Source organism: Streptomyces solicamelliae (genome assembly GCF_045348655.1).
In the GTDB taxonomy this organism is placed as follows: domain Bacteria; phylum Actinomycetota; class Actinomycetes; order Streptomycetales; family Streptomycetaceae; genus Streptomyces; species Streptomyces solicamelliae.
In genome coordinates this window covers 5,041,099-5,098,007 of the sequence record NZ_CP160404.1, presented here as the reverse complement: position 1 = coordinate 5,098,007, position 56,909 = coordinate 5,041,099, and the positions used below count along the sequence as shown (strand labels likewise).

Sequence of the window (56,909 nt, the reverse complement as noted above, 5' to 3'; positions counted from 1 at the left end):
GCTGCTCGACGGAGACCTTGTGGTCGCTCGCCTGGGCCGGGTCCTCGACAGCTCCACACTCAGGGAGAGCAGGCTGGCAGTCGTCGACCCGGACGGAAAGGTCGTCTCCGAAGCAAGGCTGCCACCGAGGGACGTACCCAGGTCATCCAGCGTGTCCTTGCAGGGTCAGGTACTGGCCGTCAACGGACGCGGCGATCTGACCGCCAACGTGGTGGGCCGAGACAAGGTCCTGATCCACGAGCTGCCCTCCCTGAGGAAGCTGGCGGAGGTCACCACGGTCCCGCCACCGGTCGACAGGAACGGGACGCCGGAACCGCTGCGACTTCGCTTCACCGGCGAGGGCGACGAGCTCGTGACGGTCTCCGGCAGTCGGATCGAGCACTGGGACGCCCGTAACGGGCACCGTCTTTCGAGGACGCTCGACGCGCGTGAACTGGGCCTCACCAGGAACACCCCACCGTTGTACTCCTCGGACGAGCAGCCCGGCGAATCCGGCTTCCGGGTGAGCGCGTATCCCAGGCCGGGACATGTGCAGATCATGGTGGTGGGCGAGCCGGTCTCGCACATCGTCGATCTGCGGAGCGGCAAGGAGGACAAGGGACTCCGTCTGCGGCTCGGCCCGGACGTCTCCGAGATCGTCAGAAGCGGGAGCTATGCCGCTGTGCGGACCCGGGGCTCCGTGCTGGAGCTGTGGTCGATCCGGCCCGGAGAGCCACCGGAGCGGACCGTGGGCCCGCTGGGACCGCTGAACTCCCGTGGCGAGTGGGGAGCCGGCTTCACCAGAAACGGCAGCGAGTTCTTCCTGGCCAACGGGAACACCGTACGATTCCAGAGCGTTTCGGACGCCGGCCGCTTCGAGTCGTACGACTTCGACACAGATCAGACCTTCTTCGCTGCGAGCAAGGACGGCAGAACGCTTCTGCGGGACGTGGACGGCGCTACGGATCTGATCCGCCTCGACCCCGCACTCTGGAAACGGCACCTCTGCACAGCGGTCGGCCGCGAACTCACCCCCGACGACCGAAGCGGCCTGCCCAGCGGAATCCCGGACCGGATCTGTCCGGATCGGCAGAGTACGTCCTGAGCGCTGGTCTCCGCATCGTGCGCGCGGGCGGCGGCCCGGCGGTGAACGGGCGTGCCGCGGCCGGTCATTAGGATTCGGACATGACTACGGGGAGTCGGTGGGCGCCCACGCCCGCCGAGCAGGCGCTCGGCGATGCCGCGGCGCGGGGGGATCAAGGCGGCGTCCTGGACGTGCTCGGACGGACGCGGGTGTATCTGCTGGTCGCGCGGCTGCACGCCGACGCGCCAGGGTTCGTGCCGCCGCTGCCGACGCAGCGGGACGAGGCGGCGCGGCGGACGGTGGTGCCGGTGCTCACCGAGGGGATGCTGCCGCCGTGGCATCCCGACTGGGTGTTCCAGGAGACCTCGCTGACCGAACTCGCCAAGGCGTGGCCGTCGGAGAAGTGGTGGCTGGCCGTCAACCACGGCACCCCGTACGCGGCGGCGCTGCCGGGCCGGTCCGCCGACCGGCGGGCCTGGCAGGAGGCGGAGGCCCGGGGCGGCGGCCCGGCGAGGCTGCGGCTGCTCACCCACGCGGGCGGCCACCTGCACGGGCCGCTCGCGCAGGCGCTGGCCCTCGGGGCTCACCTCGCCGTGGTCAACGGCATCGTGTGGAACCAGCTCGGCGCCCAGTACCAGGACTACACCTCCGACGTCGCCCGGCTCCGCAGGCCCTGGGGCGTCACCCACCGGGCCGGGTTCCGCGACACCCTCGACTCCCTGATCGCCACCCGGCTCGTGGGGCGGATTCCGGAGTCGGTGCTCGCGGTGCGGCGGCGGCTCGTGCAGCGGCACGGCGCCGAGCCGGGGCCGGAGCAGTGGGCCGCGGAGGTCGCCGCCGCCTTCGACGACCCGTACTCCGGCGACCGCGCGGAGGCCGACGGGTTCCTGCGGAAGATCGCGCACTACGAGGGGCGGTTCCGCGTCGACGGGCTGCTGCCGCCCGGCGGGCGGGTCGACACCCTCGCCGCCTTCGACCACGGCCGGGCCGTGAACGTCGTCCGGCTGGCGCTGGGCGCGCGGTACTGCGACCCGTACGAGGCCGAGCAGTCGGTGCTCAAGGTGCTCGGACCCGCGCTGCGGTCCTACGACTCCTGGTCCGCGTACTCGCTCGGCTATCTGCTCGCCCGGCTGATCCACTTCGACGAGGGCGACCCCGAGCCGCTGTACCGGGAGTCCGTCGCCGTCCACCGGGCGCTCACCCAGGACCCCTCCGCCCCCTACCGGAACATCCCATGGTCATGACCACCCCGCACCCCGCTCCCTGGATCCCGCCCACCGAGACCGAGCAGCGGCTGCACGAGGCGGCCATGCGCGGTGACGTCGAGGGGCAGCTGCGCGTCCTGGCCGAGGCGCAGCTCTTCGTCGGCGCGCCGCGGGCGGAGGTCGACGCCGCACCGGACTCCGTCTACTGGCGGCCGCTGCAGATCGCGGGCGGGCCGCTCGTCCGGCCGATCCTGACCCGCGGGATGCTGCCGCCCTGGCACCCCGACTGGGTGTTCCACGGCGTCACGCTGAAGTGGGCCGCCGAGTTCCCCTGGCACGACCCGCGGCTGCTGCTCGCCGTCAACGGCGGTACGCCGGGCCAGCTCCTGCTGCCCGCCCAGCCCGAGCACCGGGCGCTGTGGATGCGGGCGTACGCCGAGAAGGAGCGGGGCCCCGGCGACCGGCTGGTCGCCCTGCGGCACGGCGCGCTGCACGGTCCGCTCGCGTACGGGCTGGCCTGCGGCGCCCACCTGGCCTTCGTGAACGGTGTGCCGTGGAACGAGGTCGGCACCGCGTACCACGGCTACACCGACGAGCTGGACACGCTCCGCGAGTCCTGGGACGTCACCGACCGGACCGGCTGGCAGCAGGAGCTGAACGCGCTGCTCGACGCGCGCAACAGCCCGCCCGAGCCGGACTTCGCGCTGCGGATCCGGGAGCAGCTGCGGATCAGCGGCGGCGAGCCGCCGTCGCCCGACCTGTGGCGGGAGACGGCCGCCGGGCACGCCCAGGACCTGGGCGCGAGCCCGGCGTCGGTGCGGCACATCGAGGAGCTGGTGCGGCGCATCCTGCGGTACGAGGCCCGGTTCCGCGCCGACGGGCTGCTGCCACCGGACGGGCGGGTGCGGACGACGGTCGCGTACGACTACGGGCGGGCGGTCAACATGGCCCGCTGGGGGCTGTCGGCGCGGTTCTGCTCGCCGCCGGAGGCCGAGCAGGCGATCGTCCACGCGGGGGCGCTGAGCCGGTCCGCGTACCGGTCGTGGCAGGAGTACTCGGCGGGGTACGCGCTGGGGCGGGTGCTGCGGTTCGACGGCGAGGAGTACGGGCGGTGGCACGAGGGGAACGTGGCCGCCCACCGGGCCCTCACCGAGCACGAGGGCAGCCCCTGGCGGAACATCCCCTGGCGCTGAACCGCAGGAATCCGGCGCCCCGTCAGTCCCGCTCCCCCATCAGGACCTTGAGGCCCTCCGTCAGGTCGTCGGCGGACGGCGCGGTCTCCGGGTCGACCATCCACTGGATCATCACGCCGGTCGCGAGGGCCTGTACCAGCAGGCCGGCGACCCGCGCCTTCTCCGGGTCGGCCTCGGGGTCGAGGCCGAGGAAGCCCTCCGCCATGCCGAGCCGGCCCTCGCGCTGGGGTTCACGGATCGCCTCGCGCAGCTTCTCGTCGTCGTCGAGGCGGGTGACCACCTCGGTCTGCAGCTTCCACAGCGGGCGGCTGTCCCCGGCGGTGGCGATCAGCCGTTCCCAGACGTCGTGGAAACGCCGGTAGGGGTCGGCGGGCAGGTCCTTGCGGACCTCCTCGGCCGGGCCGGCCTGCTCGCCCCACTCCTCGGTCAGCGCGAGGAAGGCCTGCTGGAGCAGGGCGTCCTTGGAGCCGTAGTGGTAGCCGATGGAGGCGAGGTTGGTGCCGGAGGCGGCGACGATGTCGCGGGCGGTGGTGCGCCCGTACCCCTTCTCCAGGAGACAGCGCTTGGCGCCCTCCAGCAGGTCTTCCTTGTGTCCCATGACAGCACTGTACCCGGACCTTAGACGTCCGTGTAAGACGAACGTCTAAGACCCGGGTACGCGGGTGCACGGCCGGAGGATCCGCCGGGCGTCAGACCAGGTTCACCACACGGGCCGAGGTCGCGCCGATCGCCGCGGCCAGGTCGGCCAGCACGTTCGCCGGGACGGTGTCGTCCACGGTCAGCACGGCCAGCGCCTCGCCGCCCTCCTCGGCACGGGCGACCTGCATGCCCGCGATGTTCAGACCCGCCTCGCCGAGGATCCGGCCGACGGTGCCGACGACACCCGGGCGGTCCTCGTAGCGCAGCACGACCATGTGGTCGGCGAGTGCCAGGTCCACGTCGTAGTCGCCGATGCCGACGATCTTCTGGAAGTGCTTGGGGCCGGCCAGCGTGCCGGAGACCGCGACCTCCTCGCCGCCGGAGAGCGTGCCGCGCACGGTCACCAGGTTGCGGTGGTCCGGGGACTCGCTGCTGGTGGTCAGACGCACCTCGACACCGCGCTCCTGCGCGAACAGCGGGGCGTTCACGTACGAGACGGTCTCGTCGACGACGTCCTCGAACACGCCCTTCAGCGCGGAGAGTTCGAGCACCTTCACGTCGTGCTGGGTGATCTCGCCGTACACCTCGACGTCGAGCCGGACCGCGACCTCGCCGGCCAGCGCGGTGAAGATCCGGCCGAGCCGCTCGGCCAGCGGCAGACCCGGCTTCACGTCCTCGGCGATGACGCCGCCCTGGACGTTGACCGCGTCCGGGACCAGCTCGCCGGCGAGCGCCAGACGCACCGAGCGGGCGACCGCGATGCCGGCCTTCTCCTGGGCCTCGTCCGTGGACGCGCCGAGGTGCGGGGTGCAGACGACCTGGTCGAGCTCGAAGAGCGGGGAGTCCGTGCAGGGCTCCTTCGCGTACACGTCGAGACCGGCGCCTGCGACCCGGCCCTCCTTGAGGGCGGAGTACAGCGCGGCCTCGTCGACGATGCCACCACGGGCCGCGTTGACGACCCGGACGGTCGGCTTGACCTTGTGCAGCGCCTCGTCGCCGATGAGACCGAGGGTCTCCGGGGTCTTCGGCAGGTGGACGGTGATGAAGTCGGCGACCTCGAGCAGCTCGTCCAGGGACAGCAGCTTCACGCCCATCTGGGCGGCGCGGGCCGGCTGCACGTAGGGGTCGTACGCGACGATCTTCATGCCGAACGCGGACATCCGCTGGGCGACCAGGACACCGATGCGGCCGAGGCCGACGACGCCGAGGACCTTCTCGCTGAGCTCGACGCCGGTGTACTTCGAGCGCTTCCACTCGCCGTTCTTCAGCGCGGTGTTGGCCTGCGGGATGTTGCGCGCGGTGGCGACGAGCAGACCGCAGGCGAGTTCGGCGGCGGTGACGATGTTGGAGGTCGGGGCGTTCACGACCATCACGCCGGCCTTGGTGGCGGCGGAGACGTCCACGTTGTCCAGGCCGACGCCGGCGCGGGCGACGACACGCAGCTTCTTGGCGGCGGCGATGGCCTCGGCGTCGACCTTGGTGGCGGAGCGGATCAGGATCGCGTCCACGTCGGCGATGGCGGGCAGCAGCTCGGCGCGGTCCGCGCCGTTGCAGCTCCGGATCTCGAAGTCCGGGCCGAGCGCGTCGACGGTGGCGGGCGACAGCTCTTCAGCGATGAGTACGACAGGTTTCGAGCTCACGTGAATCCTCACAGAGGCAGTGCGGACGGCCGTCCCGACGGCCGCAGGCGGTGGAGGGGCTAGCCGCGTGGAAGACGCACGACGCTGTGGGCCTGACGCGATGTTGTTCAAGAGTGTAGTGCCGGACGGGTGCATCCATTCCGCCGTGGCGGAAGGATCACCCGTCCGTGGTTGGACTGACTGTCCAATGATGTGCCGCGGGGCCGGACATCGTGTCCGGCCCCGCGGCCGGAGGCTTACGCCTCCTCGTCGTTCACCCAGCTCATGAGCTTGCGCAGCTCCTTGCCGGTGGTCTCCAGGAGGTGCTTCTCGTCCTGGGTCTTGTACTCGTTGTACTTCTTCAGACCGCCGTGGTACTCGTCCATCCAGTTCTTGGCGAAGGTGCCGTCCTGGATCTCGGCGAGGACCTGCTTCATCTCGGCCTTGGTGGCGTCGGTGATGATCCGCGGGCCGGTGACGTAGTCGCCCCACTCTGCGGTCTCGGAGACGGACCAGCGCATCTTCTCCAGGCCGCCCTCGTACATGAGGTCCACGATCAGCTTCAGCTCGTGGAGGCACTCGAAGTACGCGATCTCCGGCTGGTAGCCGGCCTCGACCAGGGTCTCGAAGCCCGCCTTGACCAGCGCGGACGCGCCACCGCAGAGGACGGCCTGCTCACCGAACAGGTCGGTCTCGGTCTCCTCGGTGAAGGTGGTCTTGATCACGCCGGCGCGGGTGCCGCCGATGGCCTTGGCGTAGGAGAGCGCCAGGGCGAAGGCGTTGCCGGTCGCGTCCTGCTCGACGGCGGCGATCGCGGGGACGCCGCGGCCCTCCTCGTACTGGCGGCGGACCAGGTGGCCCGGGCCCTTCGGGGCGACCAGGGCGACGTCGACGCCGGCCGGGGGCTTGATGAAGCCGAAGCGGACGTTGAAGCCGTGGGCGAAGAACAGCGCCTTGCCGTCCTTCAGGTTCGGCGCGATGGCCTCCTCGTACACCTTCGCCTGGATCGGGTCCGGGATGAGGATCATGATGACGTCGGCCTCGGCGGCCGCCTCGGCAGGCGTGACCACGCGCAGACCCTGCTCCTCGGCCTTGGCCTTGGACTTGGAGCCCTCGTGCAGACCGACGCGGACGTCGACACCCGAGTCGCGGAGCGACAGCGCGTGGGCGTGGCCCTGGCTGCCGTAACCGATCACCGCGACCTTGCGGCCCTGGATGATGGACAGGTCGGCGTCGTCGTCGTAGAACAGCTCGGCCACTGGGATTCTCCTTGTGTGCTGGTGTTGCTTCCCACCGTACGGCGGGAGGGGGAAGGGAAGTCTTCTGGTCTCGTCAGGCGGAACGGTCGCGTCGGCCGGAACGGCCGGTCAGGCCGAACGGTCGAGGGCCCGCAGGGACCGGTCCGTGATGGACCGGGCGCCACGCCCTATGGCGATCGTGCCCGACTGGACGAGCTCCTTGATGCCGAACTGCTCCAGCATCTTGAGCATCGCGTCGAGCTTGTCGCTCGAACCGGTGGCCTCGATGGTGACCGCCTCGGGCGAGACGTCCACGGTCTTGGCGCGGAACAGCTGGACGATCTCGACGATCTGGGAGCGGGTCTCGTTGTCGGCGCGGACCTTCACCAGGACGAGCTCGCGCTGGATCGCGGCGCTGGGCTCGAGTTCGACGATCTTCAGGACGTTGACCAGCTTGTTGAGCTGCTTGGTCACCTGCTCCAGCGGCAGGTCCTCGACATTGACCACGATGGTGATGCGGGAGATGTCGGGGTGCTCGGTGACACCGACGGCGAGCGAGTCGATGTTGAAGCCGCGGCGGGAGAAGAGCGCGGCGATGCGGGCCAGGATGCCGGGGGTGTTCTCGACCAGGACCGAGAGGGTGTGCTTGGACATGGTGTTCTCGCTGTCTCTCTCTCGGGCTCTCAGTCGTCCTCGCCGTCGCCGAAGTCCGGGCGGACTCCGCGCGCGGCCATGACCTCGTCGTTGGAGGTGCCGGCGGCGACCATCGGCCAGACCTGGGCGTCCTCGTGGACGATGAAGTCGATGACGACGGGGCGGTCGTTGATGGCGTTGGCCTGCTCGATGACCTTGTCGAGGTCCGCCGGGTCCTCGCAGCGCAGGGCGACGCAGCCCATGGCCTCGGACAGCTTGACGAAGTCCGGGATGCGGGTGCCGCGGGCCTCCGGGTTGACGTCGTCCGGGCCGGAGTGCAGGACCGTGTTCGAGTAGCGCTGGTTGTAGAACAGCGTCTGCCACTGGCGGACCATGCCGAGGGCGCCGTTGTTGATGATGGCGACCTTGATCGGGATGTTGTTCAGGGCGCAGGTGACCAGTTCCTGATTGGTCATCTGGAAGCAGCCGTCGCCGTCGATCGCCCAGACCGGGCGGTCCGGCATGCCGGCCTTGGCGCCCATGGCGGCGGGGACCGCGTAGCCCATGGTTCCGGCGCCGCCGGAGTTCAGCCAGGTGGCGGGCTTCTCGTAGTTGATGAAGTGGGCGGCCCACATCTGGTGCTGGCCGACGCCGGCCGCGTAGATGGTGTCGGCCGGGGCGAGCTCGCCGATGCGCTGGATGACCTGCTGCGGCGAGAGGCTGCCGTCCTCCGGCAGGTCGTAGCCGAGCGGGTAGGTCTCGCGCCAGCGGTTCAGGTCGCTCCACCAGGCGCTGTAGTCGCCCCGGCTGCCCTCGCTGTGCTCGGCCTGGACGGCCTGGACCAGGTCGGCGATGACCTCGCGGGCGTCGCCGACGATCGGCACGTCGGCGGTGCGGTTCTTGCCGATCTCGGCCGGGTCGATGTCCGCGTGGACGATCTTGGCGAACGGGGCGAAGCTGTCCAGCTTGCCGGTGACGCGGTCGTCGAAGCGGGCGCCGAGGGCGACGATGAGGTCGGCCTTCTGCAGCGCGGTGACGGCGGTGACCGCGCCGTGCATGCCGGGCATGCCGACGTGCTGCGGGTGGCTGTCGGGGAACGCCCCCAGCGCCATCAGGGTGGTGGTGACCGGGGCGCCGGTCAGCTCGGCGAGGACCTTCAGCTCCGCGGTGGCGCCGGCCTTGAGCACCCCGCCGCCGACGTACAGGACGGGGCGCTTGGCGCCGGTGATCAGCTTCGCGGCCTCGCGGATCTGCTTGGCGTGCGGCTTGGTGACCGGGCGGTAGCCGGGCAGGTCGGTCTGCGGCGGCCAGCTGAAGGTGGTCTTCGCCTGCAGGGCGTCCTTGGCGATGTCGACCAGGACCGGGCCGGGGCGGCCGGTGGAGGCGATGTGGAACGCCTCGGCGATGGTCCGCGGGATGTCCTCGGCCTTGGTGACCAGGAAGTTGTGCTTGGTGATCGGCATCGTGATGCCGCAGATGTCCGCCTCCTGGAAGGCGTCGGTACCGATCGCCTTGGAGGACACCTGGCCGGTGATCGCGACCAGCGGGACGGAGTCCATGTGCGCGTCGGCGATCGGGGTGACCAGGTTGGTCGCGCCCGGGCCGGAGGTGGCCATGCAGACGCCGACCTTGCCCGTGGCCTGCGCGTAACCGGTCGCGGCGTGGCCGGCGCCCTGCTCGTGCCGGACGAGGACGTGACGGACCTTGGTGGAGTCCATCATCGGGTCGTACGCGGGGAGGATGGCGCCGCCGGGAATGCCGAAGACGGTGTCGGCCCCCACTTCCTCGAGAGAGCGGATGAGGGACTGCGCGCCCGTGACGTGCTCAACGGTGGCGGAGGGCTGTCCGCCGGTACGGGCCCGCGGCTGCGGATGGTGGGCCCCGGAGGCCTGCTCGGTCATCGGCATTCTCTTCTCGAAGCTGAGGGTTTTCGCTGGGGTGTCGCTGGGGGTTTCGCGAGGTTTGAGCGGGTTTTGACGAGTGCCAGTGCAACAAAAAACCCCTCGTGCCAAGTGGCAAGCGAGGGGAGCGCGTCGGGTGTGTCACGAGCGGGACCGTCGAGGCCCTGCTTCAGCCGACGCGCTTTCCAAGTACGAGAATTCGGGTGCGCATGGCACTGACCCTCCCCCCGACGCACTACCACTGTCAAGTGGGTGGGACGCGCGTCTCAGTATGTGAGCGGAACGGGGGACGTCCGGTGGTACGGATCCGGCCGCTCAGAGCGGGTACGCCGCCGGGAACCGGATAGTCGTCCCGGACCAGTGCGCGGCGCAACCGGTATTCGTCCAGCGGGCCGGAGAAGGCCATGCCCTGGCCGTGGGTGCAGCCCATGGCGCGCAGCGCGAGCACCTGCTCGGGGACGTCCACGCCGTCGGCCACCGACTGCATGCCGAGGTCGCAGGCGATCCGGAGCAGCCCGGCGGTGATCTTGCGCAGCCGGGCGGACTCGACGACGCCCTCGACCAGTCCCCTGTCCAGTTTCAGTACGTCGACGGGGAGCCGGCGCAGCGCGTTGATGGCCGCGTAGCCGCTGCCGAAGCCGTCCAGGGAGATCCGTACGCCGAGCCGGCGCAGGGCGAGCAGCCGCTGCTCCAGCTCGTCGAAGGAGATCCGCGGGTCGCTGTCGGCGAGTTCGATGATCAGCGCGCCGGAGGGCAGCTCGTGTCTCGTGAGCAGGGCTTCGACGGAGCCGAGCGGCAGCGACTTGTCGAGCAGCCGGTGGGCGGGCAGCCGGATCGACACGGGGGTGCGGTGGCCGAGGCGGGCGCGCTCTGCGGCCTGGGCGACGGCCTCCTCCAGGAGCCAGCGGCCCAGCTCGGCGGTGCGGTCGTTGTCGTCGGCGACCCGCAGGAACTCGGCCGGGGTGAACAGGATGCCCTGGGCGGAGCGCCAGCGGGCCTGGGCGGCGACGGCGGCGATCCGGCCGGTGGCGAGGTTCACCACCGGCTGGTGCAGCAGGGCGAACTCGCCGTCGAGCAGGGCGCTGCGCAGCCGTGCGGCGAGTTCGGTGCGGCGGACGACCTCGGCCTGCATCTGGGGGGCGTAGAGCTCCACGCGGTCCTTGCCGCCCGCCTTGGCGCGGTACATGGCGAGGTCGGCGTTGCGCAGCAGGTCGCCGGCGCTGATGCCGGGCTCGGCGAAGGCCACGCCGATGGAGGCGGCGACGCGCACCTCGGTGCCCTCGACGCGGTACGGCCGGGAGAGCGTGAGGCGGAGCCGGTCGGCGATCTCGTGGACCTGACACTCGCGGGCAGTCTGGTCGCGGGCGCCGCCGCCGAGGATCAGCGCGGCGAACTCGTCGCCGCCGAGCCGGGCGGCGGTGTCCCCGGCGCGCACGGAGTCCTGGAGGCGGCGGGCGGCCTGGATCAGCAGTTCGTCGCCGGCCTGGTGGCCGAGGCGGTCGTTGATGCCCTTGAAGCCGTCGAGGTCGATGAAGAGCACGGCGGCTCCGGCGTCGCCGGCCCGGCGGCCGCTGAGCGCCATGCGGACCCGTTCGGTGAACAGGGCGCGGTTGGGCAGGTCGGTGAGCGGGTCGTGCTCGGCGTTGTGCCGCAACTGGGCCTGGAGGCGGACGCGTTCGGTGACGTCACGGCTGTTGAAGATCAGGCCGCCCTGGTGACGGTTGACGGTGGACTCGACGTTGAGCCAGTCTCCGCGACCCGAGCGGAAGCGGCACTCGATGCGGGTGGTGGGCTCGTCGACGGGCGAGGCGGCGAGGAAGCGCCGTACCTCGTGGACCACGGCCCCGAGGTCCTCGGGATGGATCAGGGAGGCGAGTTCGGAGCCGATCAGCTCGTCGGCCTCGCGCCCGTAGACACCGGAGGCGGCGGGGCTGACGTACCGGAGTATGCCGCTCGGCGCGGCGATCATGATGACGTCGCTGGATCCCTGGACGAGGGACCTGAAGTGGTTCTCCTTCTGCGCCAGTTCATGGGTCAGCGCGATGTTGTCGAGCAGCATGATGCCCTGCCGGACGACGAGGGCGAGCACGACGGTGCAGCCGGTGAAGACGACCACGCGGTCCACTCTGCGTCCCTCGGTGACGTTGTACAGGATGCCCAGGGTGCACACGGCCGCCGCCAGGTAGGGCGTGAGGGCGGCGAGCGAGCCCGCGACGGGGCGGCTCCGGTCGCGCGGCGGGCGGGGCGGGCCGGTGGGCTCGACGGTCCGGCGCACGCCCCAGGGCGCGTACGCGAGGAGCAGCGAGCCGGCGAACCAGCCGGCGTCGAGCAGCTGGCCGGAGCGGTAGCTCTCGCGCAGCAGCGGGGAGGTGAACAGGGCGTCGCACAGCACGGTGAGCGCCAGGGCGGCGATCGCGGTGTTGGTGGCCGAGCGGTTGGCGTTGGAGCGGCGGAAGTGCAGGGCCAGGACCATGCTGACGAGCACGATGTCGAGCAGCGGGTAGGCGAGCGAGAGGGCGGCCTGGGCGACGCTCTCGCCCTGGAAGTGCGTGGTGTGGGCGAGGGCGAGGCTCCAGGAGAGCGTCAGCAGGGAGCCGCCGATGAGCCAGGCGTCGAGCACGAGGCAGACCCAGCCGGCCCTGGTGACGGGCTTCTTGGCGAGGACGAGGAGGCCGACGATGGCGGGCGGCGCGAAGAGCAGGAAGAACACGTCGGCCAGGGAGCGGCCGGGCACGTCCTGTTCGAGGACGACCTCGTACCACCCCCAGACCGCGTTTCCGCAGGCGGCCATGGCGGAGGAGAAGGCGAACAGGAGCCAGGCGGGCCGGAAGCGGATGTCGCGCAGCCGGCCGTAGAGGAAGCAGGAGACCGCAGCGGCGAGGGCGGCGGCGCTGAGCCCGAAGTCCCCCATGATCAGGGCCAGTCGCGGGGAGCCCCAGCCGAGGGCGGCGCCGGCCGCGTAGCCGGCACAGGTGACGGCGAGGGCGAGCTGGCCGGCGAGGGTGCGGCCCACGCCGGGCGGAGGGTCCGGCCGGCGGGCGGGGCCGCCCCCGCCGCCCGCGGGTCCGCCGCCGCGGACCGGGCGGCGGCCGAGGAGCGCTCCCGGGGCACTCATCGGAGGTCCCTGGAGGGCGGCTTCGTGCGCACCGGCGGCCTGGTGCGCCGCTTCGGGGCGCGGGAGGGTCGCCGACGACGGCCCCGCCGCGTCGGATCGTCGGTCCTTCGGCCGTACATCACCCGTCGCCCCCCTCGGAATCTGATGACCCGTCACGTCACTCCCCGGCGTCATACCCTTACTCGACGCAGTCCCCCGCTCCGGACGATACACCAGGATTGTCACGCAGGGACAGGGTCCGTCTACGCTCCGTGACGATCAACTGATCGTCGGTACTCCGCGCACACGTTCACATCCGGAGCGTGTCCGTCGTGTGCCGCGCGACCGCCGGGGCGGTCAGGTCGTCAGCACGACGTTGGCGAGCTCCTCACCAGCCGCGAACCGGGTCAGCTGACCGGCGATCAGCCGCTTGGCGCGCGGCATGAAGGCCGACGTGGAGCCCCCCACGTGCGGGGTGACCAGGACACCGGGAGCGTGCCACAAGGGGTGGCCGGGCGGCAGCGGTTCCGGGTCGGTGACATCGAGTGCCGCGGTGATCCGGCCACTCTCCACCTCCGCGAGCAGCGCCTTCGTGTCCACCACCGGACCGCGCGCGACGTTCACGAGGAGGGCGCCGTCCTTCATCCGCGCGAGGAAGTCCGCGTCGGCGAGATGCCTGGTCTGCGGGGTGAGCGGGGTGGTGAGCACCACCACGTCGGCCTCGGGCAGCAGGGCCGGCAGTTCGGCCAGCGCGTGCACCGGGCCGCGCTCCGTGGCACGGGCGGAGCGCGCGACGCGCGCCACCCGCGCGCACTCGAAGGGCGCGAGCCGGTCCTCGACGGCCGCGCCGATGGAGCCGTAGCCGACGATCAGCACGGACTTGTCGGCGAGCGCCGGGTAGAAGCCGGCCCGCCACTCCTCGGCGTCCTGGCCGCGTACGAAGCCCGGGATGTCACGGAGCGAGGCGAGGATCAGGGCGAGCGTCAGCTCGGCGGTACTGGCCTCGTGGACGCCCTTGGCGTTGCACAGGCGCACCCCGGGGCGGAGGTCGCCCAGGCCCGGAGTGACGTGGTCGATGCCGGCGGACAGGGTCTGCACCACCCGCACCGACGTCATGCCGGCGAGCGGGCGCACGGCGATCTCGCTGCCCTTCATGTACGGCACCACGTAGTAGGCGCAGCGGGCCGGGTCGGCGGGGAACTCGGGGCCGCCGTCCCAGTGCAGGTAGCGCAGACCCGACGCGCCCGGGTCGGGCAGTCCGTCGATCTCGGCCGCCGGGATCGGAAGCCACACGTCAGCGGTTGTGTCGTCAACTCTCATGCCCGGGAGGCTATGCGAAGAATTCGGCAGGTCATTGGTTACTTTGGGGAGCGGCACAGGGAGGGGTACCGGCACGTGGAGCGCAGGACAATCGGGGCGGCGGCGCTCGAAGTGGGTGCGATCGGCCTCGGCTGCATGCCGATGAGCTGGGCGTACAGCAGCTCGTCGCAGCGCGGCGACCGTTCACTGCGGACGGTGCACACGGCCCTCGACGCCGGGGCGAACCTGCTCGACACGGCCGACATGTACGGCCCGTTCACCAACGAACTGCTGATCGGGCGGGTGTTGAAGGAGCGCCGGGCGGAGGCGTTCCTCTCGACGAAGGTCGGACTGCTCGTCGGCGACGGCCATGTGGTGGCCAACGGCCGCCCCGGGTACGTGCGCAGGGCCTGCGACGCCTCGCTGCGGCGGCTGCAGACGGATGTGATCGACCTGTACCAGCTGCACCGCCCCGACCCCGAGGTGCCGGTGGAGGAGACCTGGGGCGCGATGGCGGAGCTGGTCGCCGCGGGCAAGGTGCGCGCGCTCGGGGTGTGCGCGATGGGCGCGCGGGCGAGGCGGCGCTGGGGCGACGTGAGGCGCGATCCGTACGAGGGAACGATCCGTCAACTCGAACGCGTGCAGCAGGTGTTCCCGGTGAGCGCGGTGCAGGCGGAGCTGTCGGTGTGGTCGCCGGAGGCGCTGGACCGGCTGCTGCCGTGGTGCGCCTCGCGGGGCGTGGGGTTCCTGGCGGGGATGCCGCTCGGGAACGGCTTCCTGACCGGGACGCTGACGCCGGGCGGCGGCTTCGAGCCGGACGACCTGCGGGCCCGGCACCCCCGCTTCACGGCGGAGATGATGGCCGCGAACCAGCCCCTGGTCGCGGGCCTGCGGCGGGTGGCGGCACGGCACGGCGACGGGGTCACCCCGGCGCAGGTGGCACTCGCGTGGATCCTGGCGGCGGGACGGCACGTGGTGCCGGTGCCGGGGACGAAGCGGGAACGGTGGGCACGCGAGAACGCCGGCGCGGCGGAGCTGACGCTGACGGAGGCGGACCTGCGGGAGATCAGGGCGCTGCCGGGGGCGCGGGGGTCCTGGGACTGACCGGGGCTCCGGGGGCGGAGGACGAGCGGACCCTCCCGTTCGGGCGAAGACGAGCGGACCCTCCCGTTCGGGCGAATTCGAATGGACCGGGAACCCTGGGCGGCCCGTGCGGTGTTTTCCGTACGTGGGGCTGCGGGCGGCCGGGGTGGCCGGTCCGTCGAGGAAGGGGTCGGAACCATGCGACGACATGCCGGGACGGCCGTGGCGGCCGGGCTGCTGATGGTGCTGGTGACGGGCTGCTCGTCGGACGCGGGCGGGGCGGCGCCCGCGGGGACGGAGAGCCCGTCGCGTACGGCGACCGGGCCCGCACCCTCCGGGTCGGCGCCGCCTGCGAAGGGCTCGGTGCGGGTGGCGGGGACGGTCACCGAGGACCTGAAGTCGCCGTGGGGGCTCGTGGCGCTGCCGGACGGGGACCTGCTGGTCGCCTCGCGTGACGAGGGCACGCTCACCCGGGTCGACGCGCAGACGGGGCGCAAGACGCAGGTCGGCTCGGTGCCGGGCGTGGCGCCGGGCGGCGAGGGCGGGCTGCTGGGGCTGGCGGTCTCCCCCGACTTCGCCCAGGACCGCCAGGTGTACGCGTACTTCACCACCGAGTCGGACAACCGGATCGCCCGGCTGCGGTACGACGAGAAGAAGCCGGCCGGGCAGCAGATCGGCGCGCCGGACACGGTGCTGCGGGACATCCCGAAGGGCGTGGTGCACAACGGCGGGCGGATCGCGTTCGGCCCCGACGGGATGCTGTACGCGGGGACCGGCGAGACCGGGAACACCGGGCTGGCCCAGGACCGGGAGTCGCTGGGCGGCAAGATCCTGAGAATGACGCCGGACGGCCGGCCTGCGCCGGGCAATCCGGCGGCGGACTCGGTGGTGTACTCGTGGGGCCACCGCAATGTGCAGGGGCTCGCCTGGGACTCGGCGAAGCGGCTGTGGGCGGCGGAGTTCGGCCAGAACACCTGGGACGAGCTGAACCTGGTGCGGGCGGGGAAGAACTACGGCTGGCCCGAGGTCGAGGGCAAGGGCGGCCGGGCCGGCTTCGTGGACCCGGTGGCCCAGTGGCGTACGGACGAGGCCTCGCCGAGCGGCATCGCGTACGCGCAGGGCTCGATCTGGATGGCGGGCCTGCGCGGCGAGCGGCTGTGGCGCATCCCCCTGGCCGGTGAGACGTCCTCGGCGGCGCCCGAGGCGTTCCTGGAGGGCGACCACGGCCGCCTGCGGACGGTCCTGGCGACCGGCGGCGGGGGTCTGCTCCTGGTGACCAGCGAGACCGACGGCCGCGGCAGCCCGGGGCCGGGGGACGACAAGATCCTGCGCCTGGAGGTGCGTTAGCCGATGTTCAGCTCGCTCGACGAACTCTTCGCCCCGGGCCGCCGCCACCAGGAGGAGGAGCGGCAGCGCCTGGCCCTCACCCGTGAGGACGCCGGCGACAACGACCCCTCCCGGGGCCCGATAGACCTCGGCTCCGGCCGCGTCACGATACGGGTGCCGGGCCCGCCCGCCGATCCGGCGGACGGACCCGGGAAGGACTGAGCGGTCAGGACGGCGAGACGGGCTGCTCCGGCGCCAGCGAGTTGCCGGCGGGGATGCGGCCGCAGTCGGACGGGGCGGTCCGGCCGGCGAAGCGGTCGTCGAGCCAGCCCAGCGCGACGGGCGCCCAGGGCAGGGCCGTGCCCAGGTGGCTGAGCAGCTCGTACTGGCGGTACTCGACGGCCTGGTCGCCGGTGGCGCAGTACTGCCGGGCGAGCGCCCGCGCGTCTCCGGAGACCATGACGCCGTCGCCGGTGCCGATCCCCGGGCGGTTGCTGAAGGTGCCCTCCAGGACGCCCGCGTCGCCCTGGGCGATGAAGCCGGGGATGGTCGGGGTGGCGGCGGAGCCGAGGTTGAGCTTGTTGACGGCCGTGAGGAAGGCGGGAATCGAGTTGGGGTCGGCGTAGGCCGGCTTCGCCATCTTCTTCCAGGTCAGCCCGGGGTAGCGGCCGAGGGCGTCGATGATGGAGCCGTCCTCCAGCTCCTTGTAGACCTTCTGGCCGTAGTCGCTGAGGTAGGGCTGGAGGTCGATGTCGTAGGAGCGGGAGACGCCGATGACCGCCATGGGGATGACGCCGGACCAGGTCAGCGAGCCGTCCACGAACTTCAGGTTGTGCGCCGGGGCCACGAGCAGCCCGCCCTCGGCGTAGCCGACCAGCCTGCGGTTGACGTCGGGGGCGTAGCTCGGGGCGAGCGCGGCCGCCCAGTTGGTCGCGATGGCTCCGCCGGAGTAGCCGAGCAGGCCGAAGGCGGTGCCGGACGTGAGTCCGGTCTGCTCCGACGCGGTGGCGGCGCGGATCGAGTCGAGCGTGTTGGTGCCGTACTCCGGTCCGGCGGCGAAGTTCGCCTGCTGGCCCTCGGTGTCCGGAATGACGACGTCGTAGCCCTTCGCCAGCAGCGGTGCGATGAAGACCGCCTCGACGTTCGGGATGAGGCCGCCCAGCGAGAGGTCGCCGGCGATCGCCCGGGACGGCCCGTCCTCCGGGTTCAGGGAGTCGTAGAAGGACTGGTAGGACACCGCCTTGCTGCGGTCGCCCGTCAGACTGCGCACCACCGTGGTCACGTTGGCGGCGGGCCTGCCCTGGGCGTCGGTGGTGCGGTAGAGCAGCTGGACGGCCTTCAGGGGCGTGGGAATGCCGATGAGGTGGTACTGCAGCGTCCGGGTCTTCAGGACGGCGCCCGGCGCGTACGAGGCCAGGGGTTTGCTGCCGTCGTAGGTGTAGAAGGGGTCGCTCGTCGTCGCCGTGCTCGTCGTGCTCGTCGTGGCCGGCGCGGACGCGGTGGACGGGGCGGCGGCGACGGCGGTCGGCGCGGCGGTCATGACCGCCGCGGTGGCGAGGGCGACGGCGGTCAGGCGGACTGCGGCCTTGGACATGGGGTTCCTCGTTTCGTGGGGGTGTGCGACAGCGGCTCTCTGCGCGGGTGGTGCTGCGGGTCGGGTGGCACGGGGAAGTCCGGTGAAACGACGTGGCCGGGGTCCGCCACGTCTGGTCAGCTGCCTGCCGGACGTGTTACCACCGAGTAGGGGATGTCCCGGAGAACATCATGGAGCCGGTGTGCGGCCGCGTCTCCGGGGCGGACAACAGAGATTGGCGAGGTGGATTGTGACCGCATCCAATGCCGCGCAAAGCGACACTGCTGCCGCGCAAGGTGATTCGGCGCCCCGGTTCGGCGGTGTTCCGGTCCACCAGCGGCTCAAGACCTCCGCCGCGATGCTGGAACGGGCGGTGATGGACCGTCTCGTCGAGCAGTTGCCCGTGTACGGGACGCTGCCGTCGGAGCATCTGGGCGGCGACATCGCGAAGCAGGTGATGCGCGGCATCCGGAGCGTCGCCGACGTCCTGCGCACCGGCGAGCTGCCGGGCCCGGCCGAGCAGGCCGCGATCCGCGAGTCGTCCGCCCGCCGGGCCGACGAGGGCGTGCCGCTGGAGGCCGTGGTCGGCGCCTACCACCTGGGCGCGGAGGAGTGCGCGGCCCGGGTCTTCTCGACGGCCGAACCCGGCGACCTGCCCGACGTCCTGCTGGTCCAGCGCCAACTGTTCGCGTATCTGCGGCTGGTGAGCTGCGCGGTCGCCTCCGGCTATGTGCAGGAGCGGCAGATGGCCCTCAGCGACCAGCAGGTCGCCCTGCAGTCGCTGCTGTCCCGGCTCATCGAGGGCGGCAGCCCACAGGTCGCCGCCGACCGTGCCGGCATCCGGCTGCCGCCCTGCTACCTGGTGCTGAGCATCACCGTGGGCCCGCACCCCGACGAACTGGCGCCCGGCGTCAACCACTCGGTCGCCGCGCGCCGCAAGCTCCGCCGGCTCCGCAACGAACTGCAGCGCCAGACGACGGGGGTCCCGCTGTCGGTGCTGTCCGGCAGCGGCGGCCTGGTGCTGGTGCCGTACGAGACGCCGGCCGCCGACTTCGGCCGCGCGGACCGGGACCGGCTGGCCTGGCTGGTCGAACAGCTCGGCCGGATGTGCGGCGCCGACCTGCTGGCCGCGGCGGTGCCCGCCGCGCCGGAGGGCGTCGCCGAGGCGGCGCGGCTGGCAGGCGAGGTGCGCGAGGCGGCGGAGGCGTCCGGCCGGGGACCCGGCCTGTACCTGCTCGACGACGTGCTGCTCGAGTACCAGCTCAGCCGCCCGGGCCCGGCCAGGGACGGGCTCGCGGCGCTGCTCGGCCCGCTGGACGGACGCCCCGAACTCCTCGACACCCTGCGCGCGTTCCTCACCTGCAGCCTCGACCGCCGCAAGGCCGCGGCGGAGCTCCAGGTGCACCCGAACACGGTGGACTACCGCCTGCGCAAGGCCACGGAACTCACCGGCCTCGACGCCGCCCGCGGCGCCGACGTGCTGACGCTGCGCGCCGCGCTGGCCGCCCACGACGCCGTACGAAAACCCCGGCCCGACAGCGGCTGACCCGCGAAAACCCCTACGGCATCGGCTCCAGCAGCCGCAGCCGGTGGGCCATCGCGGCCGCCTCGCCGCGCGTCGCGACGCCCAGCTTGGCGAGGATGTTGGAGACGTGGACACTGGCGGTCTTCGGGGAGATGAACAGCTCCTCGGCGATCTGACGGTTGGTGCGCCCGGCGGCGACCAGCCCGAGGACGTCCTGCTCGCGCGGCGTCAGGCCAAAGGCGTCGTCGTCCGGCTCCGGGCCGGCCGGTTCCGGCTCCGGCGCGGTCAGCGAGAGCCGGGCGCGGGCGGCCAGGAGTTCGAGCTCCTCGGCCATCGGGCGGGCGCCCAGCCGCAGCGCCGTGGCGTGGGCCGAGCGGAGGAGTCCGGCGGCCTCCTCACGCCGGCCGCCCTCGGCGAGCAGCGCGTCGGCGAGCCGGTGCCGAACGCGGGCCGTCGGGTACGGCGCCTCGAGGGGCTCGTACGCGGCCACCACCGCCGCCCACCGCGCCGCGTCGTCGCGCTTCTCGGCGCGCGCCAGCTCGGCGGAGACGTGCAGCGAGTACGCCTGCCACACCGGTCCCGGCGCGGCGACCCGCCGCACCAGCCGGGAGATCCGGGCCAGCGCCCCGGCCCGGCCCTCCTCCGCGGCCGGCAGCCCCACGGCGTCCGCCTCGGCCGTCGCCGCGGCGAGCAGCAGCGGCCAGACGTACCGGTGCTTGCCGGTCACGAGCGCGTCGTCGGCCGCGGCCTCCAGGACCGCGCGGGCGTCGGCCGGCCGGCCCTCCGCCGCCGCCACCAGCAGGTCGACCTCGGCCATCGGCAGCGTGTACTGCGCCATGGGGTCCTTGCGGCCCAGCCACTCGCGGGCCAGGGCGAGATGGCCGCGCCCGACGGCGGGTTCGCCGCTCAGGACCGCCATCTGCGCGAGCCGCACCGCCGCGGCGGCGCGCGGCTTGGCGCTCTGCGTGGTCTGCAGCACCGCCTCGGCGTGCTCCCGCGCCGCCTGCCACTCGCCGAGCGTCACCAGCGAGTCGACGAGGTTGGACCGGACCCAGCCCTCGCTGTCGCGCAGACCGTGCGCGACGGCCACGGCGATCCCCGCCTCGCAGACCTCCACCGAGTCGCGCGGCCGGCCGAGGTCCTCCAGACAGGACCCGAGGTTCACATGGGCGCGCAGGGCCTCGGCCATCAGGCCGACGGCGGAGGACCGTTCCAGGACCTCGCGCATCTCCGCGAGCCCGGTCTCCACGTCCCCCGCCGCGACCAGCAGCGAGCCGCGGGTCAGCCGGGCCTTGAGCGCGATCGGCTCGTCGCCGACCAGCCGGGCGTACTCGACGGCGCGCTCGGCCGCCGCCAGGCTCTCCGGCCCGGGCCGGCGGATCATGCCCCAGCCCGCGGCGATCGCCAGCACGAGGGCGTGCACCGACGACGGCGGCAGCCCCTTCACCAGCTCCTGCGCCGTCGCGATCTCCGCCCAGCCGTCGCCGCGGCCCATCGCGGAGACGATCCGGGAGCGCTCGGTCCAGAACCAGGCGGAGCGCAGCGGGTCGTTCTCCTCCTCCAGCATCCGCAGCGCCATCTTGACGATCTTCAGGGCGCGTTCGCGCTCCCCGCCCAGCCGCGCGGCGACGGCGGCCTCGGCGAGCAGGTCGAGGTGGCGCAGCGGCGAGGTCCACGGGTCGCAGCCGCAGGAGGGGAACGACTCCGTGGGGTCGACGGGCCGCAGCGTGTCCCGCACCTCGTCGGGGACCTCGTCCCAGAGTTCCATGGCGCGTTCGAGGAGCTGCAGCTGCTCGGCGTACGCGTACCGCTTGCGCGCCTCGACGGAGGCGAGGAGCACCGCGGGCAGCGCCTTCAGGGCGTCGTGCGCGTGGTACCAGTACGAGGCGAGCCGGGTGGCCCGCTCGTCGGCGCGGACGAGGCCGGGGTCGGCCTCCAGGGCCTCCGCGTAGCGGCGGTTGAGCCGGGAGCGCTCGCCGGGCAGCAGGTCGTCGCTGACGGCCTCGCGCACGAGGGAGTGCCGGAAGCGGTATCCGTCGCCGTCCGGGGTGGCGAGCAGGATGTTGGCGCCGACGGCCGCCCGCAGCGCCTCGATCAGGTCGTCCTCGGGGAGCCGCGCGACCGCGGCGAGCAGCGGGTACTCGACGGTGGAGCCGCCCTCGGCGACGATCCGGGCGACCCGCTGGGCGGTCTCGGACAGCGTCTCGACGCGGACCAGCAGCACGTCGCGCAGGGACTCGCTGAGCTCGCAGCCGCAGGCGTTGGCGGTGATGAGCTCCTCGACGAAGAAGGCGTTGCCGTCGGAGCGGGCGTAGACGGCGTCGACGGTGGCCGGTTCGGGCTCGGCGGCGAGGATGCCGGTGAGCTGGCGGTGCACCTCGGCGCGGGTGAACCGGGCGAGTTCGACGCGGTGGACGGTGCGCAGCCGGTCCATTTCGGCGAGCAGCGGCCGCAGCGGGTGGCGGCGGTGGATGTCGTCGGAGCGGTAGGTGGCGACGACGACGATGCGGCCGCGGCCGAGGGTGCGGTAGAGGTACGACAGCAGGTGCCGGGTGGAGGCGTCCGCCCAGTGCAGGTCCTCCAGGACGAGGACGACGGTCCGTTCGGCGGCCAGCCGCTCCAGGAGCCGAACGGTCAGCTCGAACAGCCGGGCGGTGCTGTCCTCGTGGGACGGGGCGTGGCCGACGTCGCCGAGTTCGGGCAGCAGCCGGGCGAGTTCCTGCTCCTGCCCGGCGGCCGCGGCGGCGAGTTCGGCGGGCAGGGCCCGGTGCAGGGCGCGCAGGGCGGTCGAGAACGGGGCGAAGGGCAGGCCGTCCGCGCCGATCTCGACGCAGCCGCCGACCGCGACGACCGCGCCGGCGGCGCGGGCCGCGGCGGTGAACTCCTCGACGAGGCGGGTCTTTCCGACCCCCGCCTCGCCGCCGACGATCAGCGCCTGGGGCTCACCGGCCGCGGCGGCGGCCAGCGCCTGGGCGAGGGCGGTCAGTTCGCCGGCCCTGCCGACGAACACGGGACTGACGGACCTGGTCTCCACGTCGCCGAGCATCGCACAGGTGCCCGGCCCGCCGCTCGTACGGGTGATCACGCCGCCGGCGCGAAGCGGTTCCGTTCGGCGCTCACCCGCCCTTCGGATTCCCGGTGCCCGGACCGGGCGCGGGCGGCCTCCTGGGCGAGGCGCTGGGCCTCGGCCTCGCGGACGAGGTCGGCGTGCTGGATGCGGTGGAGTTCGTACGCGAACATCGTGGTCTCCCTGGGGGTTTCGGCATCGCTCCTTGCGATGACTCCACCTTCGCCGCCCAGGGGGGTGGGCCACATGGGGAGAGTGCCGGATGTTCGGCGTACGGGGTGCCTTAGGCGCCTCCCGGGACGTCTTAGGCACCCGCCCAGGCCCGCCTCAGTCGGCCTCGGCCCGCCTCAGTCGGCCTTGCGCGCGGCCCGCCACTCGGGGGCGAGCACCGACCAGACCTCCATGTCGTGGCGCTCGCCGCGGTACGGGTAGCTCTCCCGCAGCACGCCGTCCTTGGCCATGCCGAGGCGGCGGGCCACGTTGATGCTGGCCTCGTTGCCGGCGGCGACGAGCCATTCGACGCGGTGGATGCCGCGCTCCTCGACCGCCCAGTCGATGATCACGCGGGCGGCGCGGGTGACCAGGCCTTTGCCGACGGCGGCCGGTTCCAGCCAGCAGCCGGCCTCGGCGGTGCCGAGGTGGACGTCCATGGTGCGGAACAGGACGCCGCCGACGAGGGTGCCGTCGGCCCAGATGCCGTGGATCCGGCCGGTGTCGGTCGCGGCCTTGTCGGCGTAGACGCGCAGGAAGGCGCGGGCCGAGTCGAGGTCGGTGTTGACGTCGGCCAGCGCGATGAACCGGCCGATGTACTCGCGTCCGCGGTCCATGTGGGCGAGGAACTCCTCCGCCCGCCACGGCTCCAGAGCCCGGAGCTCGGCGTCGTCACCCAGTCGTATCGCGAACATCCCCGTACGTCTCCTCGGTCGCTGCCGTCACACGCTGTGCAGGTATCTGCGCAGGCGCAGCGATCTTCGCATGAGCGTCGAGGACGGCGCTGCTGTCGGCGACGCTGCGTTCGGCTGCGGCGCTGTCCGCCACGGCACGGCTGTCGGCGGCCGTACGGCACTCCGGCGGCTCGATGCTGATCCGCGGCATCCGGCGGTCCAGCCAGCGCGGCAGCCACCAGTTCGCGCCGCCGAGCATGTGCATGAGGGCGGGGACGAGCAGGGTGCGCAGGACGAAGGCGTCCAGGGCGACGGCGGCGGCGAGCGCGATGCCGAACATCGCGACGACGCGGTCGCCGGAGAGCACGAAGGCGAGGAAGACGGAGATCATGATGACCGCCGCGGAGTTGATCACCCGGCTGGTCTCGGCCAGGCCGACCCGGACCGCGCGCCGGTTGTCTCCGGTCTCCAGCCACTCCTCGTACATCCGGCTCATCAGGAAGACCTGGTAGTCCATGGACAGGCCGAAGAGCACCGAGACCATGATCACCGGCAGGAAGGGCTCGATCGGCCCGCCCCCGCCGAGGCCGAGCAGCTCGCTCCCCCAGCCCCACTGGAAGACCGCCACGACCACGCCGAACGCGGCGGCCACGGCCATCACGTTCATCAGCGCGGCCTTCAGCGCGATCACCACGGAGCGGAAGGCGAGCAGGAGCAGGAGGCAGCCGAGCGCCACGACGACGCCCACGAACAGCGGCAGCTTGCCGATGATGATCTCGGCGAAGTCGTCCATGGAGGCGGTGATGCCACCGACGTGGACCTCCAGCGAGGTGCCGTTCACGGTCTCGGGGAGCACGTCGGTACGGAGCCGGTCGACGAGCTCGCTGGTGGCCTCGGACTGCGGGGAGGACTCGGGCACCACGGTGACCACGGCGGTGTCGCCGGTGCTGTTGTAGGTGACCGGGGAGACCGACTCCACGCCCTTGGTGGCCGCCAGCTTCCCGGGCAGCTCGCCGAGGGCCAGCCGGTCGTCGGCGCCGTCGATGCCGGCGACGAGGGTGAGCGGACCGTTGACGCCCGGCCCGAAGCCGTCGGCGAGCAGGTCGTACGCCTGCCGGGTGGTGGCCGTGGCCGGACCGTTGCCCTGGTCGGAGCTGCCGAGGTGGAGCGTGAAGGCGGGCAGCGTCAGCACCGCCATGACCACGGCGGCGACCGCACCGAGCAGCCGGGGGTGGCGCTCGACGAAGGCGGACCAGCGGGCGGCGAAGCCGGTGGGGAGCTCGGGCTCGGGGCCGTGCTCGGCGAGACGGCGGCGCTCGCGGCGGCTGAGGGCGCGCATGCCGATGAAGGACAGCAGCGCGGGCAGCAGGGTCACGGACGCGGCGACGGTGAGGACGACGGTCAGCGAGGCGGCGATGGCGACGCCGTTGAGGAAGCCGAGACGCAGGACGAGCATGCCGAGCAGGGCGATGCAGACCGTCGCGCCGGCGAAGACCACGGCGCGGCCGGTGGTCGCGACCGCGTTCTCGGCGGCCTCGGGCACACTCAGCCCGCGTTTGAGGCCCTTGCGGTGGCGGGTGACGATGAACAGCGCGTAGTCGATGCCGACGCCGAGACCGATGAGCATGCCGAGCATCGGTGCGAAGTCGGCGACGGTCATCACATGGCCGAGGAGCACGATCCCGGAGGCCGCGATACCGACGCTGACCAGGGCGGTCGCGATGGGCAGGGCGCTGGCGGCGAGCGAGCCGAAGGCCAGGAAGAGCACGACGGCGGCGACGGCGACACCGACGGCCTCGGCCATGTGGCCGCCGGACTTCTCGGTCGCCTTCACGGCCTCGCCGCCGAGCTCCACCTTCAGGCCGTCGCCCGCGGCCTCCTCGGCGGTGTCGACGAGGGCCTGCGCCTGCGCCTTCGGGATGTCGCTCGCGGCCTCGCGGAAGGTGACGGTGGCGTACGCGGTACGGCCGTCCTCGCTGATCTGCGCCTGGCCGGCGGGGCCGTCGTACGGGCCGGTGACGGAGGAGATGCCGGGGAGCTCGGCGACCTCGTCGAGCATGCCGGTGACCTTCTGCTCGACCGCGGTGGCCCGGACGGAGCCCTGGTCGGTGTGCCAGACGATGGTGTCGCTGTCGCCGCCGGAGCCGGGGAAGCCCTTTTCGATCAGGGCGGTGGCGCGGCCCGACTCGGTACCCGGGACGTCGTAGTCGTTCGAGTACGCGCTGCCCGCGACGGCGGCCGCGGTCGTGACGCCGGCGAGCGCGGCGAGCCAGAGCAGGACGGTGAGCAGACGGTGCTTGATGCACCACCGGGCGATGGCGGCCAAAGGACGTGCTCCCTGGGGTTCGGAGAGGCCGTGCACCGGCCCTGCCTCGGAACACTGTGGCAGCCGATCGTGATCGTTTGCCCGTTTCGTGTCGATCCTCACAATGGTGACGCGAAGGGAACTTCGCGCGTTCCGCACGTTCCGCACGTTCTGTGGCGAGAGTCGGCCACTCCGGCGCGGGGCGGTGTGGGGGTGGGTACCGTGAGGGGGACCGCACTTCCCATGGAGGCACGATGTCCGCCGGGTATGTCGCCCAGCCCTGGGGTCAGAGCTCGATTCCGCTGCAAACGATCGGCGACATAAGAGCAGCGCTGCGGGCCGGCTATGGCTTCCCCGGCGACCGCGAGGACTTCGAGCTGGACCTCGCACATGCCCTGGAGACCTCGACGGACGCGGACCTCCAGGCGGTGGCGGCGGTGATCGTGGACTATCGCGACCGGATCCGCATCCGGCTCGACCCGGAGTTCGAGATCGCCCTGCAGGAGGGCGAGCAAGAACTGCTGCGGCTCAAGGCCCAGTGGCGGGACCGTTGAACGACGGGGCGCCCGCAGCGGTCGCAGTGATCAGCACAAGGGCACAGCAACGCTTGGCGGCACTGCCCGCCGAGCCGTACAAGGCCGTCGAAGAACTGCGGCAGGAACTGGAGCGCAACCCACGGCTCGGTCTCCCCCTCGGGGAAGCCGCCCCCGATGGTAGACAGGTGTTCAAGACGCGCATCGAGGCACGGGCGGGAATGCCCGCGCTCGTGGTCGTCTACCTGTACCTTCCCGCGCCCCCGCCACCCGGAATCTCGATCACCACCGTCGTCCCGCACGAGGACGCGGCCGAAGACTGAGGTCCGCGCCCCGGGTGTCACAAGCGGCGGTTAGGGTGCGCGGATGATATTCGGACGTGGGCGGTTTCCGGCCGCCGTCGGAAACTTCGAAGAGGCCGTGCGGGCCCAGGACGCCGACGCGGCGGAGCGCGCCTTCGCGGCGCTGACGCGGGGCTTCGGCAAGGCGAAGGACGCCGAGCTGCAGGAGGCAGGGCCCCGGCTAGCGGCCCTGCTCGGGGACGTGCCGCCCGGGCCGCGCGCGGTCGTGGCCGTACTGATCGGGGCGTGCGTCGAAAGGGGCGCCGACGCCTCGGCGTGCGCGCCGGCCGTGTTCGCGAACGCCCTGGAGGCCTTCGAGCAGTCCGCCGCGTTCTGCGAGGGCTGGACGGCGGCGGGCCGCGGCGACCTGCCCGACCACGAGGGCGAGGGCCTGGAGGACGCGGACTTCGAACGGTTCGGCTTCGAGCCGGTCATGGCCTGGCAGTCGCTCCCGCAGTTCGAGATGGCCTGCGTGGCCATGCTCAACTCCCCCGGCGTACGACGCGCGACACCGACCGCTCGCGAGGAGCTGCGCGCGGCCGTGGCGCGGGTCGCGGACCTCTGCGACGAACCGTTCAAGTGCCTCGCGTACGCCCTCGTCGTCCTCGACGACGAACCGGTCGTCGCGCTCGACCGTGCCTCCGGGGCGGGCTTCGCGCTCCGCGCCTCCGGCATCGGCGACAACTTCCAGCTGCACACCCTCCTCGCCGACGCCCTGATCGGCCGCGGCCTCGTCGCGGGCCGGGCCCCGTCGGCCGAGGCCGTCGCCCGCTGCCGCGACCAGCCCGGGATGGTACCGACCACCGGCTCGTTCAACCTGGTCGGAGCGGACGGCGAGTGGATCTGGAACGAGGGCAACCCGGCGGACATCCCCGTCGTCGACGGCGTCCGCGTCGTGGTCCTCGACCCGCCCCCGTACGAACGGAGCTGGCCGGCCGGCCGCTTCTTCCCCGGCATGACGGGCGAACTCACGTACGACCGCGCCCTGACTCCGGAGGAGTCGGCAGCCTTCCTGGCACGGGTGGCCGCCCCCGTCCGCTGACGTCAGCGGTCGACCGGTGGGCAGGGGCACGCCCCACCCCCGCCCGCCGGTCGCCCAGCCGTCCAGAGCCGAAGGCCCCCGGGCGAACGCGCTCGCAGGCTTCTGGTGCGGCCGCCCTCTTTCCGAGAGTCGCACCTTCCGGCGGTGCGTCAAGGGCGCTCCTCCGTCGCGTCGCTTCGCGATTCCGCTGTCGCTCCACCCTTGACCCACCGCCGGAAGGCGCAAGAACACTCTCGGAGGGCGGCCGGGGGGACGGGTCCGCGCAGGGAGGCGGGATGGTGGCCGAACACCGTGGGCGGCCGGCGGGTGGGTACGCGGCCGTTGAGTGGGGTGCCCAGTGCCGTCTCGGCGGCGAGACGGCCGTTGTGGGGCCGGGGTCCATGCCCGGCTGGTCATTGTCCGTGAGAGAACGGGGCTGCACGCCGTCTAGGGTGTGGAAACTATGCGACTGGTCGAGAGCGAGATCACCCGGCATGACTGGACGAGCATGCGCTGCGGGTGCGGAAGCTCGGCAGAGCACCTGGCCGGGGACCTGCTGCGGCTCACGGGCGGCGGATCCCGGCAGGAACCGCGCCACGTCGACCTCGAAGGGCACGTCTGGTCTCCCGTGGTCCTCTGGGAGCCGGCTCCCGCGGTGACCTCCGTCGCTCTGGCCGCCCTCGCCGACGACGTCCCACCGACGGCCCGCGAGTCGTTCCTCGACCTGCTGCAGTGCCTGGTGGCAGGTGAGGGGACGGACGAGGAGTCCGCTCGGCGGGGGCTCGATCTTCCCGAACTGTGCCGGGGCCACGCCACGCAAGGCCTCTGGCTGCTCTACGGAGAAGTGATGTCGAATCGGTCCCCGGGGGCCGCCGGCAGCGCCTTCGAGATCCTCACCGTGGTGGAGCCCGACAGAGCCCGCCTGCAGCGCGTCCGGGAGATCGCCGCCGATCGGCTCCCCGTCTGCTGCCGAACCGGGCTGTGCGACGACGAACTGTCCACCCTCGACCGCTGACTGACGTGTCGTAAGAGTGCCCTCAAGCCCGCCGGGTTACCCTCTCGCTTCTCACCAGTCACATCGCGCAACACCCGTCCCTGCTCTTGCGCTTGAGAAGCACGTTCGGGCACGGGCAATGACCAGCCGGGCATGCGCCGCACCCCACGACGGCCCGGCGGCCGCCGAGACGGCAATGGGCACCCCACTCAACGACCGCGTACCCACCCGCCGGCCGCCCACGGCGCCCGGCCCACAACGCCGCCCCTGCGCGGACCCTTACCCCCGGACGCCCTCCGAGTGTGAAAAAGCCCCTGGAGGTGCCGGGTCAAGGGTGGAGCGCAAGCGGAATCGCGAAGCGACGCGACGGAGGAGCGCCCTTGACCCGGCGCCTCCAGGGGCCACACTCGAAAAGAGGGCGGCCGCACCAGAAGCCCACCAGACACCCCCACCCCCAGCACCCCCACCCACACCCACACCCCCAGCAACGCCCGAGGGGCGGTACCGCTGTCCTCCGACAGCCGTACCGCCCCTCGTCGCGCGAACCGGGCGAACCCGGGGAGAGTCTCAGCCCTCGCTCACGCCCAGCTTCTCCAGGATCAGTTCCTTCACCCGCGCCGCGTCCGCCTGGCCTCGGGTGGCCTTCATGACCGCGCCGACCAGGGCGCCGACGGCCGCGACCTTGCCGCCGCGGATCTTGTCGGCGATCGCGGCGTTGCCCGCGATGGCCTCCTCGACCGCCGTGCCGAGCGCGCCCTCGTCCGAGACGACCTTCAGGCCGCGCTTCTCGACGACCTCGTCCGGCGTGCCCTCACCCGCGAGGACGCCCTCGATGACCTGGCGGGCCAGCTTGTCGTTGAGGTCGCCGGCAGCCACCAGCGCCGAGACCCGGGCGACGTCCGCCGGGGTGATCGCCAGCTCGTCGAGCGCGACGCCCGACTCGTTGGCGCTGCGGGACAGTTCGCCCATCCACCACTTGCGGGCGGAAGCCGAGTCGGCGCCCGCCTCGACCGTCGCCACGATCAGGTCGACCGCGCCGGCGTTGAGGATCGACTGCATGTCGAGCGCGGCGATGCCCCACTCCTCCTGCAGCCGGTTGCGCCGCACCCGCGGGAGCTCCGGCAGCGTGGCGCGCAGCTCCTCGACCCAGGCGCGGGCCGGGGCGACCGGCACCAGGTCGGGCTCGGGGAAGTAGCGGTAGTCCTCCGCCTCCTCCTTGACCCGGCCGGAGGTCGTGGAGCCGTCGTCCTCGTGGAAGTGACGGGTCTCCTGGACGATCGAGCCGCCCGCCTCCAGCACGGCCGCGTGGCGCATGACCTCGTACCGCACCGCCCGCTCCACCGAGCGGAGCGAGTTGACGTTCTTGGTCTCGGAGCGGGTGCCGAACTTCTCGCGGCCGTGCGGCCGCAGCGAGAGGTTCACGTCGCAGCGCATCTGGCCCATCTCCATGCGGGCCTCGGACACGCCGAGGGCCCGGATGAGCTCGCGCAGCTCGGCGACGTACGCCTTGGCGACCTCGGGGGCGCGCTCGCCGGCGCCGACGATCGGCTTGGTGACGATCTCGATGAGCGGGATGCCGGCGCGGTTGTAGTCCAGCAGGGAGTGGGACGCGCCGTGGATACGGCCGGTGGCGCCGCCGACGTGCGTCGACTTGCCGGTGTCCTCCTCCATGTGGGCGCGCTCGATCTCCACGCGGAAGACCTCGCCGTCCTCCAGCTGGACGTCCAGATAGCCGTTGAAGGCGATCGGCTCGTCGTACTGGGAGGTCTGGAAGTTCTTCGGCATGTCCGGATAGAAGTAGTTCTTCCGGGCGAAGCGGCACCACTCGGCGATCTCGCAGTTCAGCGCGAGGCCGATCTTGACGGCGGACTCGACGCCGATCGCGTTGACGACCGGGAGCGCGCCGGGCAGACCCAGACAGGTCGGGCAGGTCTGGGAGTTGGGCTCGGCGCCCAGCTCCGTCGAGCAGCCGCAGAACATCTTGGTCTTGGTACCGAGTTCGACATGGACCTCGAGGCCCATGACGGGGTCGTACGTCGCGAGGGCCGCGTCGTACGACAGCAGTTCAGTGACGGTCACGGTGAGACTTTCCCTCTCAGCCCAGCAGGACGTCGTCGTCGCCCAGGCGCTTCAGCTCGCGGTAGAGGATCGCGAGCCCGGTGACGATGGCGGCGGCGGACACGACGGCGTCGGCGAGCTTCAGCATGTCGTGCTCGTTGCGGGCCTTCTTGGCCTGCTTGTACACGCTGAGGGCGCCGAAGGCGGTGGTGCCGATGGACAGGTACGTGCCGGTCTTGGACTTCTTGAAGCCCTTGGCCTTGGCGAGTGCGTTGCTCACAGCGACGGTGCCTCCTCAAGCAGCGGGTGACCCCAGCGCTCGGTGAAGGCGGCCTCGACTGCGGCACCCACCTTGTACAGGCGGTCGTCCTTCATCGCCGGGGCGATGATCTGCAGACCGACCGGCAGCCCGTCCTCCGGCGCGAGGCCGCAGGGCAGCGACATGGCCGCGTTGCCGGCCAGGTTGGTCGGGATGGTGCACAGGTCCGCGAGGTACATGGCCATCGGGTCGTCGGCACGCTCCCCGATCGGGAAGGCGGTGGTCGGGGTCGTCGGGGAGACGATCACGTCCACCTGGTCGAAGGCCTTCTCGAAGTCCTGCGTGATGAGCGTGCGGACCTTCTGCGCGGAGCCGTAGTACGCGTCGTAGTAGCCGGAGCTGAGCGCGTACGTGCCGAGCATGATGCGGCGCTTCACCTCGGGGCCGAAGCCGGCCTCGCGGGTCAGGGCCGTGACGTCCTCGGCGGACTTGGTGCCGTCGTCGCCGACGCGCAGGCCGTAGCGCATGGCGTCGAAGCGGGCCAGGTTGGAGGAGCACTCCGACGGCGCGATCAGGTAGTACGCGGCCAGCGCCAGGTCGAAGGACGGGCAGTCCAGCTCGACGATCTCGGCGCCCAGCTCCTTGAGGAGGGCGACGGACTCGTCGAAGCGCTGCATGACGCCGGCCTGGTAGCCCTCGCCGCGGAACTGCTTGACGATGCCGACGCGCATCCCGGCCACCGAGCCGTTGCGGGCGGCCTCGACGACCGGCGGGACCGGGGCGTCGATGGACGTCGAGTCGAGCGGGTCGTGGCCGGCGATGACCTCGTGCAGCAGGGCCGCGTCGAGGACCGTGCGGGCGCAGGGGCCGCCCTGGTCGAGGGAGGACGAGAAGGCCACCATGCCGTAGCGGGAGACGCCGCCGTACGTCGGCTTGACGCCGACCGTGCCGGTGACGGCCGCGGGCTGGCGGATGGAGCCACCGGTGTCCGTGCCGATGGCGAGCGGGGCCTCGTACGCGGCGAGGGCCGCGGAGGAACCGCCGCCGGAGCCGCCGGGGATCCGGGTGAGGTCCCAGGGGTTGCCGGTCGGGCCGTAGGCGCTGTTCTCGGTGGAGGACCCCATGGCGAACTCGTCCATGTTGGTCTTGCCGAGGATGACGACGTCGGCCTCCTTGAGGCGGCGCGTCAGGGTGGCGTCGTACGGCGGGATCCAGCCCTCGAGGATCTTCGAACCCACCGTGGTGGGCACGCCCTTCGTGGTGAAGATGTCCTTCAGGGCGAGCGGGACGCCGGCCAGCGGGCCGAGCTTCTCGCCGGCGGCGCGCTTGGCGTCGACGGCGCGGGCCTGCGCCAGCGCGCCTTCGCGGTCGACGTGCAGGAAGGCGTGCACCTTCTCGTCGACGGCCTCGATCCGGGCCAGGTGGGCCTCGGTGACCTCGACGGCCGTGAGCTCGCCGGCGGCGATCTTCGCGGCGATCTCCGCGGCGGTGAGCTTGATGATGTGGTCCGTCATGGTCTTAGTCCTCCCCCAGGATCTGCGGCACCTTGAAACGCTGCTGCTCCTGGGCCGGGGCGCCGGAGAGCGCCTGCTCGGGGGTGAGCGACGGAAGGACCTCGTCCGCGCGCATGACGTTCGTCAGCGGCAGCGGGTGGGAGGTCGGCGGTACGTCTTGGTCGGCGACCTCGGCGACGCGGGCGACCGCGCCGATGATGTCGTCCAGCTGACCGGCGAAGTGATCGAGCTCTTCGTCCCGCAGCTCCAGACGCGCCAGCCGGGCGAGGTGGGCGACCTCCTCGCGCGTGATGCCAGGCATGCAGCGATCCTCAGGGGTGAGTGTGTGTCGTTTGGACCCAATCCTAGGGGGCGGACCCTTCGGGGCACGAAACCGATCCGCCGCCGGCCCCTCGGGGCGGGCGGCGGACGGCGGGCGGGACGTTACTTCACGGCCTGCCCGGAGGGCCGGTCCGCCTCGGCCGGGCGCTCGGCGGAGCGGTGCCAGCCGTGCTCCCCGCGGGCCCGCAGCCAGGCCGTGGTCTCGCCGGGCGGCATCGCGGCGGCCACCAGCCAGCCCTGGACGGCGTCGCAGCCGAGGTCGCGCAGCCGCTCCCAGGTCTCGTCGTCCTCGACGCCCTCGGCGACGACGAGCAGGCCGAGCGAGTGGGCGAGGTCGACGGTGCAGCGGACGATCTCGGCGTCCTCGGTGTCGACGGCGAGCCGGGCGACGAAGGAGCGGTCGATCTTCAGTTCGCTGACCGGGAGGCGGCGCAGGTGGACCAGCGAGGAGTAGCCGGTGCCGAAGTCGTCGAGCGACATCTTCACGCCGTGGCCGGTGAGTCCGGCCAGCGTGTCGGCGGCCCGCTGCGGGTCCTCCAGGAGCACGTGTTCTGTTATCTCCAGCTGGAGCGCGCCGGCGGGCACGCCGTGCCGGGCGAGCCGGGCGGCGACGGCGCCGGCGAAGCCGGGGGTGTGCACGTCGCGGGGCGAGACGTTGACGGCGACGGGGACCTTCAGGCCCTGGGCGCGCCAGCGTGCGACCTGGGCGAGGGCGGTCTCCAGGACGTACTCGGTGAGGTGCGGCATCAGGCCGGAGGACTCGGCGATGGCGATGAACTCGTCCGGCGGGACCTTGCCGCGCTCCGGGTGCACCCAGCGGACCAGGGCCTCGAGGCCGGCGACCTGGCCGTCGAAGCGGACCTTGGGCTGGTAGTGCAGTTCGACCTCGCCGGCGTCCAGGGCACGGCGCAGGTCGCCGAGCAGGCCGAGCCGGTCGGGGGTGTTGGAGTCGCGCTTGGACTCGTACACCTCGACGCCGGTGCGGTCCCGCTTGGCCTGGTACATCGCGACGTCGGCGCGGCGCAGCAGGCCCTCCGCGTCGAGCGCGTGGTCGGGGAAGACCGCGACGCCGGCGCTGGCCTCCAGGACGAGGGTGAGCCCGTCCAGGTCGAGCGGGGAGGAGAGTTCGGCGACGAGGTGCCGGGCGACGCGCTGGGCGCTGGTGGTGGAGTCGGCGACGGGCAGCAGGACGGCGAACTCGTCGCCGCCGAGCCGGGCGGCCTCCGCGCCGCGGGGCAGCGCCAGCTTGAGCCGGTCCGCTATCTGCAGCAGCAGCCGGTCGCCGGCGAGATGGCCGAGCGTGTCGTTGACCGAGCGGAAGCGGTCGAGGTCGATCAGGACGAGGGCGGTGCGGGCGCCTTCTCCTTCGGCCTCCTCCAGGGCCGCCCAGGTGCGTTCGAGCAGCCACTGGCGGTTGGGCAGTCCGGTGAGCGGGTCCTTCAGCTGTTCCTCGGCGCGGGCGCGGGCGATCCAGAGGGTGGAGTCGAGGGCGATCAGCGGGACGGCGAAGAGCGGCAGCAGCACGGGCAGGGAGGCGGCGACCACGCAGATCAGCGGGGCGATGCCGAGCAGGGCGACGGCGACCAGGCCCTGCCGGAGCAGGGCGGTGCGGGCGATGGTGGGCAGCCCGCTGCCCTGGGGGGCGAGCGTGTACCACAGGAGCAGCCGGGTCACCGCGAGGTACGCGCCGGCGGCGAGCGCCACTTCCGGGATGGCCGCGATCCCCCAGTCGAGGGGCTGCCAGGGTTCCTGGACGGTGGGGACGTCTCCGAAGGCGGCGAGGACGAGGGCGGCCATGCCGATGCCGACGACGTCCGCGGCGCCGTGCAGCAGGCCTTGGCGCCAGCGGTTCCGGCGGGCGGCGCTGACGAGGACGACGACGGAGAGGGAGACCAGGCCGGCGGGCACCCAGCCGTACAGCAGCAGGACGGCGAGGGTGAGCGCGGCGCCGGAGCCGGTGCCGCCCCACCAGCGGTCCCGGCCGAGGGCGACGAGGTGTCCGACGACGAGTCCGGTGAGCACGGCGAAGGACCAGCCGGCGACGCCGCCGGGGAAGAGTCCGTGGCCGGTGGTGAGGGCGCGGTAGATGCCGACGGCGAGCACGACGGCGGCGACGCCCGCCAGCGCGGCGCCCGTCGCGGAGCCGAAGCCCGCGTATCCAGCGCGCGCGTGCGGCCGCGGGACCGGGGCGGCACTCTCGGTCGGTTTCATACCCGTCCCTCTCACAGCCGGCGGTGCCGATGCATCGCGATGGCCCGTCGGTCGTCCCTCACGGCTGACATCTCACCACGGAGCCGTGCACGACCACGCGCACGTCTCAACAGTAGGACGCGGAGGGCTCCCACGGGCAGCGCTCTACAGGTCTTGCCCGAATGCGACCCGGCCACCCCTGACGATCTGGTATGCGCCGAACGGGTGAAACCGAGCCGCCTCCGGGCGCCCCGTCAGCCCTCCTCGGGTACCGGCACCGCGGCCTCGCGAGCGGCGTCCGCGCCCTGTTCCAGCAGCACCGCGAAGCCTGCCTCGTCCAGAACCGGAACCTTCAGCTGCATCGCCTTGTCGTACTTGGATCCCGGGTTGTCGCCGACGACCACGAAGTCGGTCTTCTTCGAAACGGAACCGGTCACCTTCGCACCTCGGCTCTGCAGCGCTTCTTTTGCGCCATCCCTGGTGTGGTTCTCCAGGGTGCCGGTGACCACGACGGTCAGTCCCTCGAGCGGCCTCGGGCCCTCGTCCTCGCCGGCGCCCGCGTCCTCGAGGCTCACACCGGCGGCACGCCACTTGCGCACGATCTCGCGGTGCCACTCCTCCTCGAACCACTGCTTCACCGCGGTGGCGATGATGCCGCCGACGCCGTCGACCGCCGCCAGCTCCTCCTCGGTGGCCTGCTCGATGCGCTCCAGGGAGCGGAACTCGCGGGCCAGCGCCTGGGCGGCGACGGGGCCGACGTGGCGGATCGACAGGCCGTTGAGGAAGCGGGCCAGCGGGCGCTGCTTGGCGGCCTCGATGTGCTCCAGCATGGCCAGCGCGTTCTTCTTCGGCTCGCCCTTCTGGTTGGCGAAGACCGAGACGATCTTCGGCGCACCGGTCTTCGGGTCCCGCTTGGGCAGTCCGCTGTCCTGGTCGAGCACGTACGCCTTGATGGGCAGCAGCTGCTCGATCGTCAGGTCGAACAGGTCGCCCTCGTCGACGAGCGGCGGCTCGGCCGGCTCCAGCGGGCGGGTGAGCGCCGCCGCCACCACCCCGCCGAAGTTCTCGATGTCCAGGGCCTCGCGCCCGGCGAGGTAGGTGACCCGCTCCCGCAGCTGCGCCGGGCACGTCCGCGCGTTGGGGCAGCGCAGATCGATGTCGCCCTCCTTCATGGCCCGCAGCGGCGTGCCGCACTCCGGGCACTCGGCCGGCATCACGAACTCCCGCTCCGTGCCGTCCCGCAGGTCCACCACCGGGCCGAGGATCTCCGGGATCACGTCGCCGGCCTTGCGCAGCACCACGGTGTCGCCGATGAGCACGCCCTTGGCCTTCACCACGTCCTGGTTGTGCAGGGTGGCGAACTCGACCTCGGACCCGGCCACGGTGACCGGCTCGACCTGCGCGTACGGGGTGACGCGCCCGGTCCGGCCGACGCCGACCTTGATGTCGACGAGCTTGGTGTTGACCTCCTCCGGCGGGTACTTCCAGGCGATCGCCCAGCGTGGCGCGCGCGCCGTGGAGCCCAGCCGGCCCTGGAGCGGGATCTCGTCCAGCTTCACGACCACGCCGTCGATCTCGTGCTCGACGGAGTGACGGTTCTCCCCGAAGTACCGGATGAACTCACGCACGCCCTCCAGGGAGTCCACGACCTTGTTGTGCCGGGCGGTCGGCAGGCCCCACTCGTGGAGCAGTTCGTACGCCTCGGAGAGCCGGGCGATGTGCAGGCCGTCGCGGGCTCCGAGACCGTGCACCACCATGCGCAGCGGCAGCGTGGCGGTGACCCGGGGGTCCTTCTGGCGCAGCGAACCCGAGGCGGAGTTGCGCGGGTTGGCGTACGGCTGCTCACCGGCGGCGACCCGGCGGGCGTTGAGCTCCTCGAACTTCTCCATCGGGAAGTAGACCTCGCCGCGGATCTCCACGAGGTCCGGGATCCGGTCGCCCTTCAGACGGTCCGGAATGCCCTGGATCGTCCGGGCGTTGGGCGTGATGTCCTCGCCCGTGGTGCCGTTGCCCCGGGTGGCGGCCCGGGTCAGCCGGCCCTTCTCGTACGTGAGGTTGACCGCGAGGCCGTCGACCTTCAGCTCGCACAGGAAGTGGTACCCGGACGCGCCGACGTCACGGGCCACGCGCTCCGCCCAGGCGGCCAGCTCCAGGTCGTCGAAGGCGTTGTCGAGCGAGAGCATGCGCTCGCGGTGGTCGACCTTCGTCAGACCGGTCTCGTAGTCCCCCGCGACCTTCTGCGTCGGCGAGTCCGGCGTGCGCAGCGCCGGGTATTCCTCCTCCAGGGCCTCGAGCGCGCGCAGGAGTCTGTCGAACTCCGCGTCGCTGATGACCGGCTGGTCCTTCACGTAGTACCGGAAGCGGTGCTCCTCGACCTGCTCGGCAAGCTGTACGTGCCGCTCCCGTGCCTCGGCGGGCAGGGCCCCCTGTTCGACAGCCACCGTTTCGTCCTCCCGTTACTCAGGGTTGTCCGCGAGCGATCTCGCCGCCCGGACGCAGTGGGCGAGCGCCGCCCGGGCATAAGCGGGCGAAGCACCCGCGAGCCCGCACGTGGGAGTGATCACGACGGACTCGGCCAGAGTCCCCGGATTCAGCCCCAGCCTGCGCCACAGCGTCCTGACACCCATGACGCTACCGCCCGGGTCTGACAAAGCCTCGCCGGTGGACGGCACCACGCCCGCGAACAGCTTCGTCCCGGCCTCCACGGCCTCGCCGATCGGTTCCTCGTCACGGTCCGTGAGGAGCCCGAAATCGAACGAGACGCCCGCCGCGCCGGCCCGCCTCAGCAGCCCGAACGGCACGCCGGGGGCGCAGGAATGGATCACCACCGGGCCGTCGTGCACGCCAAACACCTCGCGCAGCGTGCTCTCCACGAGCTGCCGGTCGACGGCGCGGTACGTGCGGTAGCCGCTGGCGGTACGGACCTGTCCGCGCAGTACGGCGGTGAGCGAGGGCTCGTCGAGCTGGAGCACCGGCCGGGCGCCGGGCACGCGCTTGCGCAGCTCCGCGAGGTGGCCGCGCAGGCCCTCGGCGAGCGAGCCCGCGAGGTCGCGGCAGGCGCCGGCGTCGCCGAGCGCGGCCTCGCCGCCGCGCAGCTCCAGGGCGGCGGCGAGCGTCCACGGCCCCACGGCCTGGACCTTGAGCGGGCCCTCGTACCCCTGCGTGAACTCCTCCAGGGCGTCGAGGTCCTCGCCGAGCCAGGAGTGGGCGCGCCGGGTGTCGCGGCCGGGCCGGTCGCTGATCCGCCAGCCGCTCGGCTCGACATGCGCGTACATCTCGACGAGCAGCCCGATCGTCCGCCCGATCATGTCGGCGCCGGGTCCACGGGCCGGCAGCTCGGCGAGGAACGGGAAGTCCTCGAAGGTGCCGGTGACGGTCTTGGCGGCCTCGCGGGCGTCGCCGCCGGGCATGGACCCGACGCCGGTCGCGGGCCCCCAGGTGAAGTCGGTCGTCTCGCTCACCCGGGAAGCCTACGCGGACGGCTCCACCGCTACCTGCCCGGACGGACCGTCAGGTCGTTGATCTCGGCGTCGCGCGGCAGGTCGATCGCCGTGACGATGGTGGTGGCCACCGACTCGGGGTCGATCCAGCGGGAGGCGTCGTACTCCTTGCCCTCCTGGCGGTGCACCTTCGCCTGCATCGGGCTGGCGGTGCGGCCCGGGTAGACGGAGGTGACGCGGACGCCGTTGCCGTGCTCCTCCTGGCGCAGCGAGTCGGCGAGCGCCTTGAGGCCGTGCTTGGAGGCGGCGTAGGCGCTCCACTGGGCGTGCGCGGTGAGCCCGGCGCCGGAGTTGACGAAGACCACGTGGCCCTGGGAGACGCGGAGCTGGGGCAGGAAGTGCCGGGTCAGCTCGGCGGGGGCGACGAGGTTGACGTTCAGCTGGTGGTGCCAGGTCTTCGGGGTGAGGTCGCCGACCTCGCCGAGTTCGACGACGCCCGCGATGTGCAGCAGCGTGTCGATCCGCTCGGGCAGGCTCTGGTGGGAGAACGCCCAGGACAGCCGGTCCGGGTCGGCGAGGTCCCCGACGAGGGTGCGGGAGCCGGGGAACTGCGCCGCGAGCTCCTTGGCGCGGCCCGCGTCCCGGGCGTGCAGCACCAGTTCGTCGCCGCGCGCGTGCAGGCGGCGGGCGACCGCTGCGCCGATGCCGGAGCCGGCTCCGGTGATCACATGAGTAGTCATGCCCGTCATGCTCGCACCAGCGGGCGCTACTGAACGCCCGCACTCTCCTCGAGGTACGCGAGGGCCGCGACGCCGTCCTCGGCGAAGAAGACCAGGTCGGTGAGCGGCAGCGGCAGGAAGCCCTCCGCGTCCATCCGCCGGAACTGCTCCTTCAGACCGTCGTAGAACCCGGCCGTGTTGAGCACGACCACGGGCTTGGCGTGCTTGCCGTGCTTCTTCAGCTCCAGCACGTCGGTGGCCTCGTCGAGCGTGCCGGTGCCGCCGACCATGACCACGATCGCGTCCGACTTCTCCAGGAGCAGCGCCTTGCGCTCGGCGAGGTCCTTGGCGGTGATCATCTCGTCGGCCTGCTTGCGGGCCTTGTGCGCCAGAAAGTCGACCGAGACGCCGACGAGCCGGCCGCCGGACTCCTGCACGCCGTCCGCGACGAGCTTCATCAGGCCGACGTCCGAGCCGCCCCAGACGAGGGTGTGGCCGCCCTTGCCGAGCAGTTCGGCGAATTCGCGGGCCGGGCGGGTGTAGCGCTCGTCGAGGTCGGCGGCGGAGAGGAAGACGCAGATGTTCATGCCCCCACCGTAGGCCCTGCCTCCGACAGGGCTTCGGCGAATTTCTTCCGGACACCGATGAGTTCCGTCCGCGGCTCCGGTCTGCCCTGCCATGGACGAGGTGAACTCCACGCTGAGCAGGTCCCGGGGACGGGTCAGGGCGGCGGACGGCACGCGGATCCCGTACGAGCGCTACGGGGAGGGGCCGCCGCTGGTCCTGGTCGGGGCGCCGGGCACGGCGGAGGCGGAGCGGCCGCTGGCCGGTCTGCTCGCGGCGCGGCACGCGGTGGTCGTGTACGACCGGCGGAGCCACAACAGCGGCAGCGGCGACGGCGCGGCATCCGACGTGCGGCGCGAGATCGAGGACCTGGCCGCGCTGCTCGACGCCCTGGGAGGAGCCGCGGCGGTGCACGGCACGCCGTCCGGCGCGGCCCTGGCGCTCGCGGCGGCGGCCGCGGGGCTGCCGATCACCCGCCTGTCGGTGTACGAGCCGCCGGCGCCGGGCGACGGGCCGCTGCCGGAGGCGCTGCCGGCGCGGATACGCCTGCGCGTCCTCGTGGTGGACGGCGGGGCGAGCCCGGCGGAGGTGCGCGAGGCGGCGCTGGCCGTGGCCGCCGCGCTCCCCCGGGGCCGGCACCGCACGCTCACCGGGCAGACACGGCAGGTCGCCCCGCACGTGCTGGCGCCGGTGCTCGCGGACTGGCTGGCGGAGGACTGACCCCTCGTCCTACGCGGGCGTGGGCGCCGGGCGGCGGACGGTGCTCGCGATCGTGGCGGAGCCGACGACGCGGGTGCCGTCGTAGAGCACGATGGCCTGGCCCGGGGCGACGCCGCGGACCGGCTCGCCGAAGGAGACCTTCAGCTCGCCGTCCACCAGCTCGGCGGTCACCTCGGTCTCGCCGCCGTGCGCACGCAGCTGGGCGGTGTACGTGCCGGGGCCACCCTCGGGGGCGGCGCCGCACCAGCGGGGCTTGATCGCGGTGAGCCCGGTGACGTCGAGCGCCTCGGCGGGGCCGACGGTGACGGTGTTGTTCACCGGGGAGATGTCGAGCACGTAGCGCGGCTTGCCGTCCGCGGCGGGGTGGCCGATCCGCAGGCCCTTGCGCTGGCCGATGGTGAAGCCGTACGCGCCCTCGTGGGTACCGACCTTGGTGCCGGACTCGTCGACGATGTCACCCTCCGCCTTGCCCAGGCGGGAGGCGAGGAAGCCCTGGGTGTCGCCGTCGGCGATGAAGCAGATGTCGTGGCTGTCGGGCTTCTTGGCGACGGCGAGGCCGCGGCGCTCCGCCTCGGCGCGGATCTCGTCCTTGGTGGTGAGGGTGTCGCCGAGCGGGAACATGGCGTGGGCGAGCTGCTTCTCGTCCAGCACGCCGAGCACGTACGACTGGTCCTTGGCCATGTCGCTGGCGCGGTGCAGCTCGCGGCCGCCGTCCTCGGTCAGCACGACCGTGGCGTAGTGGCCGGTGCAGACCGCGTCGAAGCCGAGCGCGAGGGCCTTGTCGAGCAGCGCGGCGAACTTGATCTTCTCGTTGCAGCGCAGGCAGGGGTTGGGGGTGCGGCCGGCCTCGTACTCGGCGACGAAGTCGTCGACGACGTCCTCGCGGAAGCGCTCGGCGAGGTCCCAGACGTAGAACGGGATGCCGATCACGTCGGCGGCGCGGCGGGCGTCGCGGGAGTCCTCGATGGTGCAGCAGCCGCGGGCACCGGTGCGGAAGGACTGCGGGTTCGCCGACAGCGCCAGGTGCACGCCGGTGACGTCGTGCCCGGCGTCCGCGGCGCGGGCGGCGGCGACGGCGGAGTCCACTCCGCCGGACATGGCGGCGAGGACGCGAAGGGGGCGCTGGGGGGTCGGCTGGCGAGTCTCAGTCATAGCCCTCCCAGGGTACGGGTCCGTGGGAACCCCGGTCGCGTGAGTAAGCGTTCTCGATCACATGGGCAGTGAGAAGCAGGGCAGGGCGCGGCAGCGCGGGGTGGGGCGGCGCGCGGTGCTGCTCGGTGGCGGGGCGGCGCTGGTGGGCACGGCGGTGCTGGCGCGGGACGAGCTGCGGCGGGCGTGGTGGCGGCTGCCGGGCACGCAGAAGAAGCGGGTCGAGGGCGAGCTGGACCACAAGGGCGCGGTGTGGACGTCGGCGGCCCGGGCGAACTGGCGGCGGGCGGACCGGCCCGACGACTACGGGATCGACCGGGTGGTGATCCATGTGGTGCAGGGCAGCTACGCCACGGCCCTGAAGGTGTTCAAGAACCCCGGGCACGGGGCGGCGACGCATTACGTGGTCGGCAAGGACGGCCGGATCGCGCAGCTGATCCGGGAGCTCGACGTGGCGTTCCACGCGGGGAACCGGGACATGAACGAGCGCAGCGTCGGCATCGAGCACGAGGGCTTCGTGGACCGCCCCGAGGGCTTCACACCGGCGATGTACGCGGCGTCGGCGGCGCTGACGGCCGGGATATGCGCCCGGTACGGCATCCCCGTGGACCGGGAGCACATCATCGGCCATGTGGAGGTCGAGGGCACCGACCACACGGACCCGGGCCCGCACTGGGACTGGGACCGGTACATACCCCTGGTGCGGGCGGCGCGGGCGAAGTTGGGCCAGGGCCCCGCCGTCAGCTGAGGCCCGCCGTGCGCGCGCGTTCCACCGCGGGGCCGATGGCCTGCGCGACCGCCGCCACGTCCTCCTCGGTGGAGGTGTGGCCGAGGGTGAAGCGGAGGGTGCCGCGGGCCAGGTCCGGGTCGACGCCGGCCGCGAGGAGGACGTGGCTGGGCTGGGCGACGCCGGCGGTGCAGGCGGAGCCGGTGGAGCACTCGATGCCGGCCGCGTCCAGGAGCAGCAGCAGCGAGTCGCCCTCGCAGCCCGGGAAGGTGAAGTGGGCGTTGGCGGGCAGCCGGTCGACGGGGTCGCCGCCGAGGATCGCGTCCGGGACGGCGTCCCGTACGGCCGCGACCAGCTCGTCGCGGAGCGCGCCGACCTCGCGGGCGTACGTCTCGCGGCCCTCGGCGGCGAGCCGGCCCGCGACGGCGAAGGCGGCCACGGCGGGCACGTCGAGGGTGCCGGAGCGGACGTGGCGTTCCTGCCCGCCGCCGTGCAGCACGGGCACGGGGCTGTACTCGCGGCCGAGGAGCAGCGCGCCGATTCCGTACGGGCCGCCGATCTTGTGGCCGGAGACGGTCAGCGCGGCGAGTCCTGAGGCGGCGAAGTCGACCGGGACCTGACCGAAGGCCTGGACCGCGTCGGCGTGCAGCGGTACGTCGAACTCGGCGGCGACGTCGGCGAGTTCGCGGACCGGCATGAGCGTGCCGATCTCGTTGTTCGCCCACATCACGGTGGCGAGGGCGACGGACCCGGGGTCGCGGGCGATCGCCTCGCGCAGCGCCTCGGCGTGCACCCGCCCGTACCGGTCGACGGGCAGGTACTCGACGGTGGCGCCCTCGTGCGTGCCCAGCCAGTCGACGGCGTCGAGCACGGCGTGGTGCTCGACGGGGCTGGCCAGCACGCGGGTGCGGCGGGGGTCGGCGTCCCGGCGGGCCCAGTACAGGCCCTTCACCGCGAGGTTGTCGGCCTCGGTGCCGCCGGAGGTGAGGACCACCTCGCTGGGGCGCGCGCCGAGCGCGGCGGCGAGGGTCTCTCTGCCCTCCTCCACGACGCGCCGGGCGCGCCGCCCGGCCGCGTGCAACGAGGAGGCGTTGCCCGTCACGGCGAGCTGGGCGGTCATCGCCTCGATCGCCTCCGGAAGCATCGGAGTGGTCGCGGCGTGGTCGAGGTAAGCCATGGTGGGTCGATTCTACGAGCCCGGCGCGGGCCCCTCGGCTTCCCCCTGGCCGGTTCCCGCCCCACCGGGCGGGGTCAGGGCCACCTGGGGCGACGCCCGGGCTCCGATCGAGTGGACTCGGCGGGCCCGGAGCCGGGGCGGGGCTCCGGCCGGGGGCGCGGGTGGTGATCTGACGTCCGTTTCTCCGATCGGAGAAGCCCCTCCGAGAAAAAGGCGTCCCCGTCATGCGACGTGCTCGTACCCGCCGTCCGTTCGCCGCCGCGGTGCTCGTGGCGTCCGTCCTCGCGCCGCTGGCGACGGCCCCCGCCACCGCCGTGCCGTCCGGCGCGCCCTCCGCCCTGCCCGCCGCGGCGCGTGCCGACTGTCCGCCGGACGGCGGGCTGGGGCCCGAGCTGACCGCGCGGCTCGACAAGGCGATCGAGGACGTCCGCGTCCAGGCCGGCATCCCCGGGGTCGTCGCCGGGGTGTGGATGCACGGCAAGGGCAGCTACGTACGGGCGACCGGCGTCGCGAACACCGCCACCCGCGAGCCGATGTCCGCACGCGGCCTGGTGCGGATCGGCAGCGAGACCAAGACGTTCACCGTGACGGCGCTGCTGCAGCTCGTGGACCAGGGGCGGATCGGGCTCGACGACCCGATCGCGAAGTACGTCGACGGCGTCCCGAACGGGGCGAACATCACACTGCGCCACCTCGCCGAGATGCGCAGCGGCCTGTTCCCGTACACCGCCGACGCGGACTTCACGCGGGCGTTGCTGAGCGACCCGCAGCGGTACTTCACACCGCGGGAGGTGCTGGCGTACGGGTACCGTCACGACAACACCTTCGACCCCGGTGCGCAGTTCCAGTACTCGAACTCCAACCTGGTCCTGCTCGGGCTCGTGATCGAGAAGGTCACCGGTCAGCGGCTCGCCGACGTGATCCACAAGCGGGTGCTGCGGCCCTCCGGGCTGCACCGCACGCTCTTCCCCCGCGGGCCCGAGTTCCCCGAGCCGCACCCGCGGGGCTACACCGACCAGACGCTGAGCGGTGCGGTCGAGGACGCCACGGACTGGAACCCCAGCTGGGCGTGGGCGGCCGGCGCGATGATCTCGGACCTGCAGGATCTGCGCCGCTGGGCCGAGGTTCTGGCCACCGGGAAGCTGCTCAGCCCCGAGACCCAGGCGCAGCGCATGAAGACCCTGCCGACGGGCTTCCCCGGCACCACGTACGGCCTCGGCATCCTCGAGACCAGCGGCTGGATCGGGCACAACGGCTCGATCCCGGGGTACGAGACGGTGACGGTTTATCTGCCGTCGAAGAAGGCCACGCTGGTGCTGATGCTCAACACCGACGTGCGCACCGGGGGGCAGGAGCCGTCCACGCTGCTGGCCCGGGCGGTGACGCAGGTGATCACCCCGGACAACGTGTACGACAGCTCCGTCACCCCGCGCTGACCTCGGCCGTCCGTCAGCTCCGCGGGGCGCGGGCCAGCTGGCGGGACTGGGCGACGAGACGGTCCGCGCTGTCCCAGACCTCGGCGTCCTCCTCCAGGAAGCCGCCGGCCAGGTTGCGGGTGGTGATCGAGACCCGCAGCGGGCCGGGGGCCGGGCGGCAGCGGATGTGGGTGGTGAGCTCGACGGTCGGCGTCCAGCCCTTCAGGCCCAGCTCGAACGAGGTGGGCGGCAGGGCGTCGACCGTCAGCAGCAGGGACAGCGGGTCGGCGTCGCGGCCGTCGGCGAGGCCGAACCAGGCACGCATCTCGCCCTTGCCGGACGGGGCGCCGATCGCCCAGCCGACGGTCGCCGGGTCGAGCTTGATGTCCAGCCGGTCGGTGATCGCGGAGGAGCCGGGGATCGCCGGCCGGGCCGGGCCGTCGGACGGCCCGAAGCACTGCTCGCGCGGCGGGATCGCCGGGGGCGTGGCGGTGGTGCGGACCTCGTCCGGGAGCGCGTCGAGGTCTCCGTACGAGGCGAGCACGCGGATGCGCTCGACCTCGGTGCCGTCCTCGGCGTACTGGAACAGCGACGCCTGCCCGGTGGAGAGGGTGCGGCCGGTGCGCACGACCTGCGTGCGGACGACGGCCGGGCCGGGGACGGACGGGGTCAGATAGTGCGCGGAGACCGAGAACGGGTCCGGGTGCGGCAGGGCGTCGCCGAGGGCGCGGCCCAGGAGGGCGAGCAGGTAGCCGCCGTTGACGGCGTGGATGATCGTCCAGCCGGCCGAGAGTTCGGCGTCGTACACGCCGGGCTCTCGAAGGGTGACGGCGGTGTCGCGGTCGAATTCGCTCGCGCCGATGCGTGCCGGGGTCGCCTGAGCTGCCTGTGCCATGTCTTGCACGGTACAACAAGTAACTACTGAGCGGTAGCTTTTTCGAGCTCCTCACGGGCGTTGGACCGGCGGTTCCAGGCGCGCGGGGCGCGCCAGTGGTAGCGCATGGCGAGGAGCCGGAGCGCGAAGGCGGTCAGCACCGCGAGGCCGCTGGTCAGGGCGTTCAGCACGTCGAGGCGGATGAAGATCACGACCATGGTCGCGCCCACGATCGCCGGTACGGCGTACAGGTCGCGGTCCCAGCGGAGCAGCGAGGGCACCTCGTTGGCGAGCACGTCGCGCAGCACACCGCCGCCGACGGCGGTGGCCAGGCCCATCGCGGCGGAGGCGGTGAGGCCGAGGCCGTAGTCGTACGCCTTGGTGGCGCCGGTGACGCAGAACAGGCCGAGCCCGGCGGCGTCGAAGACGTTCACCCCGGTCTGGATGCGCTCGACCTCCGGGTGGAGGAAGAAGACGATGGCGGTCGCGGCGAGCGGGGTCACGAAGTACCCGAGGTCCGTGAACGCGGCCGGCGGGACGGCGCCGATGACCAGGTCCCGGAAGAGTCCGCCGCCGAGGGCCGTGACCTCGGCGAGCACGGCGATGCCGAAGACGTCGAAGTTCTTCCGTACGGCGAGCAGGGCGCCGGAGATGGCGAAGACGAAGATCCCGACGAGATCGAGCGAGTGCTGGACGGACGGGGTGAACAATTCGTGGAACACCGCCCCATTGTGACGGTGCGCGACGGAAAGACCGCCTCAGCCCGCCTCAGGCACGGCGGACGCGCCAGAGCCGTACCGCCGTACCGGGCCGGGAAGGCGCCGACGGCGCTGCGGAAGCCGGGCCGGACGCGGGTGACGCGAAAGAAGAAGGCCCGCCTCCCCCGGCCGGACGGCACGGGGGAAGCGGGCCCGGGGGTCACTTGCCGGCAGCCTCGGGGGCCGCATCGTCGCCGGCGTCGGCCTTCACGGCCTCGGACTCGGCGGGCTCGGACGTGTCCGCCTCACCCTGCGCGGCCTCGGAGTCGGCCGTGGCGGACTCGTCCGCCTCGGAGTCGGCGGCCTCGGCCTGCACGGCCTCGGGCTCGGCAGCCGTCGAGTCGGCCGGCTCGGAGTCGTCCGTCGAAGCCGCCTCGGGCGCCTCGACGTCCGCGGCAGCCTCGGCCTCCGCAGAGTCTTCGGCCTTCGCGAGAGCCACCGCGTCCGCCGGCTCCGCCTGGGCCGGAACGGTCACCTTCGCCGGCTCGCCCTCCCGGACCAGCGTGCCCTCGTGGATCTCGCGGGCGAAGTGGCAGGCGACCTTGTGGCCGTTGCCGACGTCCGTGAGGGCCGGGCGGTCCGTGGCGCAGAGGGTGTCCTGCTTCCACGGGCAGCGGGTGTGGAAGCGGCAGCCGGCCGGCGGGTTCGCCGGGGACGGGAGGTCGCCGTGCAGCAGGATGCGCTCACGGCGCTCCTCGACCTCCGGGTCCGGGACCGGCACCGCGGACATCAGCGCCTTGGTGTACGGGTGCATGGGCTCCGCGTACAGCGCGTCGCTCGGCGCCTCCTCGACCAGCGAGCCGAGGTACATCACGCCGATGACGTCCGAGATGTGCCGCACCACCGCCAGGTCGTGGGCGATGACCAGATAGGTCAGGCCCATCGACTCCTGGAGCTCCTCAAGGAGGTTGATCACCTGGGCCTGGATGGAGACGTCCAGGGCGGAGACCGGCTCGTCGCAGATGATGACGTCCGGCTCCAGGACCAGCGCCCGCGCGATGCCGATGCGCTGGCGCTGACCGCCGGAGAACTCGTGCGGGTAGCGGGACAGGGCGTTCCCCGGCAGACCCACCTTCGCGAGGATCTCCTTGATCTTCTCGCGCCGCTCGTCCTGGTTCGCCCCGATCCCGTGCGCGGCCATGCCCTCGCTCAGGATCGACTCGATGTTCTGGCGCGGGTTGAGGCTGCCCAGCGGGTCCTGGAAGACCATCTGGAGCCGCCGCCGGAAGGAACGCAGGTCCTTCTCCGACAGCTTCGCCACGTCCGTGCCGTCGAGCACGACCGAGCCGTCCGTGACGTCGACGAGGCGCAGGACCGCGCGCCCCAGCGTCGTCTTGCCGCAGCCCGACTCGCCGACCAGGCCGTACGTCTGGCCCGCCTCGACCGACAGCGAGATGCCGTCGACCGCGTAGACGTGGCCGACCGTGCGGTCGAAGAGGACGCCCTTGCGGACGGGGAAGTGGACCTTCACTCCGTCGAGTTCGAGCAGGCTCATGCCGGGACCTCCGTCGTGGCCAGGACCGGGTTGGCACAGCGGGCGCGGTGTCCGGCCTCGCGGGGTTCGGTCAGTTCGGGCGTGCCGGTCAGGCACTCCAGTTCGTACCGGTCGCAGCGCGGCGCGAAGGCGCAGCCGTCGGCCCAGGCGATCTGGTCGTTGATGGACCCGCGAATGGGCCGCAGCGGCTCGCCGCGCGGGGCGTCGAGCCGGGGGATGGAGCCGAGCAGCCCGTGGGTGTACGGGTGCGTCGGGTGGGCGAACAGCTCGCGCCGGCCGGCCGATTCGACGACCTTGCCCGCGTACAGCACGTTCACCTGGTCGCACAGGCCGGCGACGACACCCAGGTCGTGGGTGATCATCAGCAGCGCGGTGCCCTCCTGGTCGACCAGGTCCTTGAGCAGTTCGAGGATCTGGGCCTGGATGGTGACGTCCAGCGCGGTGGTCGGCTCGTCGGCGATGAGCAGACGCGGCGCGCAGGCCACCGCCATGGCGATGAGCGCACGCTGCCGCATGCCGCCGGAGAGCTGGTGCGGGTACTCCTTCAGGCGCCGGTCCGGGTCGGGGATGCCGACCCGGTCGAGCAGCTGGGCGGCCTCCTTGCGGGCGGCCTCGCCCTTCATGCCCCGGTGCCGCTGGAGGATCTCGGTGACCTGGACGCCGATGGGGACGACCGGGTTCAGCGAGGACAGCGGGTCCTGGAAGATCATCGCCAGGTCGCGTCCGCGCATGTCGCGCATCTTGCCCGGGCTGAGCTTCAGCAGGTCGGTGCCGTCGAAGTCGGCCCGGCCGCCGAGCGTGACGCCCTTGCCCGGGAGCAGGCCCATCAGGGCGAGCGAGGTGACGGACTTGCCGCAGCCCGACTCGCCGACCAGGCCCACGACCTGGCCCTGGTCGACGCTGAAGGAGACGCCGTTGACCGCCCGGACGTCCTTGCGGCCGCGGCCGCCGAAGGTGACGGTCAGTTCGTCCACGGTGAGCAGTGGCATGACATCAACCTCGCAGCTTCGGGTCGAGGGCTTCGCGCATGGCCTCGCCGAGCAGGGTGAAGCCGAGGGCCGTGATGATGATGCCGACCGCCGGATACACGGACATCATGGGCGCGTTGTCGAAGAAACGCTGTGCCTGGGAGAGCATGACGCCCCACTCCGGCACCGCCGGGTCGGGGTTGCCGAGTCCGAGGTACGACAGCGCGGCCGCCTCGATGATGGCGGTGGCCAGGCTCAGCGTGGCCTGGACGATCACCGGGCTCAGCGAGTTCGGCATGATCTGGGTGAGCACGATCCGGCGCTTGCGGATACCGAGCGCCCGCGCGGCGAGCACGTAGTCGCTGCCGCCCTGGGCGAGCATCGAACCGCGCAGCAGACGCGCGAAGACCGGCACCTGCACCACACCGACGGCGATCATCACGGTGGTGAGGGACTGGCCCATCACCGCGGCGATGGACACCGCGAGCAGCAGCGACGGCAGCGCCAGCATGATGTCGGTGACACGCATGATGACGGAGTCGATCCGCCGGCCGGTGCGCCCGCCGAGCGTGGCGGCGGCGCCGGAGACTGCGCCGACGACCGCGCCCGCGATCAGACCGATCAGCATGGAGACGACGCCGACGAGCAGGGTCTGGCGGGCGCCCACGAGGAAGCGGGAGAACATGTCCCGGCCCAGGTGGTCGAGGCCGAACCAGTTCTCGGCGCGCGGGCCGACGAACTTGCCCTGGTTGGGGAAGACTTCGCCGCGCCAGATCTGGGCGGTGGGCCCGTGCGGCGCGACCCACGGGCCGACGACGGCGACGACGACGAACAGCGCGATGACCACGGCGCCGATGACGGCCATCTTGCTGGACCGCAGCCGGCGGAACGCCTCGCGCCACAGGCTGGCGCCGCTGGAAGTCTCGGACTTCGCCGTGAGTTCGGCGAGCCGGTCGAGCTTCGACGTGTTGGTGGATACCAGGCTCATCAGTGCACCCGCACCCTCGGATCGATGACGCTGTACGCGAGGTCCACCAGAAGGTTGATCAGCACGTACACCATCGCGATGAACATGATGAAGCCGACGAGTACCGGGTAGTCGCGGGCGTCGATGGCGGTACGGATGAAGGAGCCGATGCCGCCGAAGGAGAACACCGACTCGGTGAGCACGGCGCCGGACAGCAGGCTGCCGGTGAGCAGGCCGACGGCGGTGACGACGGGCAGCATCGCGTTGCGCAGGATGTGCCGGCCGCGCACCACGCGGCGCTCCAGGCCCTTGGACTCGGCGGTGCGGATGTAGTCCTCGCCGAGGACCTCCAGGACGCTGGCGCGGGTCATCCGGACGATGACGGCGAGCGGGATGGAGGACAGGGCCAGGGCGGGCAGCACCAGGTGCATCAGCGCGTCCCACGAGGCGTCGAACTCACCGGTGAGCACGCCGTCGAGGACGGCGAAGCCGGTCACCTCGGTGGCGTCGAGACCGGTGGACATGCGGCCGAAGCTGGGGAAGAGGCCGAGCTCGACGGCGAAGATGCCCTTGAGCAGCAGGGCGAGGAAGAAGACCGGGATGCAGATGCCGAGCAGCGAGCCCGACACCGATGCCACGTCGAGCCAGCCGCCGCGCTTGCGGGCCGCCAGGTAGCCGAGCGGGATGCCGACGGCGGTGGCGAGCAGCATGGCGGCGAGGCTGAGCTCCACCGTGGCCGGGAAGCGCAGCACGAACTCGTCCCAGACGGGCTGCCCGGTCTGCACCGAGGTGCCCAGGTCGAGTTCGAAGAGTCGCTTGAGGAACCGTCCGTACTGGACGTAGAGCGGCTGGTCGAGTCCCAGCGCGCGGTTGATACGTGCCACATCGGCTTCGGTCGCCCGCTCGCCCAGGATCGCTGAGGCGGGTCCGCCGGGCAGTCGGTTCAGCCAGACGAACAGCAGAACCGACAGGCCGAGCAGGGTGGGTATGAGCTGGAGAAGTCGTCGTACGACGAGTCGCAACACCCCGCGTGCCCCTTTCTTGCGTGGAGGGTGGATGCGCGGACGCCCGGTCACGAGAGGAACGCGTGACCGGGCGGACCGCTTACGGGTGTGTTACTTGAAGGAGACCTCGGCGAAGTTCTCCTGCGTCAGCGGGGAGACCTTCGGCGGGTTGACGTCCTTGCCGAACGCGATGGCCGGCGGCGAGGAGGACAGCGGGAGACCGGGCAGGTACTCCATGATCGTCTCGTTGGCCTTCTTGTACAGGTCGGTGCGCTTGGTCGGGTCGCCCTGGAGCGAGCCGGCCTTCACCGCGGCGAAGACCTTGTCGTCCTTGAAGCCCCACTGCTTGTCGTACTCGGCGAACCAGGTGCCGATGAAGTTGTAACCGTCGTTGAAGTCACCGGTCCAGCCGAGCATGTGCAGGGCGCAGGAGCCGGCCTCGGTGGCGTCCAGGTAGTCCGGGTTCCACTTCATCGGCTTCGGGGTGACCTTGACGCCGGCCTTCTCGAGGTCGGCCTTGATCAGCTCGAAGATGTCCTGCGGGGCCGGCATGTACGGCCGGGTGACCTCGGTCGGGTAGCAGAACTCGATCGAGAGGGCGCTCTCGCCGGCGGAGGCGAGGAGCTGCTTGGCCTTGGCCGTGTCGAAGTTGTACTTCTTCACGTTCTCGGAGAAGCCGGCGATCGTGTCCGGCATGAACTGCGTCGCGACCTTGCCGCCCTCGGGCAGCTGGGTCTTGACGATGTTCTCGCGGTCGATGGCGTGCGCGATGGCCTGGCGGACCGCGGGCTTCTTCAGCGCCGGGTTCTTCTCCTGCGACATGCCGACGTACAGCAGGTTGAAGACGTCGCGGGTCGGCACCTTGAAGCCGGCGCCCTCGAGGGTCTTGATGTCGGCGGGCGCGACCAGGTCGTAGCCGTTGATGTCACCGGCCTGCAGCGCCTGACGGCGGCCGTCCTCGGTGTCGATCGTGCGGAAGACCAGGTTCTTGACCTTGGCCTTCTCGCCCCAGTAGTCGTCGAAGCGGGTCAGGCTGACTTCCTTGTTGCCCTTGTTCCACTTCGTGATCTTGTACGGGCCGGTACCGGCGACCAGGCCGGCCTCCTGGCTGTACTTGGGGTACGTGATGGCGTCGCCCTTGGCGGTCGCCGCCTGCTTCGCGTACTCCTTGAGGGCCTTCGGCGAGTGGATCGCGAGGGCCTGCAGCGAGAAGCCGCCGGGCAGGTTGGCGGAGGGCTCGAGGACCTCGATGACCGCCGTGCTGTCGTCCTTGACGGTGCAGGACTTGTAGTTCGGCTTGGGGGCTTCCTTGTCCTCGTTGGTCTTGAAGCCGCCCATGATGGTCTGCCAGTAGTAGGAGACCGCGCTCGACTGGTAGGTGCCCTTCCAGTTGAACCAGTGGTCGTAGTTCGCGCAGACCGCGGAGGCGTCGAACTTCTCGCCGTCGTGGAACTTCACGCCCTTGCGCAGGTTGAACGTCCAGACCGTTCCCGCGGGGTTGCTGGACCACTTCTCCGCGAGGCCGCCGACGAGCTTGCTGCCGCCCGACTCGTGCTCCAGGAGCGCCTCGAAGGCCTGTCGGGTGACCCGGAAGGTCTCGCCGTCACTGGCGAGGGCCGGGTCGAGGGAGGCCGGGTCACCGGGGGCGCCGAACACGAACGTGTCCTTGGCACCGCCCTTGTCGCCGTCCCCCCGCTCGCTCGCGCACCCGGTGGCTATGAGGCCGACCGTGAGGGCCGCCGTCAAAGCCCGGGTCGCCCGGGACTTGAATATTCGCATGGGTCCACCCCTGGCTCGCCATACTGCGTGGTCTTGACCGGGCGAACGCTACTGGCGAGTGACAGCGCAGAGAACAGTCCGCATAGCGGTGATATCAAGCTGAGACCCGGACAGTTGGCAAATCGGTCCGATGCAGGACATCGCAGCGTTCGGCGCCCGAAAGCGGAGCCAAAACCTCAGCTCGGCAGGGGGTTTTCGGCCGGGGGCGGGGCACCGCCGGCCGGGGTCTCAGCGCGGCGGCGCGGGCGGGTAGCCGTAGCCCGGCTGGTGAGACGCGCCGCCGCCGTGGGCCTCGCGGTCGTAGAACGGCCGGGCGGAGGCGTGCAGCCACATCGAGACGGGGTCGAACGTGTCGGACATGGCGACGGTGGAGACGGGCAGCCCGTCGGGCACGGCGGTCACGGACTGGCGCATCATCGCCCGCACGGACTCGACGGAGGCCGGCGAGGTGTCGTACAGATCGAGCCCGATGGCCAGGTACGGGGAGCCGAGCACCGGCTGCACCCAGGCGCGGCGCAGCGAGCGGACGGCGGGGGTGCGGTGCGCGTTCTGGGTGAGCAGGGCGTAGAACTGCGGGAGTTCGAGGGCGGGTTCGGAGAGCCGCAGGGGTCCGGCGGGCATCCGGTCCAGGCCGGTGGCGATGCGGCGCAGATCGGCCCAGGGGATGCCGACGCCGCCGCCGGGGGCGTGCGGGTTCAGCCAGATGCCCCAGCGGTCGGGGTAGAGGGCGCGGGCGATGTCCCGGCCGGTGACGACCTCGTGGTCGCGGGTCCAGCCGGAGGCGGCCAGCTCCTGGGCGGAGGTGACGCAGGGCGCGTAGCCGAGGCCGTCGACCTGCATGTTCCCGTACTGGGCGTCGGGGGCGCCCGGCCGGCCGTGCCACAGCAGCATCCACAGCTGCTCGCCGGCGAGGGCGCCGAGGAGCGCCTCGTACGCGTCGTAGCGGCCGGGAGCGACCTGGCGCAGCAGGTGTTCGACCTGACCGCCGGCCTGCCCGGTCCGGCCGGCCGCAGCGTCGCGCGACGCACTCACCCTGGGTTCCGCCCCTCTTCCGTCTGCTTCCGTCTGCCGTTCGGCTTCGATTATGCGTACACGCGCTGGTAGAAGGGCCGCACCCTCGCCAGCATCCAGTCGGCCACGGGGTCCTGCGCGACGTCGAGCAGGACGATGTTCACCGGCCAGCGGACCGGAGTCCGGCCGAGGGCCCGGCCGAGCGCGTCGAGAGGGGCGTCGCGGTCGACGCCGTCGTACACGGAGAGCTGGACGCCGACGAAGAGCGCGGGCTCGCCGCCCTCGACGCGGGCGAGGGCGCGGCGGGCGGTGGTGACGCTGCCGAGGGCCTCGAACTCGGCGGCCGCGGCGGAGAGGAAGTCGACCGGGTCGTCCTGCCAGTCGGGCTCGTAGAGCGTGACCCGGCCGCCGGTGGCGGGGCCGTCGAGGGCGCTGCGGCCGGTGCGGCAGAGTTCGGCGACGGCGGGCGGGGGCAGCGGCACGCCGACGGTGCCGCCCGGGTTCACGGCGAGGCCGAGCTGCGGGGGCAGTCCGCGGGCGAAGTCGCGGGCGGGGGCGACGGTGTACGACATGTGGGTGCCGACGCAGGCCAGGAACTGCTGCTCGGAGCTGAAGACGGGCACGTACGCGGCGCCGCCGATCTCCACGGTCGGCAGGTCGAGGGAGGTGCTCTCGGGGCCGCCGCCCTCCGGCAGGGGCACCCACACGTGGCTGCGCCCGAGGACCTCGACGAGCCGGGCCCCCGCGTCAGGGGCGCCGAGCGCGGCAGCGAGCGTCTCCTCCAGCTCGTTGCCCGGCCATGCGAAGTCCACGTTCTTCCCTTTCAGCGCCGCTTCCTGCGGGCACCTTAACGTCGCGGACCGACAGCGCGGGCATGCTGCCCCCGATTCGGACGCCGTGACTTCTCCCACCAGGACCGCGCCCAGCGGCGGAGGGTTGCACTCCGCTTTCCGGGCAGGTCAGGGCGTCGCCGCCGGGGCGGGTCAGTGCGCCGGGCGGAAGGCGATCAGGCGCAGGGCCGTGGCGGCGGGCCGGTCGAGCAGAGTGGTGGTGGCGCAGCCGGCCGGCGGGCGCTGTGCCTCGGCGGCGGCGAGCAGCCGGCCGACGGCGTGGCGGTGCCGGGTGAAGGCGTACCCGGACACGCCCCGGCCCCGGTCGCGCTGGCCCTCGCGGGCGACCTCGGGGGTGACGTCGAGCAGGACCAGGTGCAGGGAGCGGCCGCGGCGGCGGGCCTCCCGGGCCAGCCAGCGGCGGACCCAGGCCTGCGTGCCGCAGTCGTGGACGACCACGCTCCGGCCGGAGCGCAGGGCGGAGCGCAGTCCCGCGTAGTGCGCCACGCGTACCAGGGGGCGGTAGACGGCGTACGGCAGAAAGCCCGGCATCTTCGCTTCCCAGCGCTCACGCACGTCCTGCGAGTCGATGGCCCGGCCCTCGGCCGTACGCCGGATGAGCGTCGACTTTCCGCTGCCGGGGAGTCCGGAGACGACCACCACGTCGCCCTCCGCGAAGGCGAGCACGCGTGGCCCGCGGCCGTCCCGCTGGCGCAGATCGCGCAGCACGGGCACCGCCCGCCGGGCGGCTCGCTGCACCCGCTGGGCCGGTATGCCCGTTCCTGTCGCCATCGCTCCGGTTCGCTGCCAGGTCATGCGTCACTCCCCCTGCCGGGTCTGTAGGACCCTTGCCCACAAAGTGTAAAGAGACGGTAATGAGGCACAAGCGATTTGCCGATGAGATCCCGCATGCAATGATGTGCGCGCCAAGCGCACACAACCACATACCGGCCGCTCGAATCCGCGCGGGAGAGTCCTGGACCGGAGCAATCCGGACCGGGCGCCGAAGGAGCAAGACCCTCCCTTGAATCTCTCAGGCCCCGATACCGCGTGGATGAGGCAGATCTGAAAAGCGGGCCGCGTCGTCGCGGTCCCACCCAAGGTGCAAGCCGGGGATGCCCCCGGTGAACCTCTCAGGTTCCATGACAGATGGGGAGGAAGTCCTCACCCGTCATGCACCGGCCGTGCCCTGCACGCCACGCCCCCTGGAACCGGGAGCCATCCAGATGAGCACCGCCCCCCGCCAGACCGCCCTCGATGCGCTGCATCGTTCGCTGGGCGCCACCATGACCGACTTCGCCGGCTGGGACATGCCGCTGCGGTACGCCAGCGAGCGCGACGAGCACAACGCCGTGCGCACCAAGGCCGGTCTCTTCGACCTGTCGCACATGGGCGAGATCACGGTCACCGGCCCGCAGGCCGTCGAGCTGCTCGACCACGCCCTGGTCGGCAACATCTCGACGGTGGGCGTCGGCCGCGCCCGCTACACGATGATCTGCCAGGAGGACGGCGGCATCCTCGACGACCTGATCGTCTACCGCCTCGGCGAGACGGAGTACATGGTCGTCGCCAACGCCTCCAACGCCCAGATCGTCCTCGACGCCCTCGTCGCCCGCTCCGGGGGCTTCGACGCCGAGGTCCGCGACGACCGCGACGCGTACGCGCTGCTCGCCGTGCAGGGTCCGGAGTCCCCCGGCATCCTCAAGCAGCTCACCGACGCCGACCTGGACGGCCTGAAGTACTACGCCGGCCTGCCCGGCACCGTCGCCGGCGTCCCCGCGCTGATCGCCCGCACCGGCTACACCGGCGAGGACGGCTTCGAGCTGTTCCTGAAGCCGGAGCACGCCGAGGGCGTCTGGAAGGCGCTCACCGAGGCCGGCGCGCCCGTCGGCCTCGTGCCCTGCGGCCTGTCCTGCCGCGACACGCTCCGCCTGGAGGCGGGCATGCCGCTGTACGGGCACGAGCTGACCACCTCGCTGACCCCCTTCGACGCCGGTCTCGGCCGGGTCGTGAAGTTCGAGAAGACGACCAACGACGGCCGCTTCGTCGGCCGCGAGGCGCTGGAGAAGGCCGCCGAGCGCGCCGAGACCGCCCCGCCGCGCAAGCTGGTCGGCCTGATCGCCGAGGGCCGCCGGGTGCCCCGCGCCGGCATGCAGGTCGTCGTCGCCGGCGAGGTCGTCGGCGAGGTCACCTCCGGCGCCCCGTCCCCGACGCTCGGCAAGCCGATCGCCATGGCGTACGTCGACGCGGCGCACGCCGAGCCCGGCACCCCCGGCGTCGGCGTGGACATCCGCGGCACGCACGAGCCGTACGAGGTCGTGGCGCTCCCGTTCTACAAGCGCCAGAAGTGACACTGAGCACGTCTCGTCCCGCACCCACTCCCCCGTTCACCAGCACTCCCCCGCGTACAGGAGAATTCAGGTCATGAGCAACC

The 56,909-nt window shown here is 72.3% G+C and carries 49 protein-coding genes and 1 riboswitch (2 of these 50 only partly in view); of the genes, 16 read left to right on the top strand and 33 right to left on the bottom strand.

Annotated elements, in window-relative coordinates; genetic code table 11:
* From ABZO31_RS23830 to ABZO31_RS23820, 3 genes are all read left to right on the top strand, one after another.
* Nucleotides 1-1,084, top strand: the 3' end of a protein-coding gene (locus ABZO31_RS23830; RefSeq protein WP_406863314.1) for a trypsin-like peptidase domain-containing protein. The gene continues 3,332 nt to the left of window position 1, outside the view; 1,084 of the gene's 4,416 nt are visible here — the last part of the coding sequence; its start codon lies off the left edge, out of view; it ends in the stop codon at nt 1,082-1,084.
* Between the two features lie 80 nt (nt 1,085-1,164).
* A complete protein-coding gene (locus ABZO31_RS23825; protein ID WP_406863313.1) occupies nt 1,165-2,307 on the top strand; it encodes a DUF1266 domain-containing protein in 1,143 nt (380 codons plus the stop codon).
* Entirely contained in the window at nt 2,298-3,461 is a 1,164-nt protein-coding gene (locus tag ABZO31_RS23820) for a DUF1266 domain-containing protein (RefSeq protein ID WP_406863312.1), read from the top strand. Before ABZO31_RS23825 ends, ABZO31_RS23820 begins: the two co-directional genes overlap by 10 nt.
* Before the next feature lie 22 nt (nt 3,462-3,483).
* Here ABZO31_RS23820 and ABZO31_RS23815 read toward each other — a convergent pair whose 3' ends face one another.
* The 7 genes from ABZO31_RS23815 to ABZO31_RS23785 form a co-directional block, all read right to left on the bottom strand.
* Nucleotides 3,484-4,059, bottom strand: coding sequence for a TetR/AcrR family transcriptional regulator (locus ABZO31_RS23815; protein WP_406863311.1), 576 nt, complete (start codon nt 4,057-4,059; stop codon nt 3,484-3,486).
* 91 nt (nt 4,060-4,150) lie between these two features.
* Nucleotides 4,151-5,740 carry a phosphoglycerate dehydrogenase gene (gene serA / locus ABZO31_RS23810; protein ID WP_406863310.1) on the bottom strand — a complete coding sequence of 530 codons (1,590 nt, stop codon included), beginning with the start codon at nt 5,738-5,740 and terminating at the stop codon, nt 4,151-4,153.
* A gap of 236 nt (nt 5,741-5,976) precedes the next feature.
* Nucleotides 5,977-6,978, bottom strand: coding sequence for a ketol-acid reductoisomerase (ilvC, locus tag ABZO31_RS23805; RefSeq protein WP_406863308.1), 1,002 nt, complete (start codon nt 6,976-6,978; stop codon nt 5,977-5,979).
* Between the two features lie 108 nt (nt 6,979-7,086).
* Nucleotides 7,087-7,611, bottom strand: coding sequence for an acetolactate synthase small subunit (ilvN, locus tag ABZO31_RS23800; protein WP_019889675.1), 525 nt, complete (start codon nt 7,609-7,611; stop codon nt 7,087-7,089).
* Between the two features lie 29 nt (nt 7,612-7,640).
* The gene (locus ABZO31_RS23795; RefSeq protein WP_406863307.1) at nt 7,641-9,497 is read right to left on the bottom strand and encodes an acetolactate synthase large subunit; all 1,857 of its coding nucleotides are present in this window, start codon (nt 9,495-9,497) and stop codon (nt 7,641-7,643) included.
* 238 nt (nt 9,498-9,735) lie between these two features.
* On the bottom strand, nt 9,736-12,606 hold the full coding sequence (locus ABZO31_RS23790; protein ID WP_406863306.1) for a putative bifunctional diguanylate cyclase/phosphodiesterase: 2,871 nt from the start codon (nt 12,604-12,606) through the stop codon (nt 9,736-9,738).
* A gap of 336 nt (nt 12,607-12,942) precedes the next feature.
* On the bottom strand, nt 12,943-13,905 hold the full coding sequence (locus ABZO31_RS23785; protein ID WP_406863305.1) for a 2-hydroxyacid dehydrogenase: 963 nt from the start codon (nt 13,903-13,905) through the stop codon (nt 12,943-12,945).
* 75 nt (nt 13,906-13,980) lie between these two features.
* On the opposite strand from ABZO31_RS23785, the gene ABZO31_RS23780 reads away from it, so the two are divergent.
* The 3 genes from ABZO31_RS23780 (at nt 13,981) to ABZO31_RS23770 (ending at nt 16,515) form a co-directional block, all read left to right on the top strand.
* A complete protein-coding gene (locus tag ABZO31_RS23780; protein WP_406863304.1) occupies nt 13,981-14,988 on the top strand; it encodes an aldo/keto reductase in 1,008 nt (335 codons plus the stop codon).
* 177 nt (nt 14,989-15,165) lie between these two features.
* Nucleotides 15,166-16,314: a PQQ-dependent sugar dehydrogenase gene (locus ABZO31_RS23775; protein WP_406863303.1), complete on the top strand. Its 1,149-nt coding sequence runs from the start codon at nt 15,166-15,168 to the stop codon at nt 16,312-16,314.
* 3 nt (nt 16,315-16,317) lie between these two features.
* Nucleotides 16,318-16,515 (top strand): DUF6191 domain-containing protein, encoded by a 198-nt coding sequence (locus ABZO31_RS23770; protein ID WP_406863302.1) that lies wholly within the window; start codon nt 16,318-16,320, stop codon nt 16,513-16,515.
* 4 nt (nt 16,516-16,519) lie between these two features.
* Here ABZO31_RS23770 and ABZO31_RS23765 read toward each other — a convergent pair whose 3' ends face one another.
* Entirely contained in the window at nt 16,520-17,887 is a 1,368-nt protein-coding gene (locus tag ABZO31_RS23765) for a lipase family protein (protein ID WP_406863301.1), read from the bottom strand.
* Between the two features lie 229 nt (nt 17,888-18,116).
* Here ABZO31_RS23765 and ABZO31_RS23760 point away from each other — a divergent pair, with 229 nt between their 5' ends.
* Complete coding sequence (locus ABZO31_RS23760; RefSeq protein ID WP_406863300.1) at nt 18,117-19,412, top strand: PucR family transcriptional regulator; 1,296 nt, start codon at nt 18,117-18,119, stop codon at nt 19,410-19,412.
* 13 nt (nt 19,413-19,425) lie between these two features.
* On the opposite strand, the gene ABZO31_RS23755 is transcribed toward ABZO31_RS23760, so the two are convergent.
* The 4 genes from ABZO31_RS23755 to ABZO31_RS23740 all read right to left on the bottom strand — a co-directional run bounded on the left by ABZO31_RS23755 (nt 19,426) and on the right by ABZO31_RS23740 (nt 25,668).
* The gene (locus ABZO31_RS23755; RefSeq protein ID WP_406865450.1) at nt 19,426-22,437 is read right to left on the bottom strand and encodes a helix-turn-helix transcriptional regulator; all 3,012 of its coding nucleotides are present in this window, start codon (nt 22,435-22,437) and stop codon (nt 19,426-19,428) included.
* Between the two features lie 35 nt (nt 22,438-22,472).
* Nucleotides 22,473-22,631, bottom strand: coding sequence for a hypothetical protein (locus tag ABZO31_RS23750; protein WP_406863299.1), 159 nt, complete (start codon nt 22,629-22,631; stop codon nt 22,473-22,475).
* Nucleotides 22,632-22,805: 174 nt separating this feature from the next.
* Nucleotides 22,806-23,363, bottom strand: coding sequence for a GNAT family N-acetyltransferase (locus ABZO31_RS23745; RefSeq protein WP_406863298.1), 558 nt, complete (start codon nt 23,361-23,363; stop codon nt 22,806-22,808).
* A complete protein-coding gene (locus ABZO31_RS23740; RefSeq protein ID WP_406863297.1) occupies nt 23,341-25,668 on the bottom strand; it encodes an MMPL family transporter in 2,328 nt (775 codons plus the stop codon). Before ABZO31_RS23740 ends, ABZO31_RS23745 begins: the two co-directional genes overlap by 23 nt.
* A gap of 233 nt (nt 25,669-25,901) precedes the next feature.
* On the opposite strand from ABZO31_RS23740, the gene ABZO31_RS23735 reads away from it, so the two are divergent.
* The 4 genes from ABZO31_RS23735 (at nt 25,902) to ABZO31_RS23720 (ending at nt 28,557) form a co-directional block, all read left to right on the top strand.
* A complete protein-coding gene (locus tag ABZO31_RS23735) occupies nt 25,902-26,201 on the top strand; it encodes a hypothetical protein (RefSeq protein WP_406863296.1) in 300 nt (99 codons plus the stop codon).
* 53 nt (nt 26,202-26,254) lie between these two features.
* Complete coding sequence (locus ABZO31_RS23730; protein ID WP_406863295.1) at nt 26,255-26,503, top strand: hypothetical protein; 249 nt, start codon at nt 26,255-26,257, stop codon at nt 26,501-26,503.
* A 43-nt stretch (nt 26,504-26,546) separates the two neighbouring features.
* The gene (locus ABZO31_RS23725) at nt 26,547-27,563 is read left to right on the top strand and encodes a hypothetical protein (RefSeq protein WP_406863294.1); all 1,017 of its coding nucleotides are present in this window, start codon (nt 26,547-26,549) and stop codon (nt 27,561-27,563) included.
* A 442-nt stretch (nt 27,564-28,005) separates the two neighbouring features.
* Complete coding sequence (locus ABZO31_RS23720) at nt 28,006-28,557, top strand: hypothetical protein (RefSeq protein WP_406863293.1); 552 nt, start codon at nt 28,006-28,008, stop codon at nt 28,555-28,557.
* 546 nt (nt 28,558-29,103) lie between these two features.
* Here the strand turns inward: ABZO31_RS23720 and gatB are convergent.
* The 9 genes from gatB to ABZO31_RS23675 all read right to left on the bottom strand — a co-directional run bounded on the left by gatB (nt 29,104) and on the right by ABZO31_RS23675 (nt 39,624).
* Nucleotides 29,104-30,615 carry an Asp-tRNA(Asn)/Glu-tRNA(Gln) amidotransferase subunit GatB gene (gene gatB, locus ABZO31_RS23715; RefSeq protein ID WP_406863292.1) on the bottom strand — a complete coding sequence of 504 codons (1,512 nt, stop codon included), beginning with the start codon at nt 30,613-30,615 and terminating at the stop codon, nt 29,104-29,106.
* A 16-nt stretch (nt 30,616-30,631) separates the two neighbouring features.
* Nucleotides 30,632-30,874 carry a hypothetical protein gene (locus ABZO31_RS23710; protein WP_406863291.1) on the bottom strand — a complete coding sequence of 81 codons (243 nt, stop codon included), beginning with the start codon at nt 30,872-30,874 and terminating at the stop codon, nt 30,632-30,634.
* Complete coding sequence (gatA, locus tag ABZO31_RS23705; RefSeq protein ID WP_406863290.1) at nt 30,871-32,367, bottom strand: Asp-tRNA(Asn)/Glu-tRNA(Gln) amidotransferase subunit GatA; 1,497 nt, start codon at nt 32,365-32,367, stop codon at nt 30,871-30,873. Before gatA ends, ABZO31_RS23710 begins: the two co-directional genes overlap by 4 nt.
* Before the next feature lie 4 nt (nt 32,368-32,371).
* Nucleotides 32,372-32,668 (bottom strand): Asp-tRNA(Asn)/Glu-tRNA(Gln) amidotransferase subunit GatC, encoded by a 297-nt coding sequence (gatC, locus tag ABZO31_RS23700; RefSeq protein ID WP_406863289.1) that lies wholly within the window; start codon nt 32,666-32,668, stop codon nt 32,372-32,374.
* A gap of 122 nt (nt 32,669-32,790) precedes the next feature.
* Nucleotides 32,791-34,899: a putative bifunctional diguanylate cyclase/phosphodiesterase gene (locus ABZO31_RS23695; RefSeq protein WP_406863288.1), complete on the bottom strand. Its 2,109-nt coding sequence runs from the start codon at nt 34,897-34,899 to the stop codon at nt 32,791-32,793.
* Nucleotides 34,900-35,132: 233 nt separating this feature from the next.
* Complete coding sequence (gene ligA / locus ABZO31_RS23690) at nt 35,133-37,319, bottom strand: NAD-dependent DNA ligase LigA (protein WP_406863287.1); 2,187 nt, start codon at nt 37,317-37,319, stop codon at nt 35,133-35,135.
* Nucleotides 37,320-37,334: 15 nt separating this feature from the next.
* Nucleotides 37,335-38,339, bottom strand: coding sequence for a methionine synthase (locus ABZO31_RS23685; protein ID WP_406863286.1), 1,005 nt, complete (start codon nt 38,337-38,339; stop codon nt 37,335-37,337).
* Nucleotides 38,340-38,368: 29 nt separating this feature from the next.
* On the bottom strand, nt 38,369-39,067 hold the full coding sequence (locus tag ABZO31_RS23680; protein ID WP_406863285.1) for an SDR family oxidoreductase: 699 nt from the start codon (nt 39,065-39,067) through the stop codon (nt 38,369-38,371).
* A gap of 17 nt (nt 39,068-39,084) precedes the next feature.
* Entirely contained in the window at nt 39,085-39,624 is a 540-nt protein-coding gene (locus tag ABZO31_RS23675; protein WP_406863284.1) for a TIGR00730 family Rossman fold protein, read from the bottom strand.
* 91 nt (nt 39,625-39,715) lie between these two features.
* Between ABZO31_RS23675 and ABZO31_RS23670 the strand changes: the two genes are divergently transcribed.
* Nucleotides 39,716-40,321, top strand: coding sequence for an alpha/beta fold hydrolase (locus ABZO31_RS23670; RefSeq protein ID WP_406863283.1), 606 nt, complete (start codon nt 39,716-39,718; stop codon nt 40,319-40,321).
* Between the two features lie 9 nt (nt 40,322-40,330).
* On the opposite strand, the gene mnmA is transcribed toward ABZO31_RS23670, so the two are convergent.
* Nucleotides 40,331-41,473 (bottom strand): tRNA 2-thiouridine(34) synthase MnmA, encoded by a 1,143-nt coding sequence (gene mnmA, locus ABZO31_RS23665; RefSeq protein WP_406863282.1) that lies wholly within the window; start codon nt 41,471-41,473, stop codon nt 40,331-40,333.
* 61 nt (nt 41,474-41,534) lie between these two features.
* Here mnmA and ABZO31_RS23660 point away from each other — a divergent pair, with 61 nt between their 5' ends.
* The gene (locus ABZO31_RS23660) at nt 41,535-42,218 is read left to right on the top strand and encodes an N-acetylmuramoyl-L-alanine amidase (RefSeq protein WP_406863281.1); all 684 of its coding nucleotides are present in this window, start codon (nt 41,535-41,537) and stop codon (nt 42,216-42,218) included.
* Here ABZO31_RS23660 and ABZO31_RS23655 read toward each other — a convergent pair.
* On the bottom strand, nt 42,211-43,374 hold the full coding sequence (locus ABZO31_RS23655) for a cysteine desulfurase family protein (protein WP_406863280.1): 1,164 nt from the start codon (nt 43,372-43,374) through the stop codon (nt 42,211-42,213). The genes ABZO31_RS23660 and ABZO31_RS23655 overlap by 8 nt on opposite strands.
* Before the next feature lie 224 nt (nt 43,375-43,598).
* Here ABZO31_RS23655 and ABZO31_RS23650 point away from each other — a divergent pair, with 224 nt between their 5' ends.
* On the top strand, nt 43,599-44,810 hold the full coding sequence (locus ABZO31_RS23650; protein WP_406863279.1) for a serine hydrolase domain-containing protein: 1,212 nt from the start codon (nt 43,599-43,601) through the stop codon (nt 44,808-44,810).
* 13 nt (nt 44,811-44,823) lie between these two features.
* On the opposite strand, the gene ABZO31_RS23645 is transcribed toward ABZO31_RS23650, so the two are convergent.
* The 10 genes from ABZO31_RS23645 to ABZO31_RS23600 all read right to left on the bottom strand — a co-directional run bounded on the left by ABZO31_RS23645 (nt 44,824) and on the right by ABZO31_RS23600 (nt 55,291).
* Entirely contained in the window at nt 44,824-45,684 is an 861-nt protein-coding gene (locus ABZO31_RS23645) for a thioesterase family protein (RefSeq protein WP_406863278.1), read from the bottom strand.
* A gap of 23 nt (nt 45,685-45,707) precedes the next feature.
* Nucleotides 45,708-46,385 carry a trimeric intracellular cation channel family protein gene (locus tag ABZO31_RS23640; protein ID WP_406863277.1) on the bottom strand — a complete coding sequence of 226 codons (678 nt, stop codon included), beginning with the start codon at nt 46,383-46,385 and terminating at the stop codon, nt 45,708-45,710.
* A 196-nt stretch (nt 46,386-46,581) separates the two neighbouring features.
* The gene (locus ABZO31_RS23635; protein ID WP_406863276.1) at nt 46,582-47,916 is read right to left on the bottom strand and encodes an oligopeptide/dipeptide ABC transporter ATP-binding protein; all 1,335 of its coding nucleotides are present in this window, start codon (nt 47,914-47,916) and stop codon (nt 46,582-46,584) included.
* Nucleotides 47,913-48,905 carry an ABC transporter ATP-binding protein gene (locus ABZO31_RS23630; RefSeq protein ID WP_406863274.1) on the bottom strand — a complete coding sequence of 331 codons (993 nt, stop codon included), beginning with the start codon at nt 48,903-48,905 and terminating at the stop codon, nt 47,913-47,915. The genes ABZO31_RS23635 and ABZO31_RS23630 overlap by 4 nt, the downstream gene beginning before the upstream one ends.
* A 4-nt stretch (nt 48,906-48,909) precedes the next feature.
* Nucleotides 48,910-49,872 carry an ABC transporter permease gene (locus ABZO31_RS23625; protein ID WP_406863272.1) on the bottom strand — a complete coding sequence of 321 codons (963 nt, stop codon included), beginning with the start codon at nt 49,870-49,872 and terminating at the stop codon, nt 48,910-48,912.
* On the bottom strand, nt 49,872-50,876 hold the full coding sequence (locus ABZO31_RS23620) for an ABC transporter permease (protein ID WP_406863271.1): 1,005 nt from the start codon (nt 50,874-50,876) through the stop codon (nt 49,872-49,874). The genes ABZO31_RS23625 and ABZO31_RS23620 overlap by 1 nt, the downstream gene beginning before the upstream one ends.
* Before the next feature lie 90 nt (nt 50,877-50,966).
* Entirely contained in the window at nt 50,967-52,634 is a 1,668-nt protein-coding gene (locus ABZO31_RS23615; RefSeq protein ID WP_406863270.1) for an ABC transporter substrate-binding protein, read from the bottom strand.
* Nucleotides 52,635-52,862: 228 nt separating this feature from the next.
* On the bottom strand, nt 52,863-53,666 hold the full coding sequence (locus tag ABZO31_RS23610) for an enhanced serine sensitivity protein SseB C-terminal domain-containing protein (protein WP_406863269.1): 804 nt from the start codon (nt 53,664-53,666) through the stop codon (nt 52,863-52,865).
* 50 nt (nt 53,667-53,716) lie between these two features.
* Nucleotides 53,717-54,457: an enhanced serine sensitivity protein SseB gene (locus ABZO31_RS23605; protein WP_406863268.1), complete on the bottom strand. Its 741-nt coding sequence runs from the start codon at nt 54,455-54,457 to the stop codon at nt 53,717-53,719.
* Nucleotides 54,458-54,628: 171 nt separating this feature from the next.
* On the bottom strand, nt 54,629-55,291 hold the full coding sequence (locus ABZO31_RS23600) for an AAA family ATPase (protein ID WP_406863267.1): 663 nt from the start codon (nt 55,289-55,291) through the stop codon (nt 54,629-54,631).
* Nucleotides 55,292-55,431: 140 nt separating this feature from the next.
* A riboswitch (glycine riboswitch) is annotated at nt 55,432-55,534 on the top strand.
* Nucleotides 55,535-55,701: 167 nt separating this feature from the next.
* On the opposite strand from ABZO31_RS23600, the gene gcvT reads away from it, so the two are divergent.
* Both gcvT and gcvH read left to right on the top strand, forming a co-directional pair.
* Nucleotides 55,702-56,826 (top strand): glycine cleavage system aminomethyltransferase GcvT, encoded by a 1,125-nt coding sequence (gcvT, locus tag ABZO31_RS23595; protein WP_406863266.1) that lies wholly within the window; start codon nt 55,702-55,704, stop codon nt 56,824-56,826.
* A 73-nt stretch (nt 56,827-56,899) separates the two neighbouring features.
* On the top strand, nt 56,900-56,909 hold the 5' portion of the coding sequence (gene gcvH / locus ABZO31_RS23590; RefSeq protein ID WP_406863265.1) for a glycine cleavage system protein GcvH. Its footprint extends 368 nt past the window's final position; 10 of the gene's 378 nt are visible here — the first part of the coding sequence; the start codon lies at nt 56,900-56,902; the stop codon falls past the right edge of the window.

Bases quoted from the DNA above. Each gene is read 5' to 3' on its own strand.
- ilvN (WP_019889675.1), bottom strand. From the start codon at position 7,611: ATGTCCAAGCACACCCTCTCGGTCCTGGTCGAGAACACCCCCGGCATC.
- ABZO31_RS23635 (WP_406863276.1), bottom strand. From the start codon at position 47,916: ATGAGCCTGCTCGAACTCGACGGAGTGAAGGTCCACTTCCCCGTCCGC.
- ABZO31_RS23765 (WP_406863301.1), bottom strand. From the start codon at position 17,887: ATGTCCAAGGCCGCAGTCCGCCTGACCGCCGTCGCCCTCGCCACCGCG.
- gatA (WP_406863290.1), bottom strand. From the start codon at position 32,367: ATGACGGACCACATCATCAAGCTCACCGCCGCGGAGATCGCCGCGAAG.
- ABZO31_RS23630 (WP_406863274.1), bottom strand. From the start codon at position 48,905: ATGCCACTGCTCACCGTGGACGAACTGACCGTCACCTTCGGCGGCCGC.
- ABZO31_RS23785 (WP_406863305.1), bottom strand. From the start codon at position 13,905: ATGAGAGTTGACGACACAACCGCTGACGTGTGGCTTCCGATCCCGGCG.
- ABZO31_RS23600 (WP_406863267.1), bottom strand. From the start codon at position 55,291: ATGACCTGGCAGCGAACCGGAGCGATGGCGACAGGAACGGGCATACCG.
- gatC (WP_406863289.1), bottom strand. From the start codon at position 32,668: ATGCCTGGCATCACGCGCGAGGAGGTCGCCCACCTCGCCCGGCTGGCG.
- ABZO31_RS23750 (WP_406863299.1), bottom strand. From the start codon at position 22,631: ATGTTCGCGTACGAACTCCACCGCATCCAGCACGCCGACCTCGTCCGC.
- ABZO31_RS23720 (WP_406863293.1), top strand. From the start codon at position 28,006: ATGCGACTGGTCGAGAGCGAGATCACCCGGCATGACTGGACGAGCATG.
- ABZO31_RS23745 (WP_406863298.1), bottom strand. From the start codon at position 23,363: ATGTTCGCGATACGACTGGGTGACGACGCCGAGCTCCGGGCTCTGGAG.
- ABZO31_RS23725 (WP_406863294.1), top strand. From the start codon at position 26,547: ATGATATTCGGACGTGGGCGGTTTCCGGCCGCCGTCGGAAACTTCGAA.
- ABZO31_RS23795 (WP_406863307.1), bottom strand. From the start codon at position 9,497: ATGCCGATGACCGAGCAGGCCTCCGGGGCCCACCATCCGCAGCCGCGG.
- ABZO31_RS23820 (WP_406863312.1), top strand. From the start codon at position 2,298: ATGGTCATGACCACCCCGCACCCCGCTCCCTGGATCCCGCCCACCGAG.
- ABZO31_RS23755 (WP_406865450.1), bottom strand. From the start codon at position 22,437: ATGCTCGGCGACGTGGAGACCAGGTCCGTCAGTCCCGTGTTCGTCGGC.
- ABZO31_RS23735 (WP_406863296.1), top strand. From the start codon at position 25,902: ATGTCCGCCGGGTATGTCGCCCAGCCCTGGGGTCAGAGCTCGATTCCG.
- ABZO31_RS23770 (WP_406863302.1), top strand. From the start codon at position 16,318: ATGTTCAGCTCGCTCGACGAACTCTTCGCCCCGGGCCGCCGCCACCAG.
- ABZO31_RS23675 (WP_406863284.1), bottom strand. From the start codon at position 39,624: ATGAACATCTGCGTCTTCCTCTCCGCCGCCGACCTCGACGAGCGCTAC.
- ABZO31_RS23670 (WP_406863283.1), top strand. From the start codon at position 39,716: ATGGACGAGGTGAACTCCACGCTGAGCAGGTCCCGGGGACGGGTCAGG.
- ABZO31_RS23790 (WP_406863306.1), bottom strand. From the start codon at position 12,606: ATGAGTGCCCCGGGAGCGCTCCTCGGCCGCCGCCCGGTCCGCGGCGGC.
- gcvT (WP_406863266.1), top strand. From the start codon at position 55,702: ATGAGCACCGCCCCCCGCCAGACCGCCCTCGATGCGCTGCATCGTTCG.
- ABZO31_RS23645 (WP_406863278.1), bottom strand. From the start codon at position 45,684: ATGGCACAGGCAGCTCAGGCGACCCCGGCACGCATCGGCGCGAGCGAA.
- ABZO31_RS23650 (WP_406863279.1), top strand. From the start codon at position 43,599: ATGCGACGTGCTCGTACCCGCCGTCCGTTCGCCGCCGCGGTGCTCGTG.
- ABZO31_RS23660 (WP_406863281.1), top strand. From the start codon at position 41,535: ATGGGCAGTGAGAAGCAGGGCAGGGCGCGGCAGCGCGGGGTGGGGCGG.
- ABZO31_RS23655 (WP_406863280.1), bottom strand. From the start codon at position 43,374: ATGGCTTACCTCGACCACGCCGCGACCACTCCGATGCTTCCGGAGGCG.
- mnmA (WP_406863282.1), bottom strand. From the start codon at position 41,473: ATGACTGAGACTCGCCAGCCGACCCCCCAGCGCCCCCTTCGCGTCCTC.
- ABZO31_RS23815 (WP_406863311.1), bottom strand. From the start codon at position 4,059: ATGGGACACAAGGAAGACCTGCTGGAGGGCGCCAAGCGCTGTCTCCTG.
- ABZO31_RS23825 (WP_406863313.1), top strand. From the start codon at position 1,165: ATGACTACGGGGAGTCGGTGGGCGCCCACGCCCGCCGAGCAGGCGCTC.
- ABZO31_RS23680 (WP_406863285.1), bottom strand. From the start codon at position 39,067: ATGACGGGCATGACTACTCATGTGATCACCGGAGCCGGCTCCGGCATC.
- ABZO31_RS23695 (WP_406863288.1), bottom strand. From the start codon at position 34,899: ATGAAACCGACCGAGAGTGCCGCCCCGGTCCCGCGGCCGCACGCGCGC.
- ABZO31_RS23615 (WP_406863270.1), bottom strand. From the start codon at position 52,634: ATGCGAATATTCAAGTCCCGGGCGACCCGGGCTTTGACGGCGGCCCTC.
- ABZO31_RS23775 (WP_406863303.1), top strand. From the start codon at position 15,166: ATGCGACGACATGCCGGGACGGCCGTGGCGGCCGGGCTGCTGATGGTG.
- ABZO31_RS23625 (WP_406863272.1), bottom strand. From the start codon at position 49,872: ATGAGCCTGGTATCCACCAACACGTCGAAGCTCGACCGGCTCGCCGAA.